Genomic DNA, 57,671 nt, shown 5'->3' on the forward strand with positions numbered 1-57,671 from the left:
GTCACCGCCAGACACCTAATACAGTGAAGAGGCTACCCGATAGGGTAGCCTTTTTGCGTTTAAGGCCGTTGAAAACAGTAAAGCCCTTCGCCCAAGCGAGGGGCTTTTTTGTTGGAGCAGCCTTTAGTGTTGTCATCAAGCTGAAGGGCGATAGTGGCTAAGCGATCCCTAGCTAATTAACCGCTCTTTGCTTGCAATAGAAAAAGCTCGGAGACGTAGCGCTTCTTTGTCGTTAATTTCTATCTGCATTGTCTTAATTAACGGATTTTTATAAACGGCGCTAAACTATTCATAGTTATCAATAAGAAGGCATTGAAATGAAGCATCGGGTAGACACGCTTTACAGTCAGGAAATTTTGGCGGAGACGGTGGCGCGTTTAGGTAATGAGATTAGCCTTGGTTACCAAGGTACAGATCAATTGCTCATGATAGGTCTGTTGAAAGGCTCTGTGATTTTTCTTTCCGATCTGTGCCGACAGGTGAATAGCAGTGTTGAGTTGGACTTTATGGTGGTCAGTAGTTACGGACACCGTATGCAGTCGTCTGGTGACGTACGGATACTCAAAGACATAGAAGTGGACATCAAGGGGCGCGAGGTGCTCATTGTCGAAGATATTATCGACAGTGGTTTTACTTTGAGCAAGGTACGGGAAATGCTGCTTTTAAGAGAGCCGAAATCATTACGGATATGTACCTTACTCAATAAAGTCAGCCGCCGTGAAGTGGATGTGCCTGTGGACTATGTGGGCTTTGAGATCCCGGACGCATTTGTTGTCGGCTATGGCATCGACTGGGCAGAAAAATACCGTAACTTACCCTATATCGGTAAAGTAACTATAGAAGAGTCGTAGCGATGTTATCAATTCGGCGTAGAGCTGATTAGTGCGGGAGATTAGTAGGCTTCGTTGCGACAAGAGAGCGCTAATCATAGTGGGGTTGAGATATAACGCACACTTTGGCGCCTGACTCAGTTGATATTGGTTAAAGCGTATTCGATCAGATAAAAACCGTTTGTTTTGCTCTTTACCTTTGGTCTCTCTTCGGTATAATCGCGCCCTGCTTTAGGAGTGTAGTTCCAATTGGTAGAACAGCGGTCTCCAAAACCGATGGTTGGGGGTTCGAGTCCCTCCACTCCTGCCATACAAAAAGAAAGCCCGCATTTATTGCGGGCTTTCTGCTTTTTAGCTTTTGACTAACCTAGTGAGATTGTCTGCGCAACAGACGGACGGCGCAAACTGCAAGACCAAACATCAGTAATACCTGAGGCGTAGGAACTTCACTCTTAACTCTGAAAGAGGTTGCGATATTGAAGTTTGAAGCCACTGTATGGCGCTCAGCAAAAAAGATATCCAAATCATATTCAGTGTCTTCCGCCAAGCCCATGGCCATCAAATCAGCCCCTGTGAGCGTATCGCTGACGGCGGCATGGACGCCACCAAGATCCATCACTAACTTCCCATCGATATATACCCAAAGATCATCGTCACCTAGAAATGCAAATACATCGGTTTCTTTGAAAGTGGTTATCCCTTCTAAATGCATAGTGAAGTGGTAGTTATGATTGCGTCCTTCATTCCCGGCAAGTTCGTTATCAATAGGGAAAAATGCCGAGTCGGTGTAGCTAAATATGCCGGAATCAGGCGCTGTTTCTGTGAGATCTAAATCGAATGCCTTAGTTCCGTTTGTATCCATCCACCAAGCGTCAAAAGAGGCGGCAGAAGTGATATCGCCATCACCATCATTAGCCACAAACTCCGGTAAGCCATCAGCAGCCAGCGTACTTGATACCAACCCTGTGACTAGTCCTGAACAACATGGATCTTCAAAGTCTGCTTCCGCTGCGACTTTGTCATAGATTGTCCCGCTTAGGGTGAGGACACCTGCATTTGCTGATACGACTGAACAAACACTAAAAGCGATGACGGTGATTAGTTGTAAGCACTTCATATCAATCTCCAACACGATTACGTTTTCAGTTCTTATGGTTAAAAAAGCAGCAATATTCACACCAGAGATAGTAACAATATGATTTATCGAACCTTGTTCGCAGATTCAATCCTTATTGTCATTGGCTATTGTAAATATCAATGACGATGCTGGATCTGGATACTTCACTTAACATCGAAAGTAAGGGGGCGTAGTTTGATAAGGCGATAGTGTCTCTAATATTGTTTTGCTCTTTCTTTTAATGCTTCGATGATGCCATTGTCAGCCGCAGATAATTGATATCGCTGAATATTATTTAAGTTTACCCATTCTATTGCGGTATGTTCGTGCGGATGAGGCGCCTCTGCTCCGGCTTTGCATAGGTAGCTGGATAGCTCGATGCTTATGTCTGGATAGTGGTGAAGCTGATTTGTGAGCTTGGCTATTATGCTTATTCGTATTCCTAGTTCCTCACTGATCTCCCTTTTCAGTGCTGTTTGTGCTTCTTCCCCAGCTTCAATCTTGCCTCCTGGAAACTCCCAGTAGCCACCACGTGTCTTATGTTGTGGGCGTTTAGCAATAAGCCACTCGCCATTTTCATTTTCTATTACCGCAGCAACGACACTGATCACTCGTTTCACCTCTCACTTTTCTTTCTTGATCTAAATCAATTTGTGATTTGTGTATCAGCTAAGTAATTTCACGCGCTGTAAAAATTGCTGACACCGGTTTGCTTTGCTACAACATAGATATGTGAACTGCTGGCGGGCAGTCACCCTAGGAGTAGCTTACCCCCAACGGTAGCAGTAATGGAGTACAACCGACGTATTACTACTAAAACAGTGTTGGTTGAGGATTATGTATGAAATTAGAAAGCTTGGGTAAGTTGAGTCTGATGATATTAGGTTTGGTAGCCTTATATGGTGCATCTGAGGCGCTAATGTTGCAGACGTCTAGTATGTATGGTTCGTCAACTCATCAGTCTGGCAGTATGGTGGTTGCCTTTATTTCTGTACTTTCTGCTGGATTTTGCTTCTTTCTGGCCAAAATGAGCGGTGAAGCGAGGCAAGGCGATCGTGGTTATTTAAAAACATTTTTATCCTGAGAATATTTTCACCTGTACATTCCCTTTTTAACGGCGCTATGCGCCGTTTTTTCATCTAATACGAGTTAACTTTTGATGGCTGAAGCGTCGCAGCTTAAACAGGTTCAATGGTACACTTGGGTAACATTGAACCTGTTTTGTTGTTTGCCGTATAGGCTTTAACCATGTCTCTTAGCACGCTGCAGCAGCAAGTATTAGCTGCGATGAATGTCCCAACCTTTGAAGTCGACAATGTCGAGACGCTTGCTGATGACGCAGCTCTATTTGTTGTCTACGGTGAGTCCCCCGAAGATGCTAAAAACTCGCTTCTTACCCAAAGAGTTTTGGCTATTTTAGGTATCGACAATGCTGAATTTCATAGCTTGAGCTCGGGCAATACAGTAGATCCCCAAAACGCACCGGCAGTCGCTATTGATGGGCTAACGGGATGGCGTATGCAGGGGGGAGATGTTACATGGCGCGGTACTGAGTTGATCACGCCTCCTTTGTTGGATCTTCAACAATCAGCCGCAGCAAAACGGGCTTTATGGCAATGCTTAATGTCTCGATGTGATGGCTTTATTCACAATAACAACCATGTTGAGGCTGGGTGAGTAGAATGAGTCAAATTGCTATTGAGCTGCGAGAGTTAGTTGCTGCAGATATTGCTGCGGTGATGCATATCGAGCAGCGAAGCCACTCACATCCTGCGGCAGAGAGTAATATTCTTCCTAGTCTTACGGGAGCTGATATAAGCATCGCTGCGGTCAATGATGGCCAGGTCATCGGCTTCTATATTGCTAGTCAGGTGCTCGATGAGGTGACCTTGACTGATATAGCCGTATTGCCTGAATTTCAAGGTCAGGGGATTGGTCGTCGGTTGTTGGTAGATATGCTGACGCGGGCAGAGGCAGCAGGAGGCAAACATCTGTTTCTCGAAGTTCGTGCCTCGAATATGGCTGCTCAGGCGTTATATCGATCTGAAGGGTTCAACGAGCTAGGTGTCCGCCATGGCTATTACCCCGGGGCTGACGGTCGGGAAGATGCTGTTATTATGGGTACCAGTTTGGCGTTGTAGTGGTAATAAACTCGCTCGCCCGACGAATCCGCGTTCAAATTGAACGCAAATCCTTTATAATCCTCCGCCAATCAATCCATCTGTAATCTGTATCTCTCTATGACAATGTCGATAGAGGGTTGGGGTCTATGTTTCATGTCCAATGAAGGTCTGCTAAGCGAAGTTAATAAGCGCCGTACTTTCGCTATCATCTCTCACCCGGATGCCGGTAAAACTACCATCACCGAAAAAGTGTTGTTATTCGGAGAAGCGATCAAAAGTGCTGGTACCGTAAAAGGGCGCGGAGGTACAGGTCAGCACGCCAAATCAGACTGGATGGAGATGGAGAAAGAGCGTGGTATCTCTGTGACCACCTCGGTGATGCAGTTTCCTTATCAAGATGCACTGGTTAATCTGCTTGATACCCCAGGTCACGAAGACTTCTCAGAGGATACCTACCGTACGCTCACCGCTGTTGATAGTTGTTTGATGGTGATCGACTCTGCGAAAGGTGTAGAGGCGCGAACTATTAAGTTGATGGAAGTCACCCGCCTGCGTGATACGCCGATTGTGACCTTCATGAACAAGCTTGACCGTGATATCCGCGATCCCATCGAATTGATGGATGAAGTCGAAGATGTGCTTAATATCGCTTGTGCGCCAATCACTTGGCCTATCGGCTCGGGTAAGCTGTTTAAAGGCGTTTACCATATTTTGCGCGACGAAGTGATCCTCTATCAAAGTGGTCAGGGTCATATGATCCAGGAAGTGCGCACAGTTAAAGGTTTGGATAACCCAGAGCTTGAAAGTGTGATTGGTGAAGACTTCGCTGAACAGCTGCGTGAAGAGATGGAGTTGGTACAGGGCGCTTCGAATGAGTTTGATATGGAGATGTTCCTGGCCGGTGAATTGACTCCTGTCTACTTTGGTACGGCGTTGGGTAACTTTGGTGTCGATCATATCCTTGATGGCTTAGTCGAGTGGGCACCTAAACCACAGCCCCGTGAATCGGCAGAGCGCCAGGTTGAGCCCGCCGAAGAAAAATTCAGTGGGTTCGTGTTTAAGATCCAGGCCAATATGGATCCAAAGCACCGTGACCGAATTGCGTTTATGCGTATCTGTTCCGGTAAATATCAGAAAGGGATGAAGATGCGTCACGTGCGCATTGGTAAAGATATCTCGGTCTCTGATGCCGTCACCTTCATGGCTGGTGATCGTAGTCATGCTGATGAGGCCTTTCCAGGCGATATTATTGGCTTGCATAACCACGGTACGATCCAGATCGGTGACACCTTTAGTCAGGGAGAAAACCTGCGTTTTACCGGCATCCCTAACTTTGCTCCGGAGCTGTTTCGTCGCATTCAACTGAAAGATCCGTTGAAGATGAAGCATCTGCAGAAGGGGTTGCTGCAGTTAGCGGAAGAGGGCGCGGTACAGGTATTCCGTCCACTACGTAACAATGATCTGATTGTGGGTGCCGTAGGTATCTTGCAGTTTGACGTGGTGGTTGCACGTTTGAAAAGCGAATATAAAGTGGAAGCGATCTATGAACCGATTAACGTTGCCACTGCGCGTTGGGTAGCTTGTGATGACCAGCGCAAGTTGGATGAGTTCAGTAAGAAAGCCCACGATAACCTGGCATTGGATGGCGGTGATAATCTTACCTATATCGCACCGACCATGGTTAATCTGAGTCTCGCACAAGAGCGTTTCCCTGAGGTGAAGTTTATGACCACACGCGAGCATTAAGCTGCGTTGGTTAGTAAACGTAAAGAGCGAGTCTATTGACTCGCTCTTTTTGGTTTCAGGTTGAAGTTACAGTGGCATAGTCGGTGTAGCCCGCAGCACCACCGCCATAAAAGGTACTATGGGCATCATCGCCAACAGGGGTCAGTGGAAGTTGGTTCCGCGCTCGATATACAAAATCAGGATTGGTGATAAACGGCTGCCCGAAAGCCACTAGATCCGCGAATCCTTGTGCCAATATCTGTTGGGCTGATGACACTGTGTACTTGCCCGCCACCATAATCGGATGGGGGTAGACCTCTCGTACCTGTTGCCGGAAGCTATCCGGTACCTGAGTGTAGTTTGAAATGTTCTCTGAGAAATGGACATAGGCTAACTGTAAATGAGCGAGTTTGGCCAGTGCCCTAATCGTCAGTTCGATTATTTCAGGATCTGGTTGCGCTGCTCCCTCTGTCACAAAGGGGGATAGACGTATCGCCACTTTGTTTGCACCAATTGCATTGGCGACGCCCTCGGTGACTTCAAGCATAAAACGCATACGATTGTCCTGACTTCCGCCGTAATTGTCTGTGCGTTGATTACTGCTGATGCGGAGAAATTGGTCGATCAAGTAGCCGTGAGCGCCATGTAACTCAACGCCATCAAAACCCGCTGCCATCGCATTTTTTGCCCCCTGCACAAAATCGGCAATCGTGGCTTTGATCTCTTGCTGAGAGAGCGCTCTGGGCTGATCGGTTTCTATCATGCCAAAGCCACCTTCGGGGAGTGGACCAAATACTTGGTCAGGCTCTTTGATTGCCGAGGCTGAAACAGGCGTTTCACCAGCGATGGTGTGATGGGAGCGGCGACCTACATGCCAAAGTTGGACAAAGATTTTGCCACCGGCTTGATGGACAGCAGAGGTAACCTTCTTCCAGCCGGTGATCTGTTCTTCTGTATAAATGCCTGGTGTCATGGCGTAACCGCGTGCGACCGCTGAAATAGGTGCGCCTTCGGTGATAATTAACCCCGCAGAGGCGCGCTGGCCATAATAGGTAGCCATCAGATCGTTAGGAATATCACCCGGTTGATCGGTGCGCGAACGGGTCATAGGTGCCATCGCGATACGGTTGTTTAGATGAAGGCTAGCAAACTGATGTGGTGTGAATAGCATGATTCTCTCCGTTATATCTGCCGATGTTAGCGATCGTTAACGTACTTGGCTTGGATACTGAGCCAGGATATTACTGCGCGATATTCATTTGATATATACGTAGTAATCGAAAACATTTTTGTTAATAACGAAATAATAGGGGTTGCACTTTGACTGATCCATGCGTTTCATGTCAGCTTTTTTAACAGTGCTTGCGCGCTTTATATTGTTGTTTTAACTAGTTTGCTGTAAATTTCACCAGGATTTTCGGACGGATCCGCAGTCTTCTATACGCTACTTCATGATGAAGTGGCTGTTTACCTTTGAAGATACTTTCTGCATTTAGTGTGCGGACTTATAAGTGGTTTGGTGACGTCTGTTTTGAAGATAAATTCTTTGTATAGCCGATTTTTCTGCCGTTGCGCCCGCAGCATTCTATGCACCTGCGTGTGTCTACTCGCTATTGTTTCTCACTCCCTTACTGCCAAGCCTGTGGTCAGTGACCCTCGTTTCTCTCAGCTAACTATTACTGATGGCCTGTCGCAAAGCTCAGTTAACGCCGTGTTAATTGATCGCAATGGTTTTCTCTGGATAGGCACTCACTGGGGGCTGAACCGTTACGATGGTTACAAGGTGTCGCCACTCAATCGTCAGCACAACATCCTCAACAAGGCTTCTATCTATGCATTGTTTGAGGATGATGCGGGGCTCATCTGGATCAGTACCGGTTGGGAAGGGATCTATAGCATCGACCCAGCAACCAGTGAAATGAAACAACGTATTGCGATTAAGTCCCGTAGTTTTGATGAGCCGCTGCAGTCATCGGAATTTATTACTCAAGGCCCAGATGGCAAGATCTGGGTGGTGCTTGATGAAAGCATTGTTAGTTATGACAAAGAAACTGAACAGATCACTACCGTATTCGCCTTGTCCGATGCAGAGGTTGCTGTGCAGCAGCACGTTCGGACGATGGCTTTCTGGCAGGGAGAAATACTGGTCGGTACGTCAACAGGCCTGTACCTGCTTGATCGTCTCACTCAGAAACTGACTTTGTTGACTCATCTGCGGCCTGATTCTCGAACGCTTGATGCTGATAATACCAAGGCACTTTATGTTGCTGAGGATGATAGCTTATACATAGGTACCGTTGATGGTTTATTTCGACTTAGCGCTCAACAGGTGGCGGCGTTAATTAAGTCTCCCGAAACAGAACTTTATTCCACCCCCCTTATTGATGGGCGCAACATCTGGAAGATTGTCGTTAGCGGCGAGACGATCTACTTGCCAACAGATGAGGGCGTGTTCCGTTTTATTCCTTCGACACAGACAGCAGAGCAGATATTTCTGCCAAGTGACGCGCCTTATGGTATCTCCAGCGATCAACTTTATGATCTAACTGTCGATGATGAGGGCAATTTGTGGCTTGGTTCGGATGCTGCGGGTGCCCTCTACTGGCAGACCGCCAATGATCTTTTTAGCAACCGCCACAGCTTAAACAGTGAGTTAAGCCATGATGCTGTTTGGTCACTCTATCTACAGGATGAAACAACCTTGTGGCTTGGCAGTGATAATGGCTTAAACCGTTATCGCTTGGATACCGATGAGATAACCGCTTATCTGGTGGATGAAGATCATAAATCGGTAGAATCGTCAGGCTCTATCTATCAAATTCTCAGTGCTGGAGATATCCAACTCTGGTTGTATACGCCGCAAGGTCTTTATCTGTTTGATATGGAAACTGGCCAAGCTGAGCCTTTAACTGATTTAGTACCCGAATCCAGGGCGATATTCGCGATGGACACATGGGGCTATTACCAGGCCCCTGACGACACGATTTGGTTCGTTGGAGAAGAAGCTTTTTATCGTTTTGATCCATTGGCCAATAGCATTGTAGAGCATCAACTATTCGATGTCGGTGAGCTTAAACCTGAACTTGTATGGGGTTTCTTAGGGCAACTGCCTGGTGACGATAACGGCGTATTGGTTAGCGCGACCCATAGTCTTTGGCGACTAGATATCGAAACGGGCGAAACGAGGAAATTGCACAGTATTAGTCGTGCACGGGCTCAGCGATATGTTTATCCGGAAAGTTGGGTTGTTGATCGCAATAATACACTGTGGGTGACCTATCCCGGTGCCGGTTTGGTGGGGCTTGATAGCATCAGCTTTGAGGAGAAATTCCTATATGATCAAACAAATCGCTTACCTGCCAACGAAGTGTATGGCTTGCAGCTGGATGGCCGGGGCGACCTTTGGCTAAGTTCGCTGAAAGGGATCCTAAAGATCAATGTTGATAACCATCACCTGCGCCACTACTCCTACAACCATGGCCTAGCTACCGAAGAGTTTAATGAATTTTCTGCCGTGCAGCTCGCTGATGGTCGTATTGCTTACGGCAGTTATAAGGGCGTGACTTTGTTTGAGCCTAATCAGCTCACTTCGCATGCGCGAGTTCATCCACCCCGTATCGCTATATCCAATATCGAACTACTGTCTCGCGATCTGTCTATGCCGTTAACCAATCTCAATGGTGCCCGTATCGACTTGGCGCATAATGATGTCGGCTTAAGTATCGAGTTTTCGGGTCTGACTTTTTCTGAACAGAATAATCTGCGTTTTCAGTACGAGTTGACCGGCGGCAAAGATATCTCCTATCCATTGACCCGAGATAATCGGGCGACCTTTGCCACGCTTAATCCTGGTCAGTATCAGTTTCGGGTATGGGCTTACTCTGCTGACTCCGGAGAGCGCGGTGAGATGGCGACGATTGATATTGTTGTCGCCTACCCGCCATGGGCATCGCCGGGGGCCTACTTCGGTTACGCAGTTTTGCTTATTACACTACTGCTATTGGTATGGCGCAGGCATCGCTTGCATCAATCTCAGATCGCTCAGGCTCATGAGGCGACCAAGCAAAGTGAACAGCGTATGCAGCTGGCACTGACCGGCAGCGATAGCGGTATTTGGGAATGGGATGAGCAACAGAACTGTTTTGTTCAGAATCGTTTTGAAGCCCTACTGGGGTATCAGGTACCAGTGGCGCTTACGCTTGATGAACTTCTCCACTTCATTCATCCCTCAGATCAGCAGCGTTTTAAGGCGGCTTGGCAAATATTTGTTTATGGCGATAACACTACGTTTGATGTCAGCTATCGACTGCGTCATCAGCAAGGGCATTATCTCTATTTCCGTGATTTAGGGAGCCTGGTTACACGGGATCAAACGTCACGGATTATTGGTACCTACACGGATGTGACAGATATCTATTCGACGAAAGAGCGCGCCAGTCTGTTTGGCCGCATTTTTGAGCACTCCCACGAGTGGGTGATGGTGTTGAATAAGCACTTTCGGGTAATTGATGCAAACCCCGCACTAAGGGCGATTATCGGTTCCCGCAGTGAAGAGGATTTCCCCGAAAAACTAGCCGAGCTGTTAGCGTTGAATCCTGATGGAAAAAGGCTGATTTTGGCGCAGATCCGCAAGTTAAGCTTTGGTGAACAGTGGAATGGAGAGTTAGCTTTTGTCGCCCCGTCTGGGCAGCGTTATGAAGTGGAAGTGGATCTCTACTCCGTTGCCAGTGGTGATTCGTTATCGCCAGAGCACTACGCCATTACCCTCAGTGATATCACTGAGCAAAAGAGAGTGCAGGCGCAGCTTAAAAAGATGGCCAGCTTTGATGGCTTGACCGGCTTGCCTAACCGTATGTTATTTCTGGATCGTTTGAGTCATGCGATTGACCAGGCGGAAAGGGCTGCAACATCATTGGCAGTGATGTTTATTGATTTGGACAAGTTTAAGCAGATCAATGACAGCTTGGGCCATGATGCTGGTGATGCATTGCTTTGCCATGTCGCAACACAGGTCACCCAGTGTCTACGAAAAGAGGACACGGTCGCGCGTTTATCCGGTGATGAGTTTGTGGTGATGCTGGAGAACATTGACGCTAATGAAGCGAGCCGCGTGGCTAACACCTTAAATCAGGTGATCCAGCAGCCATTGCAGTTGGGGGCAGAGGCGATCAGTGTTGGTTCCAGCATAGGTATTGCTATGTACCCTATGGATGGCCGTCGTGGTGATGAGCTGATAAAGCACGCTGATATTGCTATGTACCATGCCAAGAATGCCCGCGCGTTCTCCGTACAGTTTTACCAGACAGAGATGAATCATCAGGTCAGGGAGCGCTTATCTCTGGCTAATGGATTAAAAGATGCAGTGAAGGACAAGGCGTTTAGTTGCTGCTATCAACCTATCATCGACTTTTCGAGCGGTAAGGTGATCGCCTTAGAGCTCTTGATGCGTTGGCAGCGTGACGGCGTTGCTGTGTCGCCAATGACCTTTATCCCGATCGCGGAAGAGATGGGACTGATTGGTGAAATGACATGGCAGGCACTTCACCTCGGGCTGACAGATCTCCGCCACTGGTATCAACTGGGTTATCAACCTCGCTTGTCATTGAACCTGTCGGCGCGTCATTTTGACGTCGAGGGGCTGACACAAGAGCTTGTTAGCTTGATGGCTGACTATGCGCTGCCTTGCAGTGCGCTCTCTTTGGAGATCACCGAAGGTGCTTTAATGAGTGATCATGTGCGTGCACAGGCGATGATGAATCGACTGAATGAAGCAGGCTTTACTCTGGCGCTTGATGATTTTGGAACGGGCTACTCTTCACTTAAGTATCTACAGGCATTCCCCATCGATATTCTAAAAATTGATCGTAGTTTCGTTAGCGAGATAGGCGTATCAGACAGTGCCGAGGGGATTATCAATGCCACCTTAAAGTTGGCAGAGATCCTCAATATGCAGTGCATTGCGGAAGGGATAGAGACGCGAGAGCAAGCATTGTTCTTCGCCGAGCGGGGTTGTGATTGGCTACAGGGTTACTATTTTTCCCGCCCGGTCATTGCCGAAAATGTTCCCGCTTTGTTGGCTAGCAGCTTGCCATCAGCACTGGATAGCTAGCTGTCTGTTGGCCGTTGGCTATGCCCGTTAAGGTTCTGTCGAAGGCGTTCGGCACACACGGTTGGCAGCGCTTGGCAAACCCAAGTACCTTGCATCTCAAGTCCGCCGTGCGCATCAGCCCGTGGCATAAACTCAACGTATAAACCACAACCAGGCCCGGTATGTACCAGATAGTTGAACGCTTCTGGCTTGCCGTCTTTTACCAGCTCAGCACGCATCGCTAGAATGGCATCCCGCATAGCTTCTGTGAGGTCAGCGAGTGTTTTTTCCGGTAGATGGTATAGATGACTGTGGTCTGACTGCTTCACTACGGCCAACATGGTGTAAGGGCGGGGCATAAAGTAGGGCACCATCAACACCACATCACCATAGTCTTTTACCATCAGATCTTCAGCATTTTCTCTGAGCATATAATCTGAAAAATTCTCAAAGTGGCGGGCATAAAAACGCCAATCGTTAAAGCTGCTCCTGCACATCACGTTGGCAAAGAGGATCTGCTGGTGGCCGTGGGTCAGTGATGCGCCCGCTTTAACACCAAAATTCTTAAAAATACTGAGATAACCTCTGGTTTCACCATTACTGCCAGCCGATTTCGGCATCGCCACCGCTTCGGTGAGTAACTTACGTTCCATGATAGCCAGTTGCTCCATGGTGAGCACGAGATCCTCTAATGGCATATTGTGCCAATCTTTATCATGCTCGGTGCTGGTCCACTGCAGGAAATGACCACCAAAGGCGTTGCCACCACGGACGATGGCATGGCTACCAACCTCGTCTGGCTCTACCTTCATTAAGCCATGGGCATGCACCACCGGGTAAAGGTTCTCAGTGATAAAACTGGCGCCATCCGACAATGGCTGTACATGACAGACACTGGTGAGGTTCCCCGCACAGATAGGACAGTTGTCGCCAGTCGTGATTTCTGCGGGCTTGTCTGCAGTGGAGTGCGGGCGATTCGCTCTGGATGCGCTAAAAATAGTGATTTCGCCATCGCGGGGATCTATTTGGTAATGGGATTCGGGCAGGTTGTGCGAGCTGTCGGTGCCATTCACCAATGCTTCAACAAGTTCACTGATGGGGGCTGACATGGGGTCATCGCTGAGTAAATGTTTTTGAAGTTCCTGCAACGAAAGCTTATTTGTCATGTTGCCGTCATCCTTACTAAAGGCGAGTCGTTGCTGTTCGCGCTATGGAATAAATTGGTATTCCACCGTGCCATCCGCAGCATCGTAAAAAAAGCTGTAACGGGTATCATCTTGGTAAGTGTAGAGACACTGTTGACCACCTAAATGGCTGGCAAGGTAATCACCTGATTCATTGGCCGTGCGCGCAACAGTTTGGGTCGAGTCCATTAAGCCAATCCACGCCTGCGCGCAGTCTTGGACATTATTAATACCAATCGCTCCATAAACCGCGGGATCTTCAGGTGTATCGGCAGGCGCGTTGGCGAGCCAATCTTCCCATATCCCTGCTGGCCAGCCATTGGCATTCACATCAACACCACTTGTTCCGCGGGCGGCGAAATTGGGGTCTTCAGATCGTGGTAGTGCCGATAGGTTGTAGATGCCGACGTTTAAACGCTTTACAGCCCAAGCTGCATTTGCCAAATCTACTGAGGTTTTAAATGCTTTGGCCGAGTAGCGGACGGTGGATTCGGTCGCTTCATCATTTAAGTTGATAAAACGAGATAGCGCAGTGACAGCGAGTATTCCGAGTATAATCAACACAACAACCAGCTCAATCAGGGTAAAGCCCCGATGGATTTGGTGATTATGGCTATATATGCGTTTCATATTAGCTATCATAGCTGGCTTTAAAGCCGATACAAACAGAGATTGATCAATGTGTTAGTGGACTCTCATTGTCATCTGGACTTGGATCCTTTTTCTGCCGATCTAGCGTTGGTTATTCGTCGTGCCCAGGCGGCAGGCGTAACACGGTTGGTCGTGCCAGCGGTCAGCGCCAAGCGCTGGCCGGCGTTGCTGGCACTGGCTGAGCAATACGCGCCGATATATATCGCATTGGGTCTGCACCCCTACTTCCAGGCAGAGCATAGCGAACCGGATTTGCTGTTACTTGAGTCCTTGCTGGCACAGCGCCACCCTAAGGTCGTCGCCGTTGGCGAGTGTGGTTTAGATTGGGTGATAGCAGATGCCGATCGCGCTAAGCAACAAACCCTATTAGAGCAACAATGGTTGCTGGCGGAAAAATTCGAACTGCCCGTTATCTTGCATGTGCGCAAAGCGCACCCAGAGCTGCTGTCATTATTGAAAGCCAAACCGGCACAGAAGGGGGCCGTGATACACGCCTTTAGCGGTAGCTTACAACTCGCCAATGATTACATTCAGCATGGTTGCTTACTCGGTATCGGTGGCGTGATCACCTACCCACGAGCGGCGAAAACCCGTGCCGCAGTGGCCGCGCTGCCACTAAGCAAATTGTTGCTAGAAACTGACGCCCCCGATATGCCATTGGCTGGTTTTCAAGGGCAACGGAATGAGCCGGCGCGCGTCGTGCAGGTGGCTGAGTCATTAGCGGCGCTAAAGCAGCTCCCGCTGGCTGATATTTATTCGCAAACCGGTGCCAATGCAACGCAGCTATTTGGCTTCAAACCATAAGTAGCATTCCGATTGTCAGGGTTGCCAGCAGTGCCAGGGTTGCGGGTGCTGAAGCAATAAGCGACCATACCCTTATTCGCTTAACTGCCGAGTCTGTTCGGCTGGAAATCTAATCTTATTATCGCCATGACAGCCAAGACCGAGCCTGCTTATTCGCCTCTTACCAACTCAGCTGCGTTCATGCCAGAAGCGGCTTTGGCGCAGTTACGGGCGCAGTTTCCTGCCCTGCAGCTAAAAGTGGCAGATACGCCGTTGGTCTATCTTGATAACGCCGCCACCAGCCAAAAGCCCCATTGCGTGATCGATGCCATGGTCAATCATTGGCAGCGCCACAATGCCAATGTCCATCGTGCCAGTCACCGCCTGAGTCGCTTTGCCACCGAAGCGTTTGAAGAGGCTAGGCAGACCGTCGCCCGTTTTATCAATGCGCCAAGTGCAGCCCAGATCGTTTGGACGCGAGGCACCACCGAGAGCATTAATCTGCTGGCCTATGGTTTCACCAACCAGCTGAAAGCCGGGGATGAGGTCTTACTGACGGCGATGGAACATCACGCCAACATTGTGCCCTGGCAACTACTCTGTGAGCGCACCGGTGCGGTGCTGAACGTGGTGCCGGTGCTAGGTGATGGCCGGTTAGATATGGCGCAATTCGCTGCGCTGTTAAGCCCGCGCACTAAAGTGTTCGCCGTGGGCCATGCCTCCAATGCTTTGGGCACGATTCATCCGGTACAGCAGATGGTGGCCGCCGCCAAGAACGTGGGCGCGATCACCGTGGTGGATGGCGCACAGGCGGTGGCTCATTTAACGGTGGATGTACAAGCGCTGGATTGTGATTTCTATGCCTTCTCTGGTCATAAAATGTTTGCCCCCAGCGGGATCGGCGTGCTGTATGGCAAGGCTGCTGCCTTAGCAGCTTTACCGCCTTGGCAGGGCGGTGGTGAGATGATCGAAAAAGTGAGTTTTTCCGGCAGCCGCTTTCAGGCGCCGCCATTTCGATTTGAAGCGGGTACGCCCAATATCGAGGGGGCTATTGGTTTGGCGGCGGCCATTGAATTCATCAATGCGCAGCCACGCCAGCAATGGCTAGCCCACGAACAAGCGTTGCGCCAACACACATATCAACGTCTGGCTGCACTGCCAGAGGTGACCTTATATGGGCCGCCAGCCGATGCAAATGACGTCGTCAGTTTGGTCTCAATCACCATCGATGGCGTGCATGGCAAAGATATGGGGATGTTGTTGGATCAGCAGCAGGTGGCTGTAAGGGTAGGGCACCATTGTGCCATGCCGCTAATGGAACAGTTGGGTATTAACGGCACGTTACGGATCAGTTTTGCTGCCTATAACAGCCTTGCCGAAGCCGACCGTGTGGTGGATTTAATTGCAGGGTTCTTAGTTGATACGTTGGCCGATACGTCGGCTGAAAATTCGGCCGATAACTTAGTCGATGACTCACCGGAAAACTTAACAGAGAACACCGAACCGCTTGCCACGGCAGCCGCTTCTCAATCCAGCCCGCAAGGCGAGCCAGAAACCGTGGCGGCAGTGATCGACGACAAAGCGTTACCGCTTTGGGAATGGCCATTAGCGGAGCTACAAGCATTGATCACCACGGCAAAGGGTTGGGAAGGGCGCAATCGCCAGTTGATGTTGATGGCTAAAAAGCTGCCCGGTTTAAAGCCGGAACAGAAACAACCCGTAGCCGAAGTGACAGGTTGCGAGAGTCGCACTTGGTTGCTGCATCAGGTTAAAGATGGCTGTCATTGGTTTGCCGCCGATTCTGATGCCCGCATTGTGCGGGGCTTACTGGTACTGTTACTGGCGGCGGTTAATGGTCAAACCACGGCAGCAGTGCAAGCATTTGATGGCCGCCAGTGGTTGCGCGAATTGGGATTGTTAGAGCATTTAAGCCCTTCCCGTGGCAATGGTTTACTGGCTATCGTTGATGCCATCCAGCACGCTGTATCAGACCCTAACCATCGTCCTTAAGCTAATAAAAGAAGGTAGCCTTTTCGTGCAAAACTCAGTGCGTTTAATTCAACCAGAGGCTCAGACTCACAAGCCGATCACGCCAGCTAAAATCGTCTGCGTTGGGCGTAACTACGTTGACCACATCAAAGAACTGAACAACGAAGTACCGGATCAGCCGGTCTACTTTCTAAAGCCAAATTCAGCGATCAGCAACACCCTGTACAGCGTATTGGGTGAGCCTCTGCACTACGAAACCGAGATCTGTTTCTTGGTTGAGCAGGGCAAGCTTATTGCTGCAGGCGTCGGTTTGGATATCACCAAGCGCGGCTTACAAAGCCAGCTTAAGGCCAAGTCACTGCCTTGGGAACGCGCCAAAGCGTTTGATGGCTCGGCCCTGTTTAGCGACTTTGTAGCTATCGACAGCCTCAGCCAACAATTGCAATTGAAACTGTGGATAGATAGCGTGCTAGTGCAGCAGGGAGGCATCAGCTTGATGCTGCATAAACCTGACGCCGTACTTGCCGATATTGCGGAATTTATGACACTGCAGGATGGCGACATCTTGATGACCGGCACCCCCAAAGGCGTTGGGCAAATAGTCGCCGGACTGCGCTTTGTCGCGCAGTTGCTGGATGGTGAGCAATGCCTGACCGAAGTCAGTTGGGTTGCGGTTTAGGTGTGATTTTTCCATCGCTAATCTCAGCGCGCTTTTGTGAGCAGTAGACAAAAATGCTTTTAATCAGTGAGTTATGATTAAGCAATTATAAAATGGGACAGGGACATCTAGTCGGTATATAGGGATAGGTATACATCGCTCCCTTATCCAGATAGATGGTCTGTGTAGATCTATTTAGCGTTATGTGTAAATCATGAATCCGGATCTTTTAAAAATAATTCACGACTTCCAAGAAAAAGTCAAAGAAGCCAACGAGCGACTTAAAAAGCACCTTGGCACTGACGAACCACATAACTGGGGGCCACCGATAGAGCAAGTTGGTGTACTGGGCGGTAAACATAAATACTTTTTTCATGGTATTGGTTGTGCTGTTCATCTCAGCGAAAAAGATATAGTTGATTTCGACTATGGTGCTAACGGTAGAATCGATGGTTTTGATGAGTGGCGGTTGTGTGGTTTCTTTGAGGCTCGCCAGAAAACATACCCGAATATAACAGAATGTGATGTCAAACGGTGGTTTAAAGAAGCTATTGAATGCAGCGAAATAAAGAAGTCAGAGTCGAGAGAATACGGAAATTTATACTATCTTGTACAAAACACATAACAAACAAATCATGGCGCAGCAAAGCTGCTGGGACCTCCGTTCCGGCGCTTGTCAGCGCCTACGCTACGGCCCCATATTTGGGCGTTAGCTGCCAGAGATTGCTTTCAAAATCTGAAGTATTGAGAATATGAAAAAAATCAGAAATCCAAAATGGTCGAGAGATGAGCTGATCTTAGCCTTAGACCTGTATTTCAAGCTTGGCCCAAACAATTCATCTGCGACTCACCCTGCAGTAGAGGAGTTGAGCGAAACACTAAATAGCCTTCCTATTCACCCTGGGGCATCAAGGGTTGATAAGTTTAGAAATGCCAATGGCGTATACATGAAAATGTGTAACTTCCTTCGCTTTGACCCAAGCTATTCAGGCTCTGGTCTTAAAGGAGGGGGTAAACTTGAAGAAGAAATATGGGATGAGTTTGCTTCAAATATTGGATTATTAGCAGAAACAGCCGAGATAATTAAGAGTAAAGCTGGTTCTGTATCTCCACCTGTTAGTGAAGAAGACGAAAAAGAAGAAAAAGTTGACGAATTTCCTGAAGGTCGAGTTATTACAAAGCTTCATATACGTAGGGAAAGAAGCTCTACTCTGATAAAGAAGAAAAAAGAGAAGGTTCTTTCTGATACTGGCGCACTAAAGTGTGAAGCGTGTAACTTTGACTTCAAGGATACTTACGGGAGTGACGGCGAAGGATACATAGAGTGTCACCACAATAAACCACTGTCAGAATTAAAATCCACTCAAAAAACAAAACTTGAGGATCTGGCAGTTCTGTGCGCTAACTGCCATAGGATTATTCATCGGTCGAGGCCTTGGAAGACTGTAGCTGAGCTTAAGGCCGTCATTTCACCTAGTATCAAGTTTGAACTGCAACAGTAGCGGTTAGTGTTCATTGATTACCTCTTCAGCTGTTATGTCGCCTAATCGTTTACTCGGGCGATTGTTCAATCGCTTGGCGGTAGATTCATAGTCCGCTTGCGTTATGGATGCTGACTTTGCCCCTGATTTATAACCCGTAAGGCAAAACGACGAGGTGCTTACTTCTTACTCTGTGGCCAAATGACGCAGCTTTTTACTGGCTACGTCAAAAGCCCGATCTATGATAGAAGTAGAGTTCATTGCAGATAGGGATCAGATATACATAAGGGATTAACTCAAATGTCAGAGACGGACTACTCAGCCACACTTGGATCCAGGCTAGCTGAGGTCAAAACTCAATTCATAGAGGCGCTCAGCAGTGAGACCGCCCCTGCACTTAGAAAGATCATCGAGCAGTTTCCCGAGCAACAGCTCTATCATATAGGCCTCTACTATAACGCTGGCACATGGTCTTATTGCACCCCTTTTGCTTGTAGCGAACAAGGCTTAGTGGCGGGGCTTGAGCAATGTTTCGATGAGGAGGGGATCAGTGATGCTGAAATGAAATCGGCTATCCGTTGGGATCCCAGCAGTGCCACTTTTTTGCCTGTTGAGCATGTCGTCGCTGCACTGCTGACCAAGACTGAGCGTAGCCTCTCCTCGGTTAATGATCTTTTGGAGAGTCTGGATCCTACCTATTCCTTACCGGCACCGGAAAACCGAGAGCAATCGGCCAACTACAAATCTGTAGAGGAAGCCTACTACGATCTGATCCGTGAAGTGCACAGCGAGTTGCATCAGGCTGCGGTAGAGGCGCTTTGCTGTGTGGCTGCTCTGCCAGATATCGCTGAGTTTTTGACGTCTCACCCATGCATTTTGAGTGTTTGCTCCGATGAAATAGACGACGAGCAATTTGTTGCCGACGTCATCAAAATCAATGGTCGTTCAGGCGCTAGTCGCGTGGTCGAGGATTTCAAAGTGAAGGCTAGCGTGTTTGGGGCTGAACCTACCGAAGCGGAGATCCAAGCGTTTATTGCTGCCAGACAACCATAGCGTTTTCGTTGGGCCCCCAATAGCAACTATATATCCACAATGACAGTCGCAACAATGAGCGCAACGAGTGGGGCTGACGGTGCGATCAGCCACCAAGACCACAGTGAGACGTCGGTAAAAGCGTATAGGCACCAAGCGATAGGGATTAACCAGAATGGGTAGGTAAGAAGCATTGCAATGGCTGGTAGTGCGATAGCTGTGATGACCGCTCTTCTCCAAGCGCAATCTTGCTTACACTTGCTGAGTGTTAATGGTAGCCAACCACTGATGGTCAGCGAGGGAATATATAAGGCGGCAGCAATTAAGCTGATGAGTATCATCCATGATAATGTCATTTTTTATCCGTTACTGTTGGTACGTTTAGGGTTGTTACTTTTGTTAATTGGCTTCCAAATTGCCCGAAATAGATCGTAACTGGTCAGCAGCATCACTGGCGATACTGCTGCTGATAATATTCCCATTGCCCAGCTATGTGTGCCGGTATCACATGGGTTGTATCGACAGACCAATTCTGTGGGCTGTAAAACAATGAGAGGGAATGTTAAGCCTGCCATTAAGCAGCCCAATAATAGAAAAATAGCCCCGAAGCCGATCCTGCCCTTGGTTGATTCAATTATATGGGGCGTTACGGTGCCGCTTTTGGCAAATATCCGCACATACCAAATACACAGTGAGGCAGCGCCGAGCGCAAGTATGTCAAACAAGATATTAGTAAACGTTGATGGGAGTACTGCCAGAGCTAGGAAGTACGCTAAAAGGATCGTGATGATCTGCCAATGCATGAATATCGTTGCCTGATTCGTCTTAGTTCTTATCTGCTTGTTTGATGGAGCGGCTTAGCTCTTTGCCAATAACAGCAATTAGTTGGCTGCAGCTTGTTCATAAACAAAATCATAATATTGCGCTGAATTAGCGCCGTAAAAACGGGTCAATATTGCGTCGACTTCCTTTCGTTTTTTATCAAAGAGCAGGCAAAATGCTTCTCGGCGAAACCACTTTCCTACCATGCCTCTGCGGTATACAGCTTGTAGCGTAATGTCATAGCGGCCGTCACTGTTTTTTGTCACCGCGAGGCTGTTGTCACTCATGTGCGGACATTGCCACATGATGGTGGTGGCAAGTAATGCGTCGCCCTGTTGTGTGCGTACTTGTTTTTTTGTCAGTGCGTTAATTTTAACGAGTGCGTCTTCTAAGCTGGTATCTGGATAAATATTTAGATCTTCTGCCTCAGTTGAAACGCACATATGCATCAGTGCCGTTGTGTTGTGCGGGGCGTTTAGTTGTTCACTGTCGAGAACTGCTTTGCAGGCCTGGCGGTTGGGCAACCACTGATAAAGCAGTCCTGTGATGCAAAATATGCCTCCGGAAATGGCGATCAGACCGATAACCCCTCTGTGTGCGGCATCGGAACAGTCTGTGGCTTCTTCACATAAGAGTGACAATGGCTCGTGTGAAAGCAAATAAAATCCGACATAGAGAAAAATGGGGCTGCCAAGTATCATTGCGAAGCATTTAATTAGGCTAAGTCGCTCAAGCAAGGGGAGGCCTTGAGGGTGCAGTTTGTCGTCAATCAGTGCCGCAGAATAGGGCAGCAAATAGATAGCAAAGATGAGTAGTGTGGCGTCAAGGAAAGCGCCGAACCACGTGTAACGCCAGATAACACTGACGCTAATACAAAACACCAAAACGGCTAAATGCAGATATTTTTCGATAGAACTCATTCTAACACTTCCCTGTCTTTCCAGTTTTTTAGTAAGCCGACACTAAGACTATGATCCACAAAAAAAAGCGAAAACGGCTATCGCTGTGCAGATGGCTCTGATGAACAGTCGATGGGTCATCCCTTGTGGTCAGAGCTTAACTGCGCTTACTCCGTTGTTGGCTTTTCTGATAACGCTTTACGCGCTTTTGCTAGCACCTTATCGACTGCTCTGGCGGCGGCGATAAAGCCAAAGGTTGCGGTCACCATAGTCGCGGCGCCAAAACCGCCAGCGCAATCTAAGCGGGTGCTGCCATCATTCATCGCTTTGGTTTGGCATACCGAGCCGTCCGCTTGTGGGTAGACCAGCTGCTCTTCTGAAAATACCGCTTCGATACCAAATTTGCGCTTGGTGTTCTTGGTGAAGTTGTGCTTTCGCCGCAGGTTGTTGCGTACCTTGGCAAGCAGTGGGTCGTTAAAGGTTTTTGCCAGATCGCCGCTGGTGATCAAGCGGGGATCGGTTTGCCCACCCGCGCCACCAACTGTGATTAAAGGGATCTTGTTACGCTTACAGAAGGCGATCATCGCCGTTTTGGCGTTAACGCTATCAATGGCGTCAATCACACAGTCAAAGCCCGCTAGTAGATATTCGGCTTGGGTCTCTTCGGTGACAAAATCTTCAACACAGTTGACCTGGCAGGCAGGATTGATGGCGCGAATACGCTCAGCCATGACGGCGGTTTTGTCTTGGCCTATGGTGTCTGCGGTGGCATGGATCTGGCGATTGGTGTTGGTGACACAAATATCGTCTAGATCGATCAGGGTGAGTTGGCCAACACCGCTACGGGCTAGCGCCTCTGCCGTCCATGAACCGACACCACCAATACCGATAACGCATAGGTGCGCGTTGGCGAGGATCTGTGCTGCATCATTACCATACAAGCGGTTGATGCCACCGAAGCGCAAAGTGTCTGTACTGCTGTCTACATCGATATCGGTCATTACACTACCAAACAGGCCATGATTCGCTGACCAATGCTGGCCAGCTAAGTTGAGGCGGCATTATACTGATCGTATCCATATCAATCCAAACTAAACTAAATGGGTCAGGGCTTTGAATCACGACGATACCCAAACAACATCGCCTGAATTGGCTGGGCAGCTATTCGCGCTAATGGACTTTACCTCGCTCAATCAAGACGATGATGAGTCGGCTATTACCCAATTGTGCCACGACAGCTGTATTGAGCTGGATAGCGGTGACTTGCTGAATGTGGCAGCACTGTGTGTTTATCCGCGCTGGGTATCATTGGCGAAACAACTTCGGCCTGACAATCAAACCCGCATTGCGACGGTGGCGAACTTTCCGGCCGGTGATGCTAAACCGGCGACGGTGATGCATGAGGTGTCTGCCGCCTTAGAGGCTGGGGCGGACGAAATTGATCTGGTGATCCCCTATCGGGCGGTGATGGCAGGGCAGTGGTGGTTAGCCGCGGCGTTGGTTAAATCGGTTCGTCGCCTGAACGAAGCTTGTGTTTTAAAAGTGATTATTGAAAGTGGCGAACTTCAGGATGTGTCACTTGTTCGCACAGCCAGTCAGTTGGCGCTGGACGAGGGAGCCGATTTTATCAAAACCTCAACTGGCAAAGTGGCAGTGAATGCGACGCTGGAAGCGGCGAAAGTGATGCTTGAGTGCATCCGTGATCATGGCAATGTGGCAGGCTTTAAAGCGGCTGGAGGCATTAGAACCATGGCAGAAGCGAGCGATTACTATCAGCTAGTCAAGCAAACACTGGGAGCTGACGCGTTGACTGCAAAACGATTCCGCTTAGGCGCCAGCAGTTTGCGGCAATCACTGTTGCAACAGATGCATACGGATGGTGTGCTTATTGATGCTCAGGGCGCAGTGACTCAGACGGGAGAATACTAGCGATGCAAAGACGGGTGATCTGGCTGGTGTTGGACTCCTTTGGTATTGGCGCTTCCGCCGATGCCGAACAGTTTGGTGACGCAGGGGCCAACACGCTGTTGCATATCGCCGATGCGTGCCAGCAGATCAGGGAACGGCCGCTCGCGTTGCCTAATCTATACCAATTGGGCTTGGCTGATGCCTGCGCGGCCAGCAGTGGCCATTGGCCAGAAGGCTGGAACAGCACGCAGGGTAGTGCGCCAATCACTGACGAAGCGCCACTTAATCTGCTGGGACATAAGGCTAGCTGGGGATTCGCCGAAGAGATATCCAGCGGCAAAGACACCCCTTGTGGCCATTGGGAGATGGCAGGGGTGCCGGTGTTTTTCGAATGGGGCTATTTCCCGGAAAAAACAGAATCATTCCCCCCCAGTTTTTTGCGAAAGTTACGTCAGCAAGGTCTGCTTCCCGGCGTATTAGGCAATTGTCATGCGTCGGGTCCTGCGATTATTAAAGAACTTGGCGAGCAGTCTGTCGCTGAGGGGATGCCAATCTGTTACACCTCGGCTGATAGCGTGTTTCAAATTGCGGCCCATGAGCAGCATTTCGGTTTGGAGCGTCTTTATCAACTGTGCCGTTTAGCTTTGGATCTATTGGCGCCCCACAACATCTCCCGTGTTATCGCCCGGCCATTTGTTGGCGAGGATGCAGAGAGCTTTAAGCGCACCGCCAATCGTCAGGACTTTTGCGTTGAGCCGCCGGGCAAGACACTGTTGGAACGCTTGGCCGATGAAGGCCGGGAAGTGATTTCGGTGGGAAAAATTGCCGATATTTATGTGCATAAAGGGGTGAGCCAAGCGCTTCACGGTGATGGCAATGATGCCCTGTTTGAACAAACCTTAAAGGCGCTAAAAACTCTACCCGCCGGTGGTTTGTTGATGACCAACTTGGTTGACTTCGACATGTTGTATGGCCATCGCCGCGACACCTTGGGCTATGCCGATGCCCTGGAGCAATTTGACGCCCGCTTACCTGAGTTACTGGCGGCGATGGCAGAGGAAGACCTGCTGCTGATGACGGCTGATCATGGTTGCGATCCAACCTGGTCTGGTACTGATCATACCCGCGAACATGTGCCGATATTGGTCGCCGGAAAACAGATAAAGACAGGGACGGTTGGCCATCGCAAAAGTTTTTCTGATATGGGACAAACTGTTGCACAATTCATGGAAATACAACCGCTTGAGTACGGCGAGAGCTTTCTTTCTGTGCTATTAGATTAGTTCGAGTTGAGACTAGGAGAGTGTATGGCTACCCCTCACATTAGCGCCGGATCCGGTGCCTTTGCCGATACTGTACTGCTGCCTGGTGACCCTTTAAGGGCCAAGTTTATTGCCGAGCAATATCTAGAGCAGGCTGAGTGTATTAATCAGGTGCGCGGTATGTTGGCGTATACCGGCAACTACAAAGGGTTGCGGGTATCGGTGATGGGCAGTGGCATGGGGATCCCCTCTTGCTCTATTTACGCCCGCGAGTTGTATACCGAGTATGAGGTGAAGCAGATCATCCGCGTTGGCAGCTGCGGTGCCATTCAAGGTGATATCCAGCTCAACGATATTATTTTGGCGATGGGGGCTTGTACCGATTCAGGTGTTAATCGGGCACGCCTTGCTGGTCATGATTTTGCTGCGATCGCTGATTACGGCCTGTTAAAGCGGGTGGCGGATCAAGCGTTGGCGGATCAAGTGCCGGTGCGGGTGGGTAATGTGGTGTCTACGGATCTGTTTTATGCCCCTAATGGTGATTTGATGGACCGTGCTGATCAGATGGGTGTGCTGGCAGTCGAAATGGAAGCCGCTGGGCTTTACGGCGTTGCAGCGGAGTATGGCGCGAAGGCGCTGACAGTGTTAACTGTCAGTGACCATATTCGCCGAGATGAACAGCTGAGTAGTGATGCGCGGGAGCGGAGCTTCCACAGTATGATGAAGCTGACCCTTGATGCGCTATTGGATTAATCGATGGCAGTTTTTAAGACACTTTGCTTGGCGTGCTCAGCAATTAGCCTTTCGTTGTCGTTTGCAGTTTTAGCCAATAACCTGGCAGCTGACGGTACTCAAGCTGCACCTCGAGCCTCAGAGGTTGCTGGTTATCCCGCTGTGGTACTTATCAACCGCGGTCACTCTAAGTTAGACCCTCGTTATGACTATCCTCGCGAGTTGCTGGCTGAGGTTTTGTTGAGAACTGAGGATGAGCATGACGGTGTCACGGTGCGCCCCACTGATAAGGTGATGCCTCGCGATAGAGCTTTGCTGGAGCTGGAGCGTGGGGAAGTATTACACGTGATGGCCGAAGCCCCAAAACCAGGCTGGGAAGAGCGGCTTATTCCCGTTCGCATACCTATTCGTAAAGGGATCCAGGGCTATCGCCTATTTTTGATTAAGCAGCAGAATCAGCCGATGTTTGCCAACGTGAATAGTTGGCAACAGTTAGCTGATATTGCAACTGGCTCTGGTGAGCAATGGTCAACACGTTGGGCGATGGAAAAGGCCGGCATGGAAGTGGTCACTGGATTGGATTATGAGTCATTGTTCCGGATGTTGATGCACGATCGCTTTTATTCGTTTGGCCGTGGTGTCAATGAAGTGTTCACCGAGTTCGACGATCGCCAGCGCTTTTATCCTGACCTCGCGGTGGAAAGCACTTTGGTTGTGTATATTCCGCTGCCCACCTATTTTTTTGTTTCACCCAAATACCCAGCATTGGCTGCGCGAATAGAGCGCGGGCTAAGGGGCATGATCGATGATGGCAGTTTTGACCGTTTATTCATTGAGCATTTCGGCGCAGCGATAAAGCGTGCAGATTTGGCTAACCGTAAGCTATTTGCGATCGACAATCCTAACTTGTCAGAGCAAACGCCGTTGCAAGATGCAGCATTGTGGTACCGCCGCTAACTGATACTGGTCTTAGGTTTCAATCGTTACTCTCGAACACTCACCTGTAACTTGCCGGTATCACAGATCAGTGTTTTCACCGATATCAGCAGAGTCGAAGCGATCGCAACGCAGAGCATGACAAAAATTGAGATCATGATCAGCCACTGGTATTTCACGGCTACCACGGGGTCTGTGCCACCTAATATCTGGCCGGTCATCATGCCGGGTAGCGTCACGATGCCGGTGGTTGCCATTGAAGCCAGGATCGGGGCAAGGGATTGGCGCATCGCTGATTGCAGGAAGGGCAGGCTGGCTTGATAGGGAGAGGCTCCCAGTACTAACGCACCTTCATATTCCATCTGCCGTTCAGTAAATGCGTTAAATAGGCGTTGCAGCGCGACAATATTCCCGCTCATGCTGTTTCCCAATAGCATACCCGCGAGCGGGATCAGGTATTGCGCGTGATAGACGGGCTCTGGGCGCAGCAGTAGTACCAGCAAAATCAACAGCAATGGTAGTAGCCCAAGCAGTAGCCCGGTGAATACCGGAATAAACAGCCGCTTTAGTGGCAAACGCGCTTTGCCGACAATTGCACTGGTGCCCACCAGCAGCATGACCAGCAGCCAAGCAAGATTTAAGCTGATGCTGTTTAGCTGAAACAAAAATTGTAGATAGATACCAACCAGAGTGAGTTGCACACTCATTCTCAAAATGGCCGCAGCGGATTCTTTTGCCAGACCTAATCTAAAGTAGCTATTGATCGCTAGGGGGATTGCAAGCAATAGGCTAAAACAGAGCAGGTAACTCCAGGAGATATCAATGACGGCTTGCATCGTAGGCTCCTTGCGAGGGGCTGGTGGGTAAGCCGCTTTGTTTGCTGTTTAGTCTGATAATATCAAATGGACTATATGGCGCGAGAGTATTGCTCAGCGCCGACGCCTGAGCACCAACGCTAACATAAATCCGGTTAACCCCGTCAGCAGCAACATAATTCGCCCTTGGTCGTAACTGGTCTGCTTAAGTTGCGTCGCCTGATCCAGTAACTTCTCCATCTCTAGGGTGATGCGAATATACCCGAGAGTTTCGTTCTCTTTGACAACCTCGGCAATATAGGGCCGTAGCTCTCGGCTGGGACGATTTTCAGGAGAGAACTGGCCAAACCCGAGCAGGTCATTGATCGCGAGTACGTTAGCGGAGCGTGCGACGGCGATACCCTCTACATCATAGATGGTCGCGTCGTGGATAAAAGGATCGGATGCCAGGTGTTCAGCCATGGCTTGTAAGCGCGGCTGATCTTGATCCAACAGCAGTTGCACCGCTTCCAATGCCGCCTGATGGGTCAGCATACGGGACATCACTTCCGTTTGTTGTTGGATGAGTGCGTTCGTTCTCACTGACAGCATGACCATTAATTGCATGATCACCATCACCAAGGCGACAGTGATAGCAATAAAAAATAATCGCCAATAAATTTGCCTAGTGCCGTTATTTTTATTCGAACTCACTGTTTTTATTTTATTTTTTTTATCATTGCCCGCTAATTCCGGTACAACTTTGGCGGTTTGGCTCATGATTCCTTGTTAAGCTCATTTGCGGCTTAGGGAGGACAGAAATACTATAGGTGTCCTGATTTGTGAAGCAACGTCTTATCGTCTTCACATTAGACACTAGATTAAAGGGATAGCGTGTGAAACTAATCACTTTTTCTCTGGCTCCTTCGGCGCTGGATTGGACGAGTCGTGAAGTGTTGGGAAAACTGCTCGATGATGTGAGCTCTGGGCAGAGTTTATTGCAGGATGTTGCACTGACCGATGATGGCGCTCAACTGCGTATTGCAACCGAGGAGGACGATAAACTGACTCGGAGTTTGCAAGCGTATACCTTGGCCGAGCAGGAGCGTGTTGATCACATTCCTCGTCTGGGTAGCCGCTTGGTGGTGTGGGGGGCTGAGCTCAACCTGCGAGGTCTGGCGCTGGTATTGGACTATCTGAAGCAGAGCGATATCCCGGTTAATGGCATTCGTCCGATTGCTGATCTGGCGGAGCCCACTCAGTTAGGTGCTGTGGTTGTGGATCTAGCCAAGGCTGAGTATCCCGATCGTGCCACGTTGGCGGCGGTTGGCCAAACCCTGCAGTTGGATCTGAACCTGCTGGATCAAAACGCACCAGTATTGGATCAGCCAGGGTTGTTGTTGATGGATATGGACTCTACTGCGATCCAGATTGAGTGTATCGACGAGATCGCCAAATTGGCCGGTGTTGGCGAGCAGGTGGCTGAGGTCACTGAACTGGCGATGCAGGGTAAGTTGGATTTCGCCGAGAGCTTACGCGGTCGTGTCGCAACCCTGAAAGGGGCGAACGAGTCTATTCTGGCTGAGGTTGCTGGCGCTATCCCGCTGACGCCCGGCTTGGAAGCGCTGCTGGCAGTACTGAAGCAGCACCATTGGAAAGTGGCGATTGTTTCCGGCGGATTTACCTATTTCACCAGCAAGCTGGAACAGGATCTTGGCTTGGACTTTACCAGGGCGAACACGTTGGAAATTATTGACGGTGTTCTGACGGGCAGTGTGCAGGGCGATATCGTTGATGCGGCAGTGAAAGCGACAACGCTAAATGAGCTGCGTGACGAGTATGGCTTTACCCATCGACAAACGGTTGCAGCTGGTGACGGTGCCAACGATCTGCTGATGATGGCTGAAGCACGTATGGGAGTCGCATTCCATGCGAAGCCGGTGGTGCAAGCACAAGCGGCTACCGGCATCAGCTTGGGCGGCTTAGAGGGTATCTACTACCTGCTGGCCAGCGACTAATGCCAACCCTGCAATACCGTAGCCTGTTCGTCGAGCCTGTGGCTGGTGTCAGGCTACATCTGCGTGAAATCTGTCTGCCTGCTGGCCAGACCGATCAAGGCGCCCCCAGTCGTGGGGCGATCCTGTTTCTTCACGGCTCCATTGAAAATGGTCGTATCTTTTACAATGAGAAAGGGCGCGGCCTTGCGGCCTATCTGGCGTCTCAAGGATTTCATTGTTACGTTGCCGATCTGCGTGGTCGTGGCCTCAGTGAGCCCAAAGTTGGTCGCGGTGCTGACCACGGCCAGTGGGAATCTGTGGTGGAAGATATTCCGGCGTTGCATCGTTTTGTTGCTGACCGCCACCCACAAGGGGTGCACTGGATCGCTCATAGCTGGGGAGGCACCTTGGCTGCCGCCACGTTGATCCGTTTCCCTGAATTACGTCCACAAGTATTGAGTAAAACCCTGTTTGGGGTGAAGCGCCGGATCTCCGTCCGTAGTTTAGAATTCTATTTCAAGATGGGCGTTGTCTGGCAGGGGCTGGCGCCATTATGCAAGTTAGTGTGTGGCTACTTTCCGGCCAAGCCCCTAAAGATCGGTGCGGATAACGAACCTTGGGGAGCGATATGGCAGGTGACGCGCTGGACTCAGGATCGTCATTGGTGTGATCCCGTTGACGGATTTGACTATTCAGCAGCGCTGCAGGCACAGCATGCGGCTCTGATGAGTGAGCCCGTCTCTGACTATCGCTGGCCGCGAAGTTGGTTTCTTGCTGGTGCTAATGACAAGGTATTGGGACATCCAACGGATGTGCAGCTATTTATTGATGAACTGGGGGCTGCAGAAACCCGCTTTACTTTGTTGTCGCAGGTGAAAGGTTATCGTCACGATTACGGTCATATCGATATGTTGGTGCACCGGGACGCGGCACAGGATCACTTTGTCGAATTAGCTGACTGGTTGGACTAACCTCACTAGGTTATCTCTCTCCCTCGTCTGAGAGCGGATCCCGATTTTCATTGATACAGCGAAGATTAAGGAGCAAGGATGAGCAGCAAAGGAATTACCGGTCAGTGCCTGTGCGGCGATATCAAGCTTGTTGTAGCAACACCTCCCGATCACTTTGAAGCCTGCCACTGCGATATGTGTCGGCGTTGGGGTGGTGGCGCATTTTTGGCTTTTGATGGTGGTTGCGACGTTGTCGTGACGGGTACACCGTCTGTCTATGATTCATCTGAGTGGGCTGAACGTGGCTTTTGTGGCAGTTGTGGTTCCCACCTGTTTTATCGAATAAAGCAAAACCAGCAGTATATGTTACCCATGGGCTTGTTCCCTGAATTGAAACAAACGCCATTTACCCAAGAGATCTTTATCGACGAAAAGCCGAGTTACTACGGCTTTGCCAATGAGACGAAAAAGATGACTGGGGAAGAGGCGTTTGCGGCATTTACGGCGCAGGGGCGGGAGAACGAAGAGTAAACCTTTGGGGGCAGCGTAGTGTGAATGCCCCCTTATTAAGGGGGCATGCTGAAGTCGTGTTTCTTTGTTCGCTATTTTTTATTGATTGTGGGGTAGCGACTGAGTACTTCTTTTGTGACATCCACTAATTCACCGACACCGACGACATCCCACAGCTCCATTTCCAACTTCTTCGCTTTATGGATAGCGTACTGGCTGATATAGCTGAGCTCATCGTTGACGAATTCAATGTCTGGACGCCCAGTACGGGATAGGTGTACTTGCCAGGCGAAGAACTCTCCTTGATTAAGGCTGTCGAGAATAAACATGCGACGTTTAATCTCGTTTTCGAACTCATCGGCGTATCGGCACTGGGCAAAAGTCGGGATGCCATCACTGTCGGTTTGCAAGCGGATATAGAGTTCCAGGGTGATCGGCGGATCTTCCCGTTCCAGCTTTTTCAGAGGCACAAGGAGGTGTTCGTGAAAATGCTCGGCTTTCACTAGCGGGTATAGGTTGATGCCGCTTTTGTGCTCTTTATCAGCAATACGTTGTAGCAGTTCGCAGACCGGAGAGAAATGCTCACTGGCGGCGACGGTATCGATAGCATAACGGGCGCCGCGCTTATGCACATAAAATGGCGTGGTGGTAACTGCATGAGCGCTGATATTACGCAGTGCGTTGGACATACCATCAACCACTTGGGGTGATCTTAGTGCGGGTAGTTTCTTGCGGTTGGACTCGATCACTTGCGACAGAAAACGTTTCGCTTCCTGACTACCTAGTTCAGTTTTTAGTTTCAGGTGCAGTACGGTGTCGGTGGCGTTATGCCCGACAATCTCATAAGCCAGCTCTTCCAGACGGATCTTTTTGGTGAGCTTTTGCAACTGTGGCAGGGCAAGATGAATAGCATCGCCTACCTCACATGGGATCGGCTCGTCTAACTCTACCTGCAAGCCAGCGGAAGAGATATCTCGGGTAAACCCCTCAAAAGCTTTCTCTCCCAGTTTGAAAATCACCTGTGTCTTGTAAGCGAAGCGCGTTTCGCGTCTGAGGTTTGAAAAGCTCAATGCGTGCAGCTCAATGGCTGACTTGCCGCCGCGTTTATGGCCTAACGCTTTCAGTATATTAACTTGCGACTTGTCCCACTCGTTACTGGCATAACGCTGCACGCCGATCTCCGAGGTGACGTCTGAAATCAATACCACCTGGCGAACATCTTTAAGGCGTCCTTCGACACGTGGAGGAGGAGACTGCTGGTCTAGCTCTGGCCCCTCCCGTCCATCTTTTAAGGTGGTCAGGTTGGCGTGCGCAGGATGGATACCTGCGATAGTTAATTGCAAGACCTGCCAGCTGGGCTTATTGGCACCAAACCCCATGAAAACTTGTTTTTGCTGCTCTGACTCAAACTCACTTTCAATGGCGGAATAGTAAAACAGTTTGCCGCGGGCACTGTGAGTAAAGCAGTATATCAACAGAGGATCTTGGGGGGCTTCCCGTAATCTATTTAACCGTGCAGGTTGCAATACGCCATCCAGTTGCAGACGATACTCTTCGTCGCGCCAGTAGTGGATAATATGGCGATTATTCTCTGTCACTAGGGCTAACTCGGGGGTTAACGCCTCGTCGCGCTTGCCGCTGCAGAATACTGGCAGGGCACACATGCGGGGAAAGAAGTATTGCTCGTAGCCTTTGCAAAGTACCGCGTCGACGGCATGATCCAGATTCACCTTGTAGCGGCGTTTGTTGCCACGGATCAGACGTTCAAGAAACTCGTCGAACACAGGCTCGTTGTTGGCGCGCATCAGGCGTAAGCGTTGTTGGCCATTCAGGTGTTCATCGCTACCCATGACCACATATTCGATCCCTTTGCCCATTTCACCGAGCACATAGTCATCTTCTAGGCCCATCAGCTTGACGAGAATATGATCGCCCTTGGGGATCTCAAAGCTGTCGTCAACTTTAATACGTGCACCGCTCACCGAAAGATCTGTGGTGTTGCCTTCGATGACGACGCCATCGGCCAGCGTCACTTCGATGGAGATGGCATAATGCATCCGCTCTTCAGAACGCAGTACATAGCGACCAAATTGAACCAGCTTTCCTGGATAATGGGGGACTTTGCGGTTCGCCAGCAGCAGCGCTTCATCTTCTGCTGATTTTTTGCTGCTGGACTGAAGCTCAGAGAGTTGCTGTTCTTGTTGTTTTCGGTGCAATACGCGAAAGTTATTTTCGGTATTCATCACGTCTTCATAGACGCCCATGGTGTACACGCCGCGATAATCTTTCACGCTACGTTTAAAAGACTGTACCGCCATATCATCAAGGTAGTGCAAGCGACCATCATGCTCGAATGGATGACAGTTGCCGTTAACACGGCCACGTAAATCAATAACACGCACGCAAGGGGAGGCTAGGCGCTTAAGTTCCATTTTAATCAGGAAGCGCGCAGAGGGTGACTCGCTACGGGTTAATCGTGCGAGCATATCCTCAAAGTCTGGTTCTGCCACCAACGGTTTCAATTGGTCGATGATGGCGCTATACGCTGTGAGTTCCATGCGAGATTGTTTACTACCTACAGACTGACAAACGGGATAACTGACAGTAGAGTATCCCTCAATATTCTATTAATTATTATAGCGGCGTACATTTGACGCCTTACCCTAATGATTGAGAGAAGCAAATTCAATGCCATACACATAAATTTGTGGCATGGCTCAGCAGGATTATCGAGGTACTGATGGCAAAGGCAAAAACTGCCTACGTTTGTAGTGATTGCGGGGCCGATTTTCCCCGGTGGATGGGGCAGTGTGGCGAATGCCATGCATGGAATACCATCAGCGAGGTAAGACTGGCCGCGGCACCGTCGGCGCGGAGTGTGCGCGATGGTTATGCTGGCGCGGTGGCCGCACAGGTACAGACGTTGGCATCTGTCGATCTCAGTGAGCTTCCTCGTTTCAGCAGTGGTTTTGCAGAGTTTGATCGCGTGCTGGGAGGCGGCATTGTGCCCGGCTCGGCAACCCTGATTGGCGGTAATCCGGGGGCGGGTAAAAGTACTTTGTTGCTTCAGACCATGTGCCATATGGCGAATCATATGGGCGCTATCTATGTCACGGGCGAAGAATCATTGCAGCAGGTTGCTATGCGCGCCAAGCGCCTCTACTTACCCACCGACAAGCTAAAAATGCTATCTGAGACCAATGTCGAGACCATCTGCACGTTGGCGTTGAAAGAGCAGCCAAAAATCATGGTGGTGGATTCGATCCAGGTGATGCACATGGCGGATATTCAATCGGCGCCGGGCAGCGTTTCACAGGTTCGGGAGTCAGCCGCCTATCTCACTCGGTTTGCCAAACAGCACCAGATCGCCATCTTGATGGTGGGGCACGTCACCAAAGATGGTTCGCTGGCAGGACCCAAGGTGTTGGAGCATTGTGTTGATTGCTCGGTGCTGCTTGATGGCTCAGCGGACAGTCGTTATCGCACCCTACGGGGTCATAAAAACCGCTTTGGTGCAGTGAATGAGCTGGGTATTTTCGCCATGACCGGGCAGGGCTTGAAAGAGGTCAACAACCCATCGGCTATTTTCCTGTCCCGTGCCGAAGAGCACGCCGCTGGCTCGGTGGTGATGGTGATCTGGGAAGGGACGCGCCCACTGCTCGTCGAGTTGCAGGCGCTGGTGGATCAGTCGCCGTTGGGTAATCCGCGGCGCGTTGCGGTGGGTCTCGATCAGAACCGCTTGAACATGTTGCTGGCGGTACTGCATCGTCACGGTGGTTTGCAGATGGCAGATCAGGATGTGTTTGTGAATGTCGTAGGGGGCGTAAAAGTCACTGAAACCAGCGCCGATTTAACCCTGTTGATGTCGCTGGTTTCCAGCTTTAAAAACCGCGCTTTGCCTGAAGATATGGTGGTGTTTGGTGAGGTGGGTTTATCCGGTGAGATCCGACCGGTACCGAATGGTTTGGAAAGAATTTCTGAAGCGGCCAAGCATGGCTTTAGTCGCGCCATCGTGCCTTATGGTAATCGTCCTAAGCAGCCGATAGAGGGAATGAAAGTGGACGCGGTGAAGACACTGGCGGAAGCCTTAGAGCTGCTATAGCTGAGTGATAGGCACGTGAAGCAAGGTACGATCAAAAAAGGGCAGGTGATACCTGCCCTTCGTTTATGCCGTCGATAAGATGCTTAACCGAGGCGGCGACGCAGCCCAAGGCTGGCTAGTCCAAGGAGGAACAAACCAAAGATACCCGGCTCTGACACATCCCTTACCGTAATGGTGGTACGGAAAGCGGCTGTTGTGTCTGTGGTGCCGTCAAAGTTATTTGCCGTCCACAGCCAGTATGCATCACTGCTGATCTCGCCAAGTAGATTGCTACCCCAGACACCCGCTCCATTTTTATGCCATTCGGTGGCAGCGACATAATCAACGCCATTGGTGGTGACGTCCCATGTGCTGGATGTCAGGTTGATATTGTCCTGCCAGATGATTTCAGCGAGCAAGCCCGCAGGATTACCGCGAGAAGGAGCCCCGAAGTTTTGCACCACAAATCCAATACTGTAAGTGCCTGGATCTAAATCAAAAGTGATTGAGTCGGCATTAGTCCAGTTATTGACATTGGCACCTTTGTCTAACAGTAATGAGAAGTCTGATGGGTTAGATAAAGGGTTACAGCCCAAGTTCAAACAAACACCGAAATCGAGAATCGTGTTGTCCGCAGTGTAATTGATGGTAACGGGGGCAGCATTGACGGAAGCGCTGATAAGGGCGGTTAATCCAATAACTAGCTGACTGATCTTCGACATAATCTATTCACCTACGGCAATCTTTGGGATTAAGTGATACTAAAGAAATATCTAATGCAAAAATCGATCCTAATTAGCAATTGTTAATATTCTCAATTAGTTATATTTTGCCAGCAAAAGCAGAAATAAGAATGTGTAAATTTAGCTGACACTTTCTTGGTGCGTCATTGTTTTCTTCGCTGGTGATTTTTTCTCGTTTCTAGCTTGTTTGCTTAGTGGATGGTAGGTCGTTGTGCCGCCTTTCCTATTTGATCTAATTTGGCCACTAGGTACAGAGTCGTTTTCATTTCATAGGCACTAAAAGACACCTTGCATTACGAATCCCCACGGCCTAAATTAGCCCTGCAGTAAGGAAGCTGACCCTTAGACAAACGTTGTTGAAGGGATGATTACGAAAAAGGAGTTTTGTAAATGACCTACCCAAAGCTTGATTTAGCAGAAGCAATTGTTGAAGCACCTGGAAAGAACCTCTATCGCTTGATGGTTCGCCCCTCGACCCGCGTATTGGTTATGGGCGAGAACTACCACACTCACCGCGCGCATAAGTTGGAAGTTGTCCAAGCATTGCAGAAGCTGCGCTTTGCCGGGTTTGATTGCTTGGCGTTAGAAGTTTTCCCTTCAGATATGACACCCATCTTGCAGAGCTATTCACGCTCTGGAGAAGGAGCTGAGTTAATTTACGCGCATCTACACCAGTATTTTCCGCAGAACCCTGATTACTACATCGCACTGTTACAATCCTCACGAGAAATGGGTGTTGAACTTGTTGGTATAGATATGGAATATCGGAGATTTATTCAGGGGCAGCTGGAAGACGAACATGTTGAGCGCAACAGACACATGAGTGAAGCGATTGCCGTTCAAGTTGCGCAAGGCAAACGTGTAGTGGCGCTAATGGCTGTGGCCCATTCCACCGCGTTCTTAGGAAAGAGTGTGACCGACTATCTTAAGGAACAACATTCAATTTTAACGGTATCTGTCACGCTTACGGGCGGTATGGATTGCTTTGAACAACAAAGTTGTTTCGCTCAAACAACAAGAGCATCGAGACCAGATGTTTTACGTGCGGCACAGTCTAGTCAACTGTGGAAGAAAAGGTTCTTTGTTAAAGGCAAGTCGGTGAACTCCGCAGACTTTGTACTTCATCTCCCTCAAGTACCTATGGCTTCTGCACAATAGAGCGAGGCTTATGTATGAATACTGTTGTCGCACTAGCGATCTTTTTCTTCATCACACTTCCTGGTCGGGTGGATGCGGCTGATGGATTGGTAACTCCACCTCCAGAACAACCAAATTTGCAGCGAGAGTTTTACCGACCGTGTCTGAATTTCATCAGATCTAAGCGTTTTAAAGAAGCTTATATGACTTGTGAACAAGGCTACGTAGCTAATGAATGGTGGTCTTGGTGGGGACTTGTCAGGCTTAACCAGGCTTTTGATTTCAAGAGCGCGGAACTGATAGCGAAAATGCCTGACCCCTATGGTTTTCTGATCGAATCCCAATGTTTACTGCACTACAAGTTCGATGACGATAAAGCGGGTACCGCAGAGCTTTGTGCAAGCTCACCAGGGAAACGAGGTCCAAAGATCGCCGAGAAGTTGCGCCAGGATCTGCAGTTTTAACCAGATATTAAGAATAGAAAGCATGAATGCCTTGTTACCCTTTCTGATGTCGTTCAGGACACCGGCTCGCAGGCTTAGATTTCGTGCTGTTTATACGGCATGTTATAGGGCTTTCAGATTTGCATGTTCACTGGATAGCCGGATCGGTGATGTCCCTTCAGCGTCCAATAACTAATTAATGCTTCCGTTACGAGGCTTGTTACATCTCAACAGCTTACTGTGACTTCAGTTCAGTTGCTAAATCGGAGCTGTTTTTATAACAAGCAAACGTAAGCCGTTCGTTGTTTTTGAAGTCGACTCTCAAAATTGGAATGCCTAGAAATCTTCGCATCGCTACCTTGGTGATGTCATCTAAGTTTTTCGTGGCCGTGTAACCTGAAACTGGGTTGCTAAAGCAGAGCTTGCCGTCACCTACAATCAACCGAGATTCGAGTATTTTAGGTTGAATGTGTAACTCAAAGTGGTGCAACGCTCCTAAAATGATGAACCCCATTGCGACAATAAATAGTGCAAATGAATGCCAGTCAGAAAGGAGTGCAACCGCTCCGCCGGTAAGCCACATGCAGCGTGCTGCCATTCGCCATCGAGTTGCAGTTAGCTCATATAGGTTCTGATCAAAGTGATATGTCATAAGCAAGAACACATTAGCATTATTCGATTCTTTGGTGACAGAGTGCAGTTTAAATAAGGGAAAAGTTCTGTGGGAAGCGTCAATCCAGTGCCTACAGCGGTTACTAGAAAAGGTGGCTCATGACGACAAGCATAGGCCTCAGTAACTATGTGTGGAAATAGGTTTTGTGTGTGCGTTTAGCTGAGCTCTGAGGGCGTAGCAGAGAGGTGTGACAGGGATCTGATAAATCTGTTTGCAGATCTTTTGTTGGCTGGCCGACTTTTATTTAACCAGATGTTGCTTTTATAATGCTTGGCTGAAGTAATGCACAGGAATGGCATCGATGTATGTAAAAAGGATTATCAGCGCTCTGCTCGTCTATTCAGTATTGTTTGGCAGTGTCCATGCGGCTGATGCATGGAAAATCGCTCCGGAACCAAGCTGGATAACACCTATTACGGCTTCTCTAGACCGTGCTCCCAGCACTGAAACCATTGATTACCTTTTGTCTGACACGCAAGTCAATCTCACCTTATCCGAGCGTAATCTTTATCGACATTTTACCTATCGCATTAATGATTCTTTGGGGGTTGAGGAAAATTCAGATATAGAGATCGTGTTTAATCCTGATTTTGAAAAGGTGGTTTTTCATCACGCGAATATTCTTCGTGAAGGGAAGGTGATTGAGCGCCTTAATGTGCAGGATATCCGCTTGATTGACCTTGAGCCGGAAGCCGCGAGCAGAATTTACTCGGGTCATAAGCAGATGACCCTTTGGCTAAAAGGGGTTAGCCAAGGCGATGTCATTGATTACAGTTATACCTTGCAGGGGCAAAACCCTGTATTTGATGGTCACTTTAATTTCTTCTTCGATTTAGGTTGGGCAATTTCAGTTGAGCATTTAAGCCTGCGTATCGTCACTGATAAAGGGAAGCCGCTAGCTCATAAATTTATAAACAGTGACGCTGAATTGATTGAAACGATGCATGGGGAACACCGTGTGTATAGCGTGTCTATGCAACATACGCAGATGGTGCATCAAGAAGGAGACAATCCAAGCTGGGAAGTCGTTTATCCTTATCTGCAAGTTTCTGATTTTTCTTCTTGGCAAGAAGTTGGCGAGTGGGCTGTTAACTTGTTTGACCGAGCGGATACATCGTTATCGCAGGATCTTATTGATTATATTGCCGATTTAAAGACTTTACCTAAAAAGCAGGCAATTGAAAAAGCGTTAAGCTTCTCGCAAGAGAAGGTGCGTTATTTGGGTATTGAGATTTCTGAGAATTCTCATCTTCCGCATAGTCCATCTGAGGTCTTTGCCAATCGTTATGGGGACTGCAAAGACAAATCATTGCTATTGGCGACCATGTTAAATGCCATCGATGTTCAGGCTGCACCCGTGCTTGTATCAACTGAAAGTCGTCATACTATTGCGCAGTTTTTGCCTGCTTATAACTTGTTTAATCATGTTATCACTACGTTTGATTTTGATGGGAAACGCTATTGGGTTGATCCTACTATGAGCCACCAGGCGCTGACGTTAGAGGCTATTTCACAAGCTGAATTTGGGATGGGATTGATTGCCAAAAAAGGGAGTGATCAGTTAACGATGATGCCTGCGTCTCAAGCACATCAGAATCTGATCCGTATTCGGCAGCAGTATAAAGCCGCTGATTATGCGTCACCTGTGGAGTGGCAGATATCGACTACGTATTCGGGGCGAGAAGCGGACTATATGCGTTATCGGATTGCAAGTGTCGGCAGGCAGCGTCTAGAGAAAGAGTATTTTAACTACTATTCACAACTGTTTGCTGGCATCGATAAAATTGGCAGTATTGAAGTTCAAGACGATCGCCACACTAATCAACTCGTTGTTACTGAAAACTATTTGCACCCTAATTTTTGGACTGTCGACGGCAGTGCCGCTCGATTCTCTTTCTATACAGATGTTATCGATAGCTATATCAAACTGCCTACCCAAGTGAATCGAAACCAATATTTGGGTTTATATGGGCAAGTGCAAGTGCATCAACAGCTAGAGTTGGTTTTGCCTGAGCATATTGATTTCTCAACCACGGCAGAGCGAACAGTATTAGAAAATGATTTTATTCGTTTCGAAACAGAGCTGAGCTACGAACATCGTAGACTAATTTATCGCAGTGACTATGAGACTAAACAGAGATTTGTGCCTCCTGAGCAAGTCAGCGAGCATATTGCTTTGTTGAGAAAGGCACGGAAATTTCTTGAATATGGAAACAGTATTACTCATGTCACCAGTGAACCGTCTTATGGCTCTATGAGCAAGTTGGTGCATTACATCCAGCAACAACAACGCAAGACGGCACTCTAAGGAAAGAGATGATGAAGATTAAGTATGGGATGGTGGCTTGTTTGTGTTGTTTGGTTCTTGGTTGTGCCTCCAATGGGCAAGGTGCTGGTAGCCAATCCGTCAATAACGCCAATGCCGCTGATAAGGTGCTAAACACCTTAGATAGTATGGATAGTCAGTCTGACGTGGCAGCCGCAGAAACTGATAATGGTTTTGCCAGTGTGAATTTTTTTCGCGCTTTTGCGGCTGATGCCGCGAAGGCGCCAGTCGCCACACTGGATAAACATTTCTCTAATCGCCCGGCGAAGGCTTACATCAAGACGATTTACCCTGACGAATCTGAAGCCGGCTTTGTTGATGTGTCATGGGATAAACTACTTCCTACAACATTTCATAAGATGATGGAACAAGTCGCAGGCCTCGAACGATGGGAGTTTATCCATAGCCAGACAGAAGGAAACTATATTCAAAGCTACTTTGCGTTGGGCTCTGATGATAGCTTTGATTATTTGTGTTTCACTTGGGATCGTGACGAACAAAACATCGTCAATATTCGGCAGATGCTGTATCGCTATGGTTTAGCAGAAGCTTTGGTGGCGATGGATCGCGTGATGGAGTCGAGCGAGTATACACAGCTGGAAAAAGTGTCATTTATTCAAACAATGCATGCGATTAATAATAGGGAGTATGTGCTGTTTGATAAGTACTTTTCTCTGCTGTCGCCAGAATTACAGAGCGAGCCATTTATCCGAGATCGATTACTAAAAGACGTTGCAGTAGGGATGGATGAGGAGTGGCTCTCATTCGTTGAACAGCAATGGACGACAACACCTCAGACGCATAGCAGTTTTTATGGATATTATTTATCCCGGAATGATTATGATAATGCCGTCGTAACTCTGAATAGCCTACCTGAGTTCATCGCTAATCATGTAGGAATTCACATCGAACAAACGGCGCTGTATTTGGAGATGGATAAGATCGGCCTGGCTAACCACTACGCGAATGAATCTATTCTTAGCGATCCGTACTTAACGACACCCTATTACTATAAATTGATGATTTCCTTAAAAGCCATTGATTATGAAGGTGCGCTGTTAACCCTGCATGTATTAAGGGATCGCTTCAACGTTGAATATTCAAAAGCCGATATACTCGAGATGGAAGGAGGAAAGGAGTTCACCAAATCGAGTTTTGGTAGACGTTATTTTGGTTGATTCTGTCATCAGCAATAAAGGCGAGCAGAGACTCGCCTTTATTATCTCAGGTGTGGTTATTATCGATATGTCTGCAAATAATCCACCGCTAACTGCGTCATGGTTTGTGTGCCCACGGTGAGTGCGGACTCGTCGACATAGAAGCGGGGAGAGTGATTACTAGGAGCGGTCAGAGGGTTCTGCTCTGCCGGCGTGACGCCCAGGAAGTAGAAGAACCCTGGCACTTCTTGGGCGTAGTAGGAAAAGTCCTCAGCACCGGTGATGAGCCCCATCTCTCTTACATTGTCTTTGCCTGCCACGGTATTAAAACGCTCAACGACAAAATCTGTCAGTGATTTGTTGTTAACGGTGACGGGATAGCCCTTGAAAATGGTGACCTCAGCTTTGGCGCCCGCGCTTTCTGCGACTAGCTTGGCGGTATGCTCAAGCTTTTCGTGGATCTGCTCGCGGATCCCCATGTCGAAGTTACGGATCGTGCCGATCAACTCAACACTGTCGGGAATGATGTTATTGCGAATGCCGCCGTCAATAACGCCAAATGAGATCACCGAAGGTGCTTTAGTTACATCAACCTGCCGACTGGCAATGGTTTGTACCGCCATCACGATCTGTGACGACACAACAATCGGGTCAACACCACCCCATGGGCGAGAACCGTGGGTTTGTTTGCCGTGTACGGTAATTTTGAAACGGTCTGCACTGGCCATGGCTGGACCACTGCGGTAACCAATTACGCCTGCGGGCAGGGTGGAGGTGACGTGTTGGCCAAAGACCGCGACCGGTTGGTGCTTCTCAAATAAGCCTTGCTTGAGCATCAAAGCTGCCCCGCCTTCCTCCCCTTCTGGCGCGCCTTCTTCCGCAGGTTGGAAGATAAATACCACTTTTCCGGGCAGTTGTGATTTGAGTGCGACTAGGTTCTTCGCTGTGCCCATCAACATCGCCACGTGGGTATCGTGACCACAAGCATGCATGACACCGACTTTTTGGCCTCTAAATTCGGAGGTGGCATTTGATGCGAATGGCAGGTCAACCTGTTCGGTGACCGGTAACGCATCCATATCGGCACGTAGCGCTATCGTTGGGCCGGGCAGGCCACCCTCAAGCACGGCGACAACACCGGTATGGGCTATGCCTGTTTCAACGGTTAAACCTAGCGCTTTCATCTGCTTGGCGATATAGACACTGGTTTCAAATTCGCGGTTACTGAGTTCTGGGTGTTGGTGCAGGTGGCGACGCCATTCAATGACTTGTGCTTCGGATGCACTATTAAGTTTGGCTACGGCGGTTGGTTCAATCTGTGTCGCATCGACGGTCATGGCGCTAGCAAGCAGTGCCGTCGCAAGAATAGTGGATGTTTTCATATCGGTTCCCTGGAAAGGAGTTGATTGTTCAACGCATCTTTATTGTTTTTGTGCGTTTTATTTAGCCGTTCCAGAGTAGAGAGTTTGCCGCTCACTGTCATTACTGTGAGCGGCAGAAAGAGAAAACTATAGTGCGGGCGGATGGCTCAGATCGGCCAGTTCTCTGTACAGTAGATCTTCATCGCCGACATTTAACTCAATCAGGCGCTTAAGGTGGGAGACACTTTCGATCCCGATATGGTGGCAATTCCAACCTAAATAATGAGCCCGTTGATGGGATAGCTCTACTTCCATCTCTATTTCGACATCAGAGCCGTCTAAATGAAAACAGAGTTTATAGTCAGCGTCTTCGTCGTAAACCCAATCTTTGGGTTCAGCCACCAATGCGCCTTTTAGAGACAGGTCGATCAGCTCAGTGCTAACGCTTTTATCACCAGTGACAATATTGACCGGTGTTGAGAATACGATTCGGGTAAATCTTCTTTTTTCGAGCATCAGGTTTTAAATCCATACATTCGGCAGAGACCAATGTTACCTAGCAATCATAGTCAGCCCTGTGTCTGTTGAGAAGTCAGGTGAGTGATTGAGTCCTGCCTCAGATCACAGGCTTTGCAAATAGATCGTGGCGAAACAGCGTTTTAGGGCATAAAAAAGCCCAGACGAGTCTGGGCTTTCACGACCAACAGAGAGGTTAGCCAATCTTCTTGTACTTGATGCGATGGGGTTCGATCGCTTCTGGCCCAAGGGTTTTCTTTAACCAGGTTTCGTAGTCAGAGAAGTTACCTTCGAAGAAGTTAATCTTACCTTCGTCACGATAGTCGAGTATGTGAGTGGCGATACGGTCAAGGAACCAGCGATCGTGCGAGATAACCAGGGCGCAGCCCGGGAAGTCCAGCAGCGCATTTTCTAATGCACGCAAGGTTTCAACGTCAAGGTCGTTGGTTGGTTCATCCAACAGAATGGTGTTACCACCGGCTTTAAGTAGCTTGGCCAGATGCACACGGTTACGCTCACCACCAGACAACTCACCAATCCGTTTGTTTTGGTCGCCACCTTTGAAGTTAAAACGGCCGACATAGGCGCGGCTGTTGATCTCGACGTTACCGACAGTGAGGATGTCTGCGCCTTCTGAGATCTCTTCCCACACGCTCTTTGTGTCATCCATGGTGTCACGGAACTGTTCTACGGCAGCCAGTTCCACTGTGTCACCTATGGTGACCGCACCTGAATCGGGTTGCTCTTGCCCTAACAACATACGGAACAGGGTCGATTTACCGGCACCGTTAGCGCCGATAATGCCAACAATGGCTCCTTTCGGTATGCTGAAACTGAGGTCATCAATGAGCAGCCGGTCACCATAGCCTTTCGACAAATGCTCAACATCGATCACTTTGTCGCCTAAACGTGGACCGGGCGGGATATAGAGCTGGTTCGTTTCATTCCGTTTCTGGAAATCTTTATTTTGTAGCTCTTCAAAGCGTGCCATACGGGCTTTACTTTTTGCCTGACGACCTTTGGGGTTGGTGCGAACCCACTCCAATTCTGCTTCGATCGACTTCTGGCGCGCTTTCTCAGAGGAGGCTTCTTGCGCCAAACGCTGATCTTTCTGTTCTAACCAACTGGAATAGTTGCCCTCCCAAGGAATGCCCTGGCCACGGTCAAGTTCGAGGATCCAGCCCGCGACGTTATCGAGGAAGTAACGGTCGTGGGTGATCGCCACCACGGTGCCGGAATAGTCGTGCAGGAAGCGCTCCAGCCAGGCCACTGATTCCGCATCTAAGTGGTTTGTTGGTTCGTCGAGTAGCAACATGTCTGGGTGTGCCAACAATAAGCGGCACAGTGCGACGCGGCGCCTTTCACCACCTGACAACACCTCAATTTTGGTGTCCCACTCAGGTAAACGCAGGGCGTCGGCGGCACGTTCGAGGGCGTTATCCAGGTTATGCGCATCTGATGTGGCCAGGATCGCCTCTAATTCGCCTTGCTCTTTGGCCAGCGCATCAAAGTCGGCATCCGGCTCGGCATAAGCGGCGTAGATAGCGTCCAGTCGAGTCATCGCATCTTTAATATGGGCGACAGACTCTTCGACGATTTCCCGAACGGTTTTGTTTGGGTCTAGTTCCGGCTCCTGTGGCAGGTAACCGATGTTGAGTCCCGGCATGGGGCGGGCTTCACCCTCAAACTCGGTATCGACCCCAGCCATAATGCGCAGCAGGGTGGATTTACCTGCGCCATTAAGACCAAGTACACCAATTTTGGCGCCTGGGAAAAAGGAAAGGGAAATATCCTTAAGGATGTGACGCTTTGGTGGAACGATTTTCCCCAAGCGGTGCATTGTAAAGACGTATTCAGCCATATCTGCCGGACAACTCTTGTTAGTCATTAAGGGAGGATTACGGCGCAATAGTTTAGCTGAATCTGACGGGGATAACAGTGATTTGCGTTAAGCATGGCTTTTGCAGCGAAGATCTTCCTTTACTCATTCTGATCCTACGTTTTCTGGTGAAAAGCCATTCTGTTGACTAAAATTCAATCACTTAAGTTGAAATCAACATAAGCCGTTTATCTTACACAGGAATGGTCAGATGATCGTTAAGGTCAACCGGACGACCACGGCACTGTTGTTTTCCCTGTCGTTGCTGTTAATTGGGGCACCAGTCGCTTGGCTGTTATACGCAAAATTTCAAAGTAACGAACGCTATCTCCAGCATCGGTCGTTCGCGGTGCTGCATCAAACGCGTACCCACCTCGATAATAAATTCAAAGCGTTAGCTGGTTTGTTTCAACGCCTGCCAAAAGCCAGCTTATGCGCGTCTTCGCTCTCTCCTGAACATATTCAACAGATCAAAGCTTCATCACCAGCGTTTAAGGAGGAGCTACATAGCTTTATTCTGGAGGGTAATGATTACATTGATGGTGATTTTGATGATGAGTTAGCGGAAGTGCTGGGTTATGAACTGGGTATTGATGCTGAGAACGATGACTTTGAGTCGCTCTACAACGAGGTATGTCCTAAGCCGGATTCTGGCGTAGCGGCAGATAAAGTATGCGCACTGTTTAATGAATATAAAGCGATCCCCAAGCCCAAATATAGCGATAAAACCGCTTATTCGGACGAGGGTGAGTCTAGGGTAGAGGGCGATGATGCGCTTGTTCATGGTATCAATGCATTAGGCTCTTGGGGCTGTCGCATAGGTGTCTTTGCCGACAGTAAGTCGATGCGTGCATCTGGCGCTTTCGAAACCCAACTGCTGCTGTCGGAGATTCAGCATGAGTTGTTCTCATTTTTGGATGAAATCATCTCATTGGCAAAAACGGGTGCCGGTGATCCGCGTCAGGAGCTAGCGCCTACCTCGCAACGGTTTGTCGAGCAGGTTGACTCAGTTGATCTGGCCAGTGAGGCTTTTGTTGCTGACAAGAAAGAGCAGCAACGAGGGGATTTTTTACAACGCCTTAAGCGCAACTCTTTAATCTCATCCGCGGAGGTTTATTTTTCCGGGCAACAGAACTGGTTTCCGTTAGATAGTGAAAGCAGTACGGCGGCCTGTAAAGCCAATGCAGATCGTCCCTTTGTTCGGTTTATGGGCGGGGCGCGAGGGTTCTGGATGATGCGTTGTCTGGCGCAGCAGAACAGTAGCAGTGCAACACCTTTTGTCGATCGTAATTATTTCAGCTTTGATACCCGTGAGCTACTAAAAGACACCCCCAGCGTGTCGCCCTTTGACCTCATGATGCTGGTTAACATCGATGGTGGCGTGATCACCACGGTAAAAAGCTCTGTCGAAGATGTCGATGCATCCACGTCGTTTAATGACTCTCATTTCACCCATATTAATGATTTTCTAAAAAGTGCTGACGATAAGTCCAAGCGGGATTGGGAAGAGGCGATTAAGCCTTTGTACAAGGCGTTGCAGAGTGCGGCCAGTAGTAGTTCGACGACTAGTAAAAGTACCCTCGAACGACTTCCTGTGGGGGCTGCAAGTAGCTTTGATATCACCATTGGTGAGATGCCATTTCGTCTTTATATCATGCCCTATGAGCTACCTTATCCCGTTATTTCTCGGGGCAAATTGCAGCAAGGCTATTTGCTGTTAACCGGCTTGATCCCAATGGAGGAGGCGAGGGCGTCGAAGTTTTCCTTGTCGCCCTCAATGGCCGCAGCAACTTTGGGTGGAGTACTGTTGCTATTAGCATTGTGGCCGATTCTGCGTTTTCGCTTTATGGGCGTTAATCAAGCGATGGGGGCGAATGAGTTTCGTGTCGCATTGGCTGGTGTTGCTTTGTTTGCGATGACGATCACCCTCGCCATTACCGATCTGTTGGTTTACAGCAACTCGAAAGCGCATGTGCAGCGGCAATTGTATGAGATTGCTGGGCAGGCGCGAATGCAGGTGGGCGACGAACTGACCCATAAGCGGCAACTGCTTACCCAGCTTTGGCAAAAGCAGTCGGAACAACCGGTGGCGGCCAGCCATTTGCCCAGCGCTGATTATGGCCAACAGCAGCTGCAATGTGTGCAACCCCTGTCGGGCAGCGAAACAAATTATGAAACGGTTAACTGTATTCCGAAACAGATTGAGGCTTTACCGCCACTTGAACACTATTTCTTGCTGGACCCTGAAGGTAAACAGGTCGGGCCGTTTTACTCCTGGTATCCGTTTGATCTGCTCGACAATGAGCGTATTAGTTTAGCCACGCGCGAATATTTTTCTGCGCTGGCGTTGGACAAAGGCTGGCGTTCGCCCTTAGGTGGACATTTCTATGTCGAGCACATTTTCAGTTATTCCGATGGCTTGCGAAGCACTGTGACATCGATTGCTTTGCCGCCTAATCAATTTAACGCCAAGGTGGCCGTTGCTGAATTTCATTTGGAGAACTTGCTCGAGCCGGTTTTGCCCTTTGGTTACAAACTGGCAATGGTGGAGAACCAGACGGGACGCGTACTTTATCATTCGCAGTCAGAGCTGAGTCTGTTAGAGAACTTTCTCGTGGCAACGGATCATGATCGGGATCTTAAGCTGGCCTTAAGTAGTCAGGAAGATATGACGCTGCGGGTAAATTACCAGGGTAAACCTCATTACCTAACGACGATGTCCTTAGGTCAGTACGGCATTCCCTGGAGTGTGGTGGTGATGTACGACCACAGCCTGTTGCAGATTATCAACTTTAACGTGCTGCTGATGGTGCTGGTGAGCATGTTGGTGCTGCTGTTGTGCCTGGCGGCTTTTCTGTGGGTAGGAAAGGTGTTTACACCCGGCTTGAGCTGGTTGTGGCCTAACTACTATCGCCGCCCTGTCTATCCGTGGTTGGTGGGCACTGCCGTGCTTAGCTTGATACAAGGGGGCGTTTTTGGCTTTGGCGTCGAACACGCCACGGTGCTGACCGTCTTGTACTGTTTGGTGTTGTTAATATTTAATTGGGCAAACCTCTGCTTGCAGGTGGCGCATGGTCCGTTAACCAGTGCGTGGCGCCGCTATGCACTGATTGCCATCGCCTTGGTCGCCGCATTGGCAGATATTATTGTGACGGTGCTGGTGTGGCAGCGCGAAGAAGCGTTTGGTTTGAATGCGGGCGTGGTTATCGGTGCTATGGCGTTGCAAGTGTTTATCATGGCTAAACAGTTGCAACGTTTTCCTCCATCACTGGAGCCTGCGCCTGGCTGGGTCAGTCGGGCTTGGGCGCAGCGACTTTACCCGTTACATGGTGGCCTGATGTTGGGGCTCGTGGTGGTACTGCCGACCCTCATTCTGTTTCAGCAAATATCTAAACATCAGATCTATCTGTATAGCGAACTGTCGTCGATTGATATTGGCCAACAGTTCAATCAGCAGCTCGCAAAACGCCATTGGTTACTTGAAACTTTATATCCGAAACCCTCTGATGGTGGTCTGGGCACTGGAGATACGCCCAAAGTTAACTCCGATGGGGTATCAAAACATTGGTTGGCGACCCATTTCTTTGCTCAATCGAAACACGCATTTTTTACTGAGCAATCCAATGGCTGTGGTAAAGGGGTGTTTGGTTTAGGCTGCATAAAGGATCAGGATTCAGGTGGCTACTATGTGCGTTATGCCCGTATCAACAGTAGCAAAACAGTTGGTCATGCCAACGAGGAGAAATCTTTTCTGGTTCAAGATAAGGGTTTTTATGATTATTTGATTAGTTTAACAACACCACTGTCTGATTTTGCCGCGCGGATTGGTTTTCGGGCTGCAGGGAGAGAAACCGGAGCTTTGTCATCTATTCGCTATTGGACCGCGAAAGGTCTTTATCGCCCCTTAGATGCCGCCGAGGAGCCTGCTTTCATTATCCCGCTGTTACCGACTGCGCTGGCGATGATTCTGGAGTCTGTCTGGTTGATGGCGTTTGCTCTGCTCCTTATTGGCTGGATGCTGTATCGCGTATTCCGTTCGCTGGCGGAGCGCTGTCTTGGCTTGCTGGTACCTAGGGTGTTAAGCCAGAACTTCCCCAAACGTGGCTTAATGCGCCAGGTGCTTGAGAAAGCGACCCGTGTTCCCGGTGGGGTGTTAATGCTGTGGCCAGGTCAAAGAAAGCTGATGCGCTATCGCCGGTGGCTTGGGACAGAGCATGGTATCCATTGGCTAGATCTGTCCGATCCTGATGCCGAGTTGCCGATGCGCTATGGCGATGGTGGTGTGACTTCGCCGCTGCCACGACTGGATGGCTGGGAAGTGGTGGTGTGTTACAACTTGGAAACGGCGGCAATGGACGAAAAGCTTCGTCGCAATGCGCTCTCGCTGCTTCAGCAATTGCTGGAGCGACGCCAAAGTTTGGATGCGATGGGGTTTGTGGTGTGCTGTGAGCGCTCGCCGCTCTATCGTTTGATCCACAGTAATGCATACACAGAAAGCTTGGGAACGGCAGACAACGAAGTCCAGCAGTGGGCGCAGATGTTTAGTGGGTTAAGAAAATTCTACGCTTGGAGCCCCAGTCATCATGGGTTTGGCTTGATGCCAACCGATAATCCAAAGCAATACCACTACTTATTGAGCCGCCGGGAAGCCGCTGTTTGGCCTGATTTGAGGCTGGTGCATTTTGAGTTCAAACGCTGGTATCAATCCCACCAACCCAAGCATTTTGAAGTGGAAGACTTGGAAACTTGGTATATCGCCAATGCCGGCAGTTTGTACCGCAGAAAATGGGAGCTTTGTACCCGAGATGAAAAAGTGGCGCTGTATCAATTAGCCAGCGGTAGCTTTATCAATTGCCACAATTTGGAGGTGATAGAGCATCTAGAGCGCGGCGGTTATATCGTCAGAGATCCGAGGTTACGTATCTGTAATCGCAGCTTTGCTCGATTTGTTTTAGCTGCGGAACGCAGTGAGGTGATGGAAATCTGGCTGCAGGAAGCCTCGGTTAGCCAGTGGAACGTAATCCGAATTCCGTTACTGACGTTGATCGTGGTGGCGGTGGGGGCCATGCTCTATCTGTTTAATACTGAAATGGAAAGCATGGCTGCCGCACTGGCTGCTGCTCCTGCTATTTTAGCCATCTTGGCGAGAGGCATGGCCTTTGTTAGGGGAAGCCCACCTAACGACTAGGTGGTTGACCTGCCATCATGGTAATCAGCAGTCCTAGTGCCATTAGGCCGCAGAATCCTGCGCCAAGTAGTGCTAATGTCGCAATGAGTGCAGTAAACATAATAGGCTCCTTGGGTAAGCAATCGTGGTCACTATCTGAGTTGGTCGCGAGTCATTGTTTACTGCAAGCATATAGTGCGCCATATCAACGATGTGAGCTCGCATGCCTTGTCATACAGGGCTTACGCTGAGTTAGCTTGCTTATCAACTCCCTTTTAGCTCTATTGATTGATCTTTGCTGGGGGATCATTATGGTTACTCTCCCTTTTTTGATGCATAGATGATGTTTGCCGTATGACGTTGACCGCTTGGTTCTCCGTATTTGCTGTCTGTCTATTGGGTGCGATGACCCCAGGCCCGAGCTTGGCGGTGATCATGCGCAATTGTATTCAACGTAGCCGCGGACATGCTTTGCTGGCGAGTTGGTGTCATGCCATCGGTATTGGTGCTTATGCCTTGGCGGCGATTCTCGGTTTGGGATTGCTGATGACACAGTTTCCACAACTGTTTCTCTGGATCAGTTATCTCGGTGCTGGCTATCTGGTTTGGCTCGCATCGAAAGCACTGCGTTCTGGGCCTAGTTCTTTCGTGGTTGATAGCGAAGACAAAGTGCATACCCCTTATCTGCATTCGGCGAGCGAAGCGTTTGCTATCGTTTTTTTGAATCCCAAAATCGCCCTGTTTTTTACCGCACTCTTTAGCCAGTTCATCGCCGCAGATATGAATTGGCTGACTATTTTAATGCTGGTGTCGACCGTGACTCTCGTGGACGGGTGCTGGTATACCTTGGTTTCACTGTTACTTTCCCATCAAGGCATTTTGCCTTGGTTAAAACGTTATAGTCATTGGATAGACAGGGTCACAGGGGTTGTATTTTTGCTGATCGCAGCGCGAGTTGTTCTCGTATAACGCCTTGTTTAAGGTCAAAGAAGAGACAAAAACTAGGCATACGGCATTACTCAGGGTAAAATACGCCGCCTTGAAACACCCTCTTAGCCCATTTTTGGCACCCGCCGGGAGAAACCATGCTGAAGCGTGATATGAATATTGCCGATTTCGATCCTGAATTGTGGCAGGCGATGACCAACGAAGTGTCTCGTCAGGAAGACCACATCGAACTGATTGCGTCAGAAAACTACTGCAGCCCTCGTGTACTTGAAGCACAAGGCTCTCAGCTGACCAATAAATACGCAGAAGGCTATCCTTTTAAGCGTTATTACGGTGGTTGTGAATACGTTGATGTCGCCGAGCAGTTGGCGATCGACCGTGCATGTGAGTTGTTTGGCGCAACCTATGCCAATGTACAGCCCCATGCTGGTTCTCAGGCCAACTCTGCAGTATTCCAAGCGATGATTGAGCCTGGTGACACTGTGTTGGGTATGAGCCTGGCCCATGGTGGTCACCTGACTCACGGTTCTCATGTCAGCTTTTCTGGTAAGATCTACAACGCGGTTCAGTACGGTATCAATGATGATGGCAAGCTCGAGTACGAAGAGGTACGCAAGCTGGCCTTGGAGCATAAGCCGAAGATGATTATCGCTGGTTTCTCTGCTTATTCAGGGATCCTAGACTGGGCTAAGTTCCGTGAAATTGCCGACGAAGTGGGTGCCTACCTGTTTGTTGATATGGCACACGTTGCTGGTTTAGTGGCGGCGGGTATCTATCCGAATCCATTACCCCACGCCCACGTAGTGACTACCACCACTCATAAGACCCTTGCCGGTCCTCGTGGCGGTTTGATCTTATCTGCATGCAATGACGAAGCTATCTACAAGAAACTGAATAGCGCTGTATTCCCTGGTGGTCAGGGCGGTCCTTTATGCCACGTGATTGCAGCTAAAGCGGTTGCTTTCAAAGAAGCGTTGCAGCCAGAGTTTGCAGAGTACCAGAAGCAGGTAGTCGCTAACGCAAAAGCGATGGCGAAAGGCTTTATCGATCGCGGTTACAAGATCGTTTCCGGCGGTACTGATAATCACCTGTTCCTGGTTGATTTGATCGACAAAGATATCACTGGTAAAGATGCCGATGCTGCTTTAGGTAACGCGCACATCACAGTGAACAAGAACTCCGTACCTAATGATCCGCGTTCACCTTTCGTGACCTCTGGTCTGCGTATCGGTACACCAGCAATTACCCGTCGTGGCTTCAGCGAAGCTGATGCGACAGAGTTAGCTGGCTGGATCTGTGACGTACTTGATAACATTGAAAATGAAGCTGTTATCGCTGAAGTACGCGGTAAAGTGGAAGAGATCTGCAAGCGTCTGCCAGTTTACGCTTAAGATAAAGGCGGAACTCACGCGCTGATAACTGGCCGTCTCTAATAGGACGGCCAGTTTTTTTGTTTTTATCCGAGAGTTCGTTATGGTGAGCGCTTACCCAAGGAGAGCTTATGCATTGCCCGTTTTGTTTTGCGCCAGATACCAAGGTGATCGATTCACGTTTAGTGGCTGATGGCAGTCAGGTGCGTCGCCGCCGTGAATGTACTAAGTGCCATGAACGTTACACCACCTTTGAAACCGCAGAGCTGGTAATGCCGCGTCTAATTAAGCGCGATGGCAGCCGTGAACCTTTTAATGAAGATAAACTACGCAGCGGGTTACTTCGCGCTGTGGAGAAACGTCCTGTCGGTGTTGATCAGTTGGAACAGACTGTGGCTGATATTAAGTCCAGTTTACGCGCCACTGGTGAGCGTGAAGTGGGCAGTAAGATGGTCGGAGAGCTGGTGATGGAAGCGTTGAAGAAGCTGGACAAAGTGGCTTATATTCGTTTTGCCTCCGTTTACCTGTCGTTCGAAACCATCGGTGAGTTTGAAGATGTGATTGCCAAGTTGGGCAATAATTCGCAAAACCACTAACCTGAGCGAACCAAGCAGAGCATCCTATGGCGCGATTTTCTCCAGACGACCACAGATTCATGCAGCGCGCTATTCATTTAGCTGAGCGGGCACTATATACCACCTCTCCGAACCCTCGGGTGGGGTGTGTCATTGTCAACGCTGGGCAGATTGTGGGTGAAGGCTATCATCGGCGCGCGGGAGAAGGGCACGCCGAGGTGAATGCCCTGGCTGAAGCGGGAGAGCAGGCCAACGGCGCGACCTGCTACGTCACTTTAGAACCCTGCTCTCATCATGGCCGCACTGGTCCCTGTGCTGAAGCCTTAGTGCATGCAGGGGTTACAGAAGTGGTTGTTGCTATGGTTGATCCTAACCCGCTAGTGTCAGGCCAGGGTATTGGCTTGTTGGAAGCCTCAGGCATTCGTGTGCGTTATGGACTTATGGAAGCGCAAGCCGAGGGCTTAAACCCCGGTTTTATTAAACGAATGCAGTCTGGTATGCCTCTGGTACGCCTAAAAATGGCAGCCAGTCTGGATGGGCGAACAGCGCTGAGTAATGGCAAGAGCCAGTGGATCACCGGTGCAGCTGCTCGTGCGGATGTGCAGCATTGGCGCGCACGGAGTTGCGCTATTGTCACCGGTAGCGGCACTGCGCTGGCCGATGATCCGGCGTTGAATGTGAGGCCGGAACAGTTAATTCAAGATTATCCTTTGCCCGTCAGACAACCGGTGCGTGTGGTGGTTGATGGTCGTAAACAGATCTCGCCCGCGCTAAAGATGTTCCAGCTGCCCGGCGAACTCTGGATCGCCAGAAAAGCTGCCGATGTGGAAGCTCCGTGGCAAGAAAACGTGACTATGCTGGCCATCCCCGAATTGGAAGGTAAGTTGGATCTGCGTAATTTAATGCGCCAACTTGCCAGTAAAGAGATCAATGAGGTTTGGGTTGAAGCCGGAGGAAGACTTGCCGGAGCGCTGCTGAATGCCGGTCTGGTTGATGAGCTTATTTTGTATCTGGCGCCCAAATTAATGGGAAACAGTGCTCAAGGACTATTTAACTTGACCGAGTTTGACGACATGGCGCAACTGCCAGAGTTAGACTGGCAAGATATCCGGCAGGTTGGAGACGATCTCCGGATTGTTGCTACGTTTAAACCTAAGCTCGATGATTAAGTCGTTCTGCTCACAGCGATAGACATGAGAATTTATGTTCACAGGAATTATTGAAGCGGTTGGTGAGATCCGTCGTATTGAGCCGAAGGGGCAAGATGTGACTCTGGAGATCGCTACCGGTAAATTAGATTTGAGCGACGTTAAGCTGGGTGACAGCATCGCCAGCAACGGCGTCTGTTTGACCGTGGTGGCGCTTTCTAGCGACAGCTTCTGTGCTGACTTGTCTACTGAAACCTTGAAGCGGTCAAACTTTGCCAGTGCCAGCCGCGGTGCGCGGGTGAACCTGGAAAAGGCGGTCACGCCAACGACCCGTTTGGGCGGGCATCTGGTCAGTGGGCACGTTGATGCTTTAGCTGAGGTTGTTAGCCGCGAATCGACAGGGCGTGCAATTGAATTTTGGCTACAAGCTCCGGAACATCTGGCTCGTTACATTACCGAGAAAGGCTCTATCTGTATTGATGGGATTAGTTTGACGGTGAACGCCGTTGACGGTGCACGCTTTAAGTTGACCATAGTGCCCCATACCGCAGATGAGACCACCATGAAAGGGTTTCAAACCGGTATTAAGGTGAATTTGGAAGTTGATCAGATCGCTCGTTATATCGAGCGGCTGATGTTAGGGGATAAGGCTGCGGTCAGTGAAGCCCAGCCACAAAGTGATGTGATGGCTCTGTTGGGTCGTACCGGCTTCTTGAAATAAGCAGCTGATAACACCACTAGATAAGAGTGATTTCATATTGTCAGGCCCGACAATGACACGCTCGACAATAAGCCAGCTCCTATGGCTAAAAATAGAATGATAAAGGCAGGCAGAAAATGGCATTAAACAGCATTGAAGAGCTGATTGAAGATATTCGCCAGGGCAAGATGGTGATCTTGATGGATGACGAAGACCGAGAGAACGAGGGTGATTTCGTCATGGCTGCTGAAAAGGTAACCCCTGAAGCGGTTAATTTTATGGCCACCCATGGCCGCGGTCTGATCTGTTTGCCAATGAATCGAGAGCGTTGCATGAAGCTGAATCTGCCATTAATGGTGGATAACAATAATGCGCAATATTCGACAGCGTTTACTGTGTCTGTTGAAGCGGCCGTAGGTGTAACGACAGGCATTTCCGCGGCAGACCGAGCGAAAACCATTTTGGCTGCTGTTGCGCCTGATGCTGAAGCCAAAGACTTGGTGCAGCCAGGTCATATCTTCCCGCTGATCGCTGAAGAGGGTGGGGTATTGACCCGTGCCGGACACACCGAAGCGAGCTGTGACTTAGCGCGTTTGGCCGGTTTTGACCCGTCAGCGGCTATCGTTGAGATCCTCAATGAAGATGGCACCATGGCGAGACGTCCAGAGCTGGAAATACTCGCAGCAAAGCATGGCATCAAAATTGGCACCATCGCTGATTTGATTGAGTATCGTAACCTAAATGAAACGACCATTGAGCGTGTGGCGCAGTGCCACCTGCCGACCGCCTTTGGTGAATTTGAGCTGATCACTTATCGCGACATTATTGATGGTCAGCTGCATTTCGCGTTGCTTAAAGGCGAAGTGACACCGGATCAGCCAACCCTTGTTCGGGTTCATCTGCAAAGTTTTATGAACGATATTTTGTTCAGCGATCGTGCATCGACGCGCAGTTGGCCGTTGGAAAAGGCGTTAACCCGCATCTCTGATGAGGGTGGCGTGATGGTGTTGTTAGGACGCGAAGAAAACAATGAAGAGCTGCTCGCGCATCTGAAAACATTTGAAAAAGAAGATAAAGGGGAGCAACCTGCGGCCGCTAAGTGGCAGGGGACTTCTCGTCGTGTCGGTATTGGTAGCCAGATCCTTGCGGATGTTGGCGTTCATAAGATGCGTCTGCTGAGTTCGCCGAAGAAATATCATGCTTTGGCTGGGTTTGGTTTAGAAGTGGTTGAATATCTATCTGAGTAAACTCCCGACCTGACCGGTCACTGTGCTATTATTACGCGGTTTTTCTGGCGGTCAGCCGGGTCACCTATTTGTAAAAGGAAGATCCATGAAAGTTATCGAAGGCGCTATTGCTGCTCCCAACGCAAAAATTGCCATTGTTATCTCCCGCTTCAACAGCTTTATTGTCGAAAGCCTGTTGGAAGGTGCTGTTGACACGTTGAAGCGTGTTGGACAGGTCGCAGACGACAACATTACGGTTGTTCGCGTACCTGGCGCATATGAACTGCCACTGGCGGCAAAAAAAGTTGCGGCGAAAGGTGAATATGACGCCATTATCGCTTTGGGTGCCGTGATCCGTGGTGGTACACCGCATTTTGATTATGTTGCCGGTGAGTGCAACAAAGGTCTGGCACAAGTGTCTCTGGAAGCATCTGTTCCAGTGGCCTTTGGTGTGTTGACTACAGATACTATCGAGCAAGCGATTGAACGCGCTGGAACCAAAGCTGGTAATAAGGGTGGCGAAGCTGCTATGTCGGCCTTGGAAATGGTTAACGTGATGTCTGCGCTTTAATTGGAGTTACTGTGAAACCTATTGCACGCCGTAAGGCAAGGCGCATTGCGCTGCAGGCCATCTATCAATGGCAAATGACTAACGACAGTATTGCGGATATCGAACTGCAATACGTTACTGACAACGATCCTGCCGTTGTGGATTTTGATTACTTTCGTGATCTGCTCAGCGGTGTCGCTTCGCGTTTGAGTGAGCTTGATGCCAAGTTGGCAGATTTTGTCAGTCGCCCATTTGCCGAAGTTGATCAGATCGATAAAGCGATCCTGCGTTTGGGTGCTTACGAACTGATGCATAGAAACGATGTGCCTTACCGCGTCGTGATAAATGAAGGTATTGAATTGGCAAAATCCTTTGCTAGTGATGATAGCCATAAGTTTATCAATGGTGTTTTGGATAAGTTGGGTAATAGCCTGAATCGTCCTGGGTAACAGTGTACACCGATGAATGAGTTTGAATTGATTGCTCGCCACTTTACGGGGCGGGGCGCACAGCGCAAGGATGTGCTGCTTGGGATTGGTGATGATGCCGCGATGATCTCCCTACCGGAGTCGCGCGCACTAGTTGTCACCACAGATACCCTGGTTGAAGGTGTGCACTTTTTACCTGATGTTTCTCCCCATGCTTTAGGTCATAAAGCCGTTGCCGTAAATCTAAGTGATTTGGCGGCGATGGGGGCTGAGCCTGCTTGGATCTCCCTTGCTATAACATTGCCTGATAAACGCCATGATTGGATTGAAGCGTTTGCGGCCTCTTTAGCTGACACTTGTGAATACTATGGGGTTAGCCTGATTGGCGGTGATACGACCCGTGGCCCCTTGTCTATTACGATCACAGCCCACGGTTTAGTGAAGGCGGATAAGGCATTAAGACGCAGCGGAGCCAATCCTGGCGATTGGCTTTATGTGACCGGGACACCTGGCGATGCTTGTCGCGGTTTAGAACTATTACAAATGCCTCGTGGCGAGATAACTGAATCTTGTCAGATCAGGGAAAAGCTCCAAAAAAGACTGCTTTACCCCACGCCAAGGGTTGCGGCAGGACAGGCGTTGAAAGGTTTAGCTTCTGCGGCAGTCGATATCTCTGATGGCTTGTTGCAGGATCTGCTGCATATTACCAAAGCGTCCTATTGTGATGTGGAGGTGGTTTCCGAGCAGTTACCTATCTCGGATGCCCTTGCGC

50 protein-coding genes and 1 tRNA gene (1 of these 51 running past the window's edge) are annotated in these 57,671 nt (G+C 49.3%); 35 read left to right on the forward strand and 16 right to left on the reverse strand.

Translation table 11 applies throughout. The annotated features are described in order from the left end of the window. Positions 1 to 317 precede the first annotated feature (317 nt). Positions 318 to 851 (forward strand): hypoxanthine phosphoribosyltransferase, encoded by a 534-nt coding sequence (hpt, locus tag EZV61_RS11090; protein ID WP_130567179.1) that lies wholly within the window; start codon positions 318 to 320, stop codon positions 849 to 851. A 212-nt stretch (positions 852 to 1,063) separates the two neighbouring features. Then, positions 1,064 to 1,140: transfer RNA gene (locus EZV61_RS11095), tRNA-Trp, on the forward strand. A gap of 57 nt (positions 1,141 to 1,197) precedes the next feature. Here EZV61_RS11095 and EZV61_RS11100 read toward each other — a convergent pair. Both EZV61_RS11100 and EZV61_RS11105 read right to left on the reverse strand, forming a co-directional pair. Continuing rightward, positions 1,198 to 1,947 (reverse strand): fibro-slime domain-containing protein, encoded by a 750-nt coding sequence (locus EZV61_RS11100; protein WP_131415643.1) that lies wholly within the window; start codon positions 1,945 to 1,947, stop codon positions 1,198 to 1,200. Positions 1,948 to 2,162: 215 nt separating this feature from the next. Next, positions 2,163 to 2,567 (reverse strand): (deoxy)nucleoside triphosphate pyrophosphohydrolase, encoded by a 405-nt coding sequence (locus EZV61_RS11105; protein WP_131415645.1) that lies wholly within the window; start codon positions 2,565 to 2,567, stop codon positions 2,163 to 2,165. Positions 2,568 to 2,788: 221 nt separating this feature from the next. Between EZV61_RS11105 and EZV61_RS11110 the strand changes: the two genes are divergently transcribed. The 4 genes from EZV61_RS11110 to prfC all read left to right on the forward strand — a co-directional run bounded on the left by EZV61_RS11110 (position 2,789) and on the right by prfC (position 5,816). Further along, a complete protein-coding gene (locus tag EZV61_RS11110) occupies positions 2,789 to 3,031 on the forward strand; it encodes a hypothetical protein (protein ID WP_114340035.1) in 243 nt (80 codons plus the stop codon). Between the two features lie 164 nt (positions 3,032 to 3,195). Then, positions 3,196 to 3,624 (forward strand): DNA polymerase III subunit psi, encoded by a 429-nt coding sequence (locus tag EZV61_RS11115; RefSeq protein WP_114340036.1) that lies wholly within the window; start codon positions 3,196 to 3,198, stop codon positions 3,622 to 3,624. Between the two features lie 5 nt (positions 3,625 to 3,629). Further along, positions 3,630 to 4,088, forward strand: a complete 459-nt coding sequence (gene rimI, locus EZV61_RS11120) for a ribosomal protein S18-alanine N-acetyltransferase (RefSeq protein ID WP_114340037.1) — start codon at positions 3,630 to 3,632, stop codon at positions 4,086 to 4,088. 135 nt (positions 4,089 to 4,223) lie between these two features. Beyond that, positions 4,224 to 5,816: a peptide chain release factor 3 gene (prfC, locus tag EZV61_RS11125; RefSeq protein WP_114340038.1), complete on the forward strand. Its 1,593-nt coding sequence runs from the start codon at positions 4,224 to 4,226 to the stop codon at positions 5,814 to 5,816. A gap of 55 nt (positions 5,817 to 5,871) precedes the next feature. On the opposite strand, the gene EZV61_RS11130 is transcribed toward prfC, so the two are convergent. Continuing rightward, positions 5,872 to 6,966, reverse strand: a complete 1,095-nt coding sequence (locus tag EZV61_RS11130) for an alkene reductase (RefSeq protein ID WP_131415647.1) — start codon at positions 6,964 to 6,966, stop codon at positions 5,872 to 5,874. A gap of 426 nt (positions 6,967 to 7,392) precedes the next feature. Here EZV61_RS11130 and EZV61_RS11135 point away from each other — a divergent pair, with 426 nt between their 5' ends. Next, entirely contained in the window at positions 7,393 to 11,904 is a 4,512-nt protein-coding gene (locus tag EZV61_RS11135; protein WP_131415649.1) for an EAL domain-containing protein, read from the forward strand. Here the strand turns inward: EZV61_RS11135 and EZV61_RS11140 are convergent. Continuing rightward, a complete protein-coding gene (locus tag EZV61_RS11140) occupies positions 11,901 to 13,049 on the reverse strand; it encodes an HIT family protein (RefSeq protein WP_131415651.1) in 1,149 nt (382 codons plus the stop codon). The genes EZV61_RS11135 and EZV61_RS11140 overlap by 4 nt on opposite strands. A 42-nt stretch (positions 13,050 to 13,091) precedes the next feature. Beyond that, complete coding sequence (locus tag EZV61_RS19660; protein WP_165419368.1) at positions 13,092 to 13,697, reverse strand: type II secretion system protein; 606 nt, start codon at positions 13,695 to 13,697, stop codon at positions 13,092 to 13,094. Positions 13,698 to 13,748: 51 nt separating this feature from the next. Here EZV61_RS19660 and EZV61_RS11150 point away from each other — a divergent pair, with 51 nt between their 5' ends. From EZV61_RS11150 to EZV61_RS11175, 6 genes are all read left to right on the forward strand, one after another. Next, complete coding sequence (locus EZV61_RS11150; RefSeq protein WP_205695374.1) at positions 13,749 to 14,522, forward strand: TatD family hydrolase; 774 nt, start codon at positions 13,749 to 13,751, stop codon at positions 14,520 to 14,522. A 180-nt stretch (positions 14,523 to 14,702) separates the two neighbouring features. Continuing rightward, entirely contained in the window at positions 14,703 to 16,511 is a 1,809-nt protein-coding gene (locus EZV61_RS11155) for a SufS family cysteine desulfurase (protein ID WP_131415654.1), read from the forward strand. 25 nt (positions 16,512 to 16,536) lie between these two features. Then, positions 16,537 to 17,169, forward strand: a complete 633-nt coding sequence (locus tag EZV61_RS11160) for a fumarylacetoacetate hydrolase family protein (RefSeq protein WP_240695190.1) — start codon at positions 16,537 to 16,539, stop codon at positions 17,167 to 17,169. 193 nt (positions 17,170 to 17,362) lie between these two features. Continuing rightward, entirely contained in the window at positions 17,363 to 17,773 is a 411-nt protein-coding gene (locus EZV61_RS11165; RefSeq protein ID WP_131415658.1) for a DUF6896 domain-containing protein, read from the forward strand. 127 nt (positions 17,774 to 17,900) lie between these two features. After that, positions 17,901 to 18,650, forward strand: coding sequence for an HNH endonuclease (locus EZV61_RS11170; RefSeq protein ID WP_240695191.1), 750 nt, complete (start codon positions 17,901 to 17,903; stop codon positions 18,648 to 18,650). A gap of 279 nt (positions 18,651 to 18,929) precedes the next feature. Further along, positions 18,930 to 19,682 (forward strand): hypothetical protein, encoded by a 753-nt coding sequence (locus EZV61_RS11175; RefSeq protein ID WP_131415660.1) that lies wholly within the window; start codon positions 18,930 to 18,932, stop codon positions 19,680 to 19,682. A gap of 26 nt (positions 19,683 to 19,708) precedes the next feature. Here EZV61_RS11175 and EZV61_RS11180 read toward each other — a convergent pair whose 3' ends face one another. From EZV61_RS11180 to tcdA, 3 genes are all read right to left on the reverse strand, one after another. After that, positions 19,709 to 20,017 (reverse strand): hypothetical protein, encoded by a 309-nt coding sequence (locus EZV61_RS11180; RefSeq protein ID WP_131415662.1) that lies wholly within the window; start codon positions 20,015 to 20,017, stop codon positions 19,709 to 19,711. Positions 20,018 to 20,542: 525 nt separating this feature from the next. Next, positions 20,543 to 21,403, reverse strand: a complete 861-nt coding sequence (locus tag EZV61_RS11185) for a hypothetical protein (RefSeq protein ID WP_131415664.1) — start codon at positions 21,401 to 21,403, stop codon at positions 20,543 to 20,545. Positions 21,404 to 21,549: 146 nt separating this feature from the next. Further along, positions 21,550 to 22,383, reverse strand: a complete 834-nt coding sequence (gene tcdA, locus EZV61_RS11190) for a tRNA cyclic N6-threonylcarbamoyladenosine(37) synthase TcdA (protein WP_131415666.1) — start codon at positions 22,381 to 22,383, stop codon at positions 21,550 to 21,552. Between the two features lie 112 nt (positions 22,384 to 22,495). Between tcdA and deoC the strand changes: the two genes are divergently transcribed. Genes deoC through EZV61_RS11210 form a run of 4 tightly spaced genes read left to right on the forward strand, consistent with a single transcriptional unit; the run spans position 22,496 to position 26,241 of the window. Next, the gene (gene deoC, locus EZV61_RS11195) at positions 22,496 to 23,311 is read left to right on the forward strand and encodes a deoxyribose-phosphate aldolase (RefSeq protein WP_240695192.1); all 816 of its coding nucleotides are present in this window, start codon (positions 22,496 to 22,498) and stop codon (positions 23,309 to 23,311) included. 2 nt (positions 23,312 to 23,313) lie between these two features. Then, positions 23,314 to 24,573: a phosphopentomutase gene (locus EZV61_RS11200; protein WP_131415668.1), complete on the forward strand. Its 1,260-nt coding sequence runs from the start codon at positions 23,314 to 23,316 to the stop codon at positions 24,571 to 24,573. Positions 24,574 to 24,597: 24 nt separating this feature from the next. Then, positions 24,598 to 25,305 carry a purine-nucleoside phosphorylase gene (deoD, locus tag EZV61_RS11205; RefSeq protein ID WP_130567199.1) on the forward strand — a complete coding sequence of 236 codons (708 nt, stop codon included), beginning with the start codon at positions 24,598 to 24,600 and terminating at the stop codon, positions 25,303 to 25,305. A 3-nt stretch (positions 25,306 to 25,308) separates the two neighbouring features. Beyond that, the gene (locus tag EZV61_RS11210; RefSeq protein WP_131415670.1) at positions 25,309 to 26,241 is read left to right on the forward strand and encodes a type 2 periplasmic-binding domain-containing protein; all 933 of its coding nucleotides are present in this window, start codon (positions 25,309 to 25,311) and stop codon (positions 26,239 to 26,241) included. Between the two features lie 26 nt (positions 26,242 to 26,267). Here the strand turns inward: EZV61_RS11210 and EZV61_RS11215 are convergent, their stop codons facing one another. Together EZV61_RS11215 and EZV61_RS11220 are read right to left on the reverse strand one after the other, a co-directional pair. Then, the gene (locus EZV61_RS11215) at positions 26,268 to 27,056 is read right to left on the reverse strand and encodes an ABC transporter permease (protein ID WP_131415672.1); all 789 of its coding nucleotides are present in this window, start codon (positions 27,054 to 27,056) and stop codon (positions 26,268 to 26,270) included. 93 nt (positions 27,057 to 27,149) lie between these two features. Next, positions 27,150 to 27,794 carry an AhpA/YtjB family protein gene (locus tag EZV61_RS11220; RefSeq protein ID WP_131415674.1) on the reverse strand — a complete coding sequence of 215 codons (645 nt, stop codon included), beginning with the start codon at positions 27,792 to 27,794 and terminating at the stop codon, positions 27,150 to 27,152. Between the two features lie 116 nt (positions 27,795 to 27,910). Between EZV61_RS11220 and serB the strand changes: the two genes are divergently transcribed. The 3 genes from serB (at position 27,911) to EZV61_RS11235 (ending at position 30,492) form a co-directional block, all read left to right on the forward strand. After that, entirely contained in the window at positions 27,911 to 29,032 is a 1,122-nt protein-coding gene (gene serB / locus EZV61_RS19610) for a phosphoserine phosphatase SerB (protein ID WP_233496519.1), read from the forward strand. Beyond that, entirely contained in the window at positions 29,032 to 29,982 is a 951-nt protein-coding gene (locus EZV61_RS11230) for an alpha/beta fold hydrolase (protein WP_130567203.1), read from the forward strand. The genes serB and EZV61_RS11230 overlap by 1 nt, the downstream gene beginning before the upstream one ends. Positions 29,983 to 30,060: 78 nt before the next feature. Continuing rightward, a complete protein-coding gene (locus EZV61_RS11235) occupies positions 30,061 to 30,492 on the forward strand; it encodes a GFA family protein (protein WP_130567204.1) in 432 nt (143 codons plus the stop codon). Between the two features lie 71 nt (positions 30,493 to 30,563). Here the strand turns inward: EZV61_RS11235 and EZV61_RS11240 are convergent, their stop codons facing one another. Then, a complete protein-coding gene (locus tag EZV61_RS11240) occupies positions 30,564 to 33,029 on the reverse strand; it encodes a PilZ domain-containing protein (RefSeq protein ID WP_131415676.1) in 2,466 nt (821 codons plus the stop codon). Between the two features lie 182 nt (positions 33,030 to 33,211). Between EZV61_RS11240 and radA the strand changes: the two genes are divergently transcribed. After that, on the forward strand, positions 33,212 to 34,573 hold the full coding sequence (gene radA, locus EZV61_RS11245) for a DNA repair protein RadA (RefSeq protein ID WP_114339569.1): 1,362 nt from the start codon (positions 33,212 to 33,214) through the stop codon (positions 34,571 to 34,573). Positions 34,574 to 34,656: 83 nt separating this feature from the next. Here radA and EZV61_RS11250 read toward each other — a convergent pair whose 3' ends face one another. Beyond that, positions 34,657 to 35,274, reverse strand: a complete 618-nt coding sequence (locus tag EZV61_RS11250) for a PEP-CTERM sorting domain-containing protein (RefSeq protein WP_114339430.1) — start codon at positions 35,272 to 35,274, stop codon at positions 34,657 to 34,659. Positions 35,275 to 35,685: 411 nt separating this feature from the next. Here EZV61_RS11250 and EZV61_RS11255 point away from each other — a divergent pair, with 411 nt between their 5' ends. Further along, the gene (locus EZV61_RS11255) at positions 35,686 to 36,453 is read left to right on the forward strand and encodes a ChaN family lipoprotein (protein ID WP_114339431.1); all 768 of its coding nucleotides are present in this window, start codon (positions 35,686 to 35,688) and stop codon (positions 36,451 to 36,453) included. Between the two features lie 14 nt (positions 36,454 to 36,467). Beyond that, positions 36,468 to 36,896, forward strand: a complete 429-nt coding sequence (locus tag EZV61_RS11260; RefSeq protein ID WP_114339433.1) for a hypothetical protein — start codon at positions 36,468 to 36,470, stop codon at positions 36,894 to 36,896. 214 nt (positions 36,897 to 37,110) lie between these two features. Here EZV61_RS11260 and EZV61_RS11265 read toward each other — a convergent pair whose 3' ends face one another. Next, positions 37,111 to 37,458: a hypothetical protein gene (locus tag EZV61_RS11265; protein WP_165569585.1), complete on the reverse strand. Its 348-nt coding sequence runs from the start codon at positions 37,456 to 37,458 to the stop codon at positions 37,111 to 37,113. A gap of 391 nt (positions 37,459 to 37,849) precedes the next feature. Between EZV61_RS11265 and EZV61_RS11270 the strand changes: the two genes are divergently transcribed. Beyond that, positions 37,850 to 39,856 (forward strand): DUF3857 domain-containing transglutaminase family protein, encoded by a 2,007-nt coding sequence (locus EZV61_RS11270; RefSeq protein ID WP_165569586.1) that lies wholly within the window; start codon positions 37,850 to 37,852, stop codon positions 39,854 to 39,856. 8 nt (positions 39,857 to 39,864) lie between these two features. Next, complete coding sequence (locus EZV61_RS11275) at positions 39,865 to 41,052, forward strand: hypothetical protein (protein WP_131415682.1); 1,188 nt, start codon at positions 39,865 to 39,867, stop codon at positions 41,050 to 41,052. 59 nt (positions 41,053 to 41,111) lie between these two features. On the opposite strand, the gene EZV61_RS11280 is transcribed toward EZV61_RS11275, so the two are convergent. The 3 genes from EZV61_RS11280 to ettA form a co-directional block, all read right to left on the reverse strand. Continuing rightward, positions 41,112 to 42,413 (reverse strand): amidohydrolase, encoded by a 1,302-nt coding sequence (locus EZV61_RS11280; protein ID WP_131415684.1) that lies wholly within the window; start codon positions 42,411 to 42,413, stop codon positions 41,112 to 41,114. Between the two features lie 126 nt (positions 42,414 to 42,539). After that, positions 42,540 to 42,908, reverse strand: coding sequence for a PilZ domain-containing protein (locus tag EZV61_RS11285; RefSeq protein WP_114339441.1), 369 nt, complete (start codon positions 42,906 to 42,908; stop codon positions 42,540 to 42,542). 196 nt (positions 42,909 to 43,104) lie between these two features. Beyond that, the gene (gene ettA / locus EZV61_RS11290) at positions 43,105 to 44,769 is read right to left on the reverse strand and encodes an energy-dependent translational throttle protein EttA (RefSeq protein ID WP_114339443.1); all 1,665 of its coding nucleotides are present in this window, start codon (positions 44,767 to 44,769) and stop codon (positions 43,105 to 43,107) included. Positions 44,770 to 44,998: 229 nt separating this feature from the next. Between ettA and EZV61_RS11295 the strand changes: the two genes are divergently transcribed. The 10 genes from EZV61_RS11295 to thiL all read left to right on the forward strand — a co-directional run. After that, entirely contained in the window at positions 44,999 to 49,975 is a 4,977-nt protein-coding gene (locus tag EZV61_RS11295; RefSeq protein WP_131415686.1) for a cache domain-containing protein, read from the forward strand. Between the two features lie 333 nt (positions 49,976 to 50,308). Further along, a complete protein-coding gene (locus EZV61_RS11300) occupies positions 50,309 to 50,923 on the forward strand; it encodes a LysE family translocator (protein WP_131415688.1) in 615 nt (204 codons plus the stop codon). Positions 50,924 to 51,039: 116 nt separating this feature from the next. Then, positions 51,040 to 52,293, forward strand: a complete 1,254-nt coding sequence (gene glyA / locus EZV61_RS11305; RefSeq protein WP_130567212.1) for a serine hydroxymethyltransferase — start codon at positions 51,040 to 51,042, stop codon at positions 52,291 to 52,293. Between the two features lie 110 nt (positions 52,294 to 52,403). Beyond that, on the forward strand, positions 52,404 to 52,868 hold the full coding sequence (nrdR, locus tag EZV61_RS11310; protein ID WP_114339450.1) for a transcriptional regulator NrdR: 465 nt from the start codon (positions 52,404 to 52,406) through the stop codon (positions 52,866 to 52,868). 26 nt (positions 52,869 to 52,894) lie between these two features. Continuing rightward, positions 52,895 to 54,016 carry a bifunctional diaminohydroxyphosphoribosylaminopyrimidine deaminase/5-amino-6-(5-phosphoribosylamino)uracil reductase RibD gene (gene ribD, locus EZV61_RS11315; RefSeq protein ID WP_131415690.1) on the forward strand — a complete coding sequence of 374 codons (1,122 nt, stop codon included), beginning with the start codon at positions 52,895 to 52,897 and terminating at the stop codon, positions 54,014 to 54,016. Positions 54,017 to 54,050: 34 nt separating this feature from the next. Next, positions 54,051 to 54,716, forward strand: a complete 666-nt coding sequence (locus EZV61_RS11320; RefSeq protein ID WP_131415692.1) for a riboflavin synthase — start codon at positions 54,051 to 54,053, stop codon at positions 54,714 to 54,716. A gap of 116 nt (positions 54,717 to 54,832) precedes the next feature. After that, positions 54,833 to 55,942, forward strand: a complete 1,110-nt coding sequence (gene ribBA / locus EZV61_RS11325) for a bifunctional 3,4-dihydroxy-2-butanone-4-phosphate synthase/GTP cyclohydrolase II (RefSeq protein WP_114339455.1) — start codon at positions 54,833 to 54,835, stop codon at positions 55,940 to 55,942. Between the two features lie 85 nt (positions 55,943 to 56,027). Next, positions 56,028 to 56,492 carry a 6,7-dimethyl-8-ribityllumazine synthase gene (gene ribH, locus EZV61_RS11330; protein ID WP_114339457.1) on the forward strand — a complete coding sequence of 155 codons (465 nt, stop codon included), beginning with the start codon at positions 56,028 to 56,030 and terminating at the stop codon, positions 56,490 to 56,492. An 11-nt stretch (positions 56,493 to 56,503) separates the two neighbouring features. Beyond that, a complete protein-coding gene (nusB, locus tag EZV61_RS11335; protein WP_114339459.1) occupies positions 56,504 to 56,920 on the forward strand; it encodes a transcription antitermination factor NusB in 417 nt (138 codons plus the stop codon). A 12-nt stretch (positions 56,921 to 56,932) separates the two neighbouring features. Continuing rightward, positions 56,933 to 57,671, forward strand: partial view of a thiamine-phosphate kinase gene (gene thiL / locus EZV61_RS11340; RefSeq protein WP_131415694.1) — the 5' portion only. The gene runs 248 nt beyond the window's last position; only the first 739 of its 987 coding nucleotides appear in the window; the start codon lies at positions 56,933 to 56,935; its stop codon lies off the right edge, out of view.

This window comes from Corallincola luteus (assembly GCF_004336975.1).
In the GTDB taxonomy this organism is placed as follows: domain Bacteria; phylum Pseudomonadota; class Gammaproteobacteria; order Enterobacterales; family Neiellaceae; genus Corallincola; species Corallincola holothuriorum.

Excerpts from the sequence above, each read along its gene's own strand:
- EZV61_RS11280 (WP_131415684.1), bottom strand. The coding sequence starts at position 42,413 with ATGAAAACATCCACTATTCTTGCGACGGCACTGCTTGCTAGCGCCATG.
- radA (WP_114339569.1), top strand. The coding sequence starts at position 33,212 with ATGGCAAAGGCAAAAACTGCCTACGTTTGTAGTGATTGCGGGGCCGAT.
- ribH (WP_114339457.1), top strand. The coding sequence starts at position 56,028 with ATGAAAGTTATCGAAGGCGCTATTGCTGCTCCCAACGCAAAAATTGCC.
- prfC (WP_114340038.1), top strand. The coding sequence starts at position 4,224 with ATGTCCAATGAAGGTCTGCTAAGCGAAGTTAATAAGCGCCGTACTTTC.
- EZV61_RS11175 (WP_131415660.1), top strand. The coding sequence starts at position 18,930 with ATGTCAGAGACGGACTACTCAGCCACACTTGGATCCAGGCTAGCTGAG.
- EZV61_RS11235 (WP_130567204.1), top strand. The coding sequence starts at position 30,061 with ATGAGCAGCAAAGGAATTACCGGTCAGTGCCTGTGCGGCGATATCAAG.
- rimI (WP_114340037.1), top strand. The coding sequence starts at position 3,630 with ATGAGTCAAATTGCTATTGAGCTGCGAGAGTTAGTTGCTGCAGATATT.
- EZV61_RS19660 (WP_165419368.1), bottom strand. The coding sequence starts at position 13,697 with ATGAAACGCATATATAGCCATAATCACCAAATCCATCGGGGCTTTACC.
- EZV61_RS11170 (WP_240695191.1), top strand. The coding sequence starts at position 17,901 with ATGAAAAAAATCAGAAATCCAAAATGGTCGAGAGATGAGCTGATCTTA.
- EZV61_RS11250 (WP_114339430.1), bottom strand. The coding sequence starts at position 35,274 with ATGTCGAAGATCAGTCAGCTAGTTATTGGATTAACCGCCCTTATCAGC.
- hpt (WP_130567179.1), top strand. The coding sequence starts at position 318 with ATGAAGCATCGGGTAGACACGCTTTACAGTCAGGAAATTTTGGCGGAG.
- EZV61_RS11215 (WP_131415672.1), bottom strand. The coding sequence starts at position 27,056 with ATGCAAGCCGTCATTGATATCTCCTGGAGTTACCTGCTCTGTTTTAGC.
- deoD (WP_130567199.1), top strand. The coding sequence starts at position 24,598 with ATGGCTACCCCTCACATTAGCGCCGGATCCGGTGCCTTTGCCGATACT.
- EZV61_RS11295 (WP_131415686.1), top strand. The coding sequence starts at position 44,999 with ATGATCGTTAAGGTCAACCGGACGACCACGGCACTGTTGTTTTCCCTG.
- EZV61_RS11115 (WP_114340036.1), top strand. The coding sequence starts at position 3,196 with ATGTCTCTTAGCACGCTGCAGCAGCAAGTATTAGCTGCGATGAATGTC.
- EZV61_RS11285 (WP_114339441.1), bottom strand. The coding sequence starts at position 42,908 with ATGCTCGAAAAAAGAAGATTTACCCGAATCGTATTCTCAACACCGGTC.
- ettA (WP_114339443.1), bottom strand. The coding sequence starts at position 44,769 with ATGGCTGAATACGTCTTTACAATGCACCGCTTGGGGAAAATCGTTCCA.
- tcdA (WP_131415666.1), bottom strand. The coding sequence starts at position 22,383 with ATGACCGATATCGATGTAGACAGCAGTACAGACACTTTGCGCTTCGGT.
- EZV61_RS11180 (WP_131415662.1), bottom strand. The coding sequence starts at position 20,017 with ATGACATTATCATGGATGATACTCATCAGCTTAATTGCTGCCGCCTTA.
- EZV61_RS11255 (WP_114339431.1), top strand. The coding sequence starts at position 35,686 with ATGACCTACCCAAAGCTTGATTTAGCAGAAGCAATTGTTGAAGCACCT.
- EZV61_RS11165 (WP_131415658.1), top strand. The coding sequence starts at position 17,363 with ATGAATCCGGATCTTTTAAAAATAATTCACGACTTCCAAGAAAAAGTC.
- EZV61_RS11210 (WP_131415670.1), top strand. The coding sequence starts at position 25,309 with ATGGCAGTTTTTAAGACACTTTGCTTGGCGTGCTCAGCAATTAGCCTT.
- EZV61_RS11230 (WP_130567203.1), top strand. The coding sequence starts at position 29,032 with ATGCCAACCCTGCAATACCGTAGCCTGTTCGTCGAGCCTGTGGCTGGT.
- EZV61_RS11320 (WP_131415692.1), top strand. The coding sequence starts at position 54,051 with ATGTTCACAGGAATTATTGAAGCGGTTGGTGAGATCCGTCGTATTGAG.
- EZV61_RS11130 (WP_131415647.1), bottom strand. The coding sequence starts at position 6,966 with ATGCTATTCACACCACATCAGTTTGCTAGCCTTCATCTAAACAACCGT.
- EZV61_RS11270 (WP_165569586.1), top strand. The coding sequence starts at position 37,850 with ATGTATGTAAAAAGGATTATCAGCGCTCTGCTCGTCTATTCAGTATTG.
- EZV61_RS11265 (WP_165569585.1), bottom strand. The coding sequence starts at position 37,458 with ATGTGGCTTACCGGCGGAGCGGTTGCACTCCTTTCTGACTGGCATTCA.
- glyA (WP_130567212.1), top strand. The coding sequence starts at position 51,040 with ATGCTGAAGCGTGATATGAATATTGCCGATTTCGATCCTGAATTGTGG.
- EZV61_RS11140 (WP_131415651.1), bottom strand. The coding sequence starts at position 13,049 with ATGACAAATAAGCTTTCGTTGCAGGAACTTCAAAAACATTTACTCAGC.
- EZV61_RS11185 (WP_131415664.1), bottom strand. The coding sequence starts at position 21,403 with ATGAGTTCTATCGAAAAATATCTGCATTTAGCCGTTTTGGTGTTTTGT.
- EZV61_RS11220 (WP_131415674.1), bottom strand. The coding sequence starts at position 27,794 with ATGAGCCAAACCGCCAAAGTTGTACCGGAATTAGCGGGCAATGATAAA.
- EZV61_RS11260 (WP_114339433.1), top strand. The coding sequence starts at position 36,468 with ATGAATACTGTTGTCGCACTAGCGATCTTTTTCTTCATCACACTTCCT.
- EZV61_RS11100 (WP_131415643.1), bottom strand. The coding sequence starts at position 1,947 with ATGAAGTGCTTACAACTAATCACCGTCATCGCTTTTAGTGTTTGTTCA.
- EZV61_RS11240 (WP_131415676.1), bottom strand. The coding sequence starts at position 33,029 with ATGGAACTCACAGCGTATAGCGCCATCATCGACCAATTGAAACCGTTG.
- EZV61_RS11200 (WP_131415668.1), top strand. The coding sequence starts at position 23,314 with ATGCAAAGACGGGTGATCTGGCTGGTGTTGGACTCCTTTGGTATTGGC.
- EZV61_RS11110 (WP_114340035.1), top strand. The coding sequence starts at position 2,789 with ATGAAATTAGAAAGCTTGGGTAAGTTGAGTCTGATGATATTAGGTTTG.
- EZV61_RS11300 (WP_131415688.1), top strand. The coding sequence starts at position 50,309 with ATGACGTTGACCGCTTGGTTCTCCGTATTTGCTGTCTGTCTATTGGGT.
- EZV61_RS11275 (WP_131415682.1), top strand. The coding sequence starts at position 39,865 with ATGATGAAGATTAAGTATGGGATGGTGGCTTGTTTGTGTTGTTTGGTT.
- EZV61_RS11155 (WP_131415654.1), top strand. The coding sequence starts at position 14,703 with ATGCCAGAAGCGGCTTTGGCGCAGTTACGGGCGCAGTTTCCTGCCCTG.
- ribBA (WP_114339455.1), top strand. The coding sequence starts at position 54,833 with ATGGCATTAAACAGCATTGAAGAGCTGATTGAAGATATTCGCCAGGGC.
- nrdR (WP_114339450.1), top strand. The coding sequence starts at position 52,404 with ATGCATTGCCCGTTTTGTTTTGCGCCAGATACCAAGGTGATCGATTCA.
- ribD (WP_131415690.1), top strand. The coding sequence starts at position 52,895 with ATGGCGCGATTTTCTCCAGACGACCACAGATTCATGCAGCGCGCTATT.